Consider the following 56,965-nt stretch of genomic DNA (forward strand, 5'->3'; position numbering starts at 1 on the left):
CGCGATGGCTATGGACGTACAACCACGAGCGCCCCAACATGGCACTCGGCGGCATCACTCCGGCCATGAAACTGGCGATGGCCGCTTAGCTCCACTTTTGGCAACAGCTAAAAATGGGGGGGTTACCGATCTTTCCTCCGGAAGATGCGCAGAAAAGCCAAAGTTCGCCGGAGGAACCATTCCCGCCAGCGGGGCCCCACGCGCTGTTCGGCGCATAGTCATTGCTTGTGGGAAGGCCGCCACCACTGCCGCCGCTTCCAATGGCTGTCCCGTCCTTGGTCTTTGCAGAGTCCTCGACGAGATGTTCGAGGCTGGGGGTTGCGGCGTCCGGCTGGAAGCACGCGGAGTCGCCATTATTGAATCTCACGCAGACCTGTGTAGTCTGACCGAAATAGTGTTCCAAGCGCTTGAGAATGAGCTTCCTCAGACGATTAAAACAGGGGTCAGAGTAGACTTTCTCAGGTGAGGTGATCAATTGGGCCAGGCCACTTGCGTGGCGCAGACAATGATCGAACGAAAAGTGCGCTCTGACCCCTGTTTTCCACGCCCGAAACCACCCTGCACCTCCTGGACCTGCTCGGCGGCTGGCCCGGCGCCCTGGTCGCGCAACAGTCCTTTCGGCACAAGACCGTCAAGGCCTCGTTCCAGAGGGGCTTCTGGTTTACCGTCGTGGTCAACCTTCTGGCCGTGGGCTGGTGGCTGAAAAGCGGATGGGCGACGACGTTCCTTCCATGAGGGGCGACATCCGGGCGTCGGCTGCATTACGCCTGAGGCCAAGGACCGCACACTCAATGCTTGGCGTGCGGATGACGAACGGGCACGCTGGCGCCGGTCCTGTCCAGACGGAGGTGTTCCATGTCCAGTCATGCGGCCTGCCTGTGCGGCGGCGTCACCCTCGAGGCCGAACTCGCCCGGCGCTACTTCACCGCCTGCCATTGCACGATGTGCCGTAGGTGGGGCGGGCTGTGGATGGCCGTGGAATGCGTGGAGGTGCGCTTCGGCGGCGCGGACGGGATCACCGTCTATGCTTCCTCGGAACAGGCCGAGCGTGGTTTCTGCGCGCGCTGCGGGACGCACCTGTTCTACCGCTCGCGCTGGAACGACCGCTATTACGTGCCGGTCGGCCTGTTCGACGAGGCCGAGGGCTTCGTCCTGAAGCGGGAGATCTTCTTCGATACCAAGCCGGACTACTTCAGCCTGGCGAATCCGACGGAGACGTACACCGAGGCGGACCTGAAGAGGAAGCACGGGCTTGCCTGAGGCACGGGATGGCGCGGTGGATGCAATGGCGACGCGTGCGATGCCTGGGAACGAGGCGATGAAGGCGGCAGGCGCTGGCCGAGGCGCGCGCCGGCGTGCGTGGCGGACAGCGCCGTGAAGCCCGGTCCCGAACTGCTGCGGCGCCTGCTGCGTGCGAAGGACCGGATGGACGGCGCGCCGCACGAGGACTGGCCGGTGCAGCGGTTGGCGCGGGTCAGCGCGGTGTCGCCTTCGCACTTCGCCCGCGCGTTCAAGCAGGCCTTCGGCGTGCCGCCGCATCGCTACCTGCTGACGCGGCGCATCGAGCGGGCCGTGGCGCTGCTGCGCGATACCGACCTGCCCATCACCGACATCGCCTTCCAGACCGGCTGGAGGAGCCTGGGCACCTTCGGGCGCGTCTTCCACGACATCACCGGCCAAAGCCCGGGGCATCTGAGGGCGCGCGAGCAGGCGGAACCGCATGCGCGCGCAAGCGTCCCGGAGTGCTTCGTGCGCGCGGCGCACCGCCCGGACCTCAAGAGCGCAGTTTCGGAGAAGCGCCGGACGCGGGTCGCTGGGACAGTAGCGCCTCACACCAAGGAGGTTCCATGACACACGCGATCGATGTGGTCGGCCTGTACGTGCGCGACCAGGACGAGGCCCTGGCGTTCTATGTCGAGCAGCTGGGGTTCGAGATCCACACGGATGTCCGCAACGGCGACTATCGCTGGCTCACCGTGCAGGCGCCGGGGCAGGCGGGCTTCCAGCTGGGCCTGTTCAAGCCCGGCCCCCCGGTCCACGACGCCGCCACCGCGCGCGCCCTGGACGAGGCGGTCGCCAAGGGCGCGATGCCGCCGCTGGTGCTGCGGGTCGACGATTGCCGCGCCAGCTACGAGCGCCTCGTCGCGGCCGGGGTAGAGTTCACCCAGGCGCCGGTCGAGCGCTACGGCAGCGTGGATGCCGGCTTCCGCGACCCCTCCGGCAACGGTTGGAAGATGATCCAGGCCCGCGCCGCGACGCCAGCGGAGGGGTCGGCATGAACGCCGCCGACGGGACACGGGCCTGTCATCGCTGGGTGTCGATCGTGTTCACCCTCACCGTGGTCGCCAACTTCGCCTGGCGCGCGGTCGCGTCGGGCGAGCCGCCGGCATGGCTCACCTACGCGCCACTGCCACCGCTCTTCGTCCAGCTGCTGTCGGGTCTCTATCTGTTCGCGTTGCCCTACACCCGCAGGTATGGGAAACGGCCCGCCTAGCCGATCGCTGCCGCGGCCCGCGTGTGGGCGATGCGCCCTGTGGAAAGTCAGGGGGACTTCCTGGCGTTCAAGGGCATGTGGACTCCCGATAGGCTGGATTCACCCAGGATCCGGAGCGCCCCCATGCGCCACCTCGCTTTCCTCCTGCTCGCCTGCGCCTTCGCGCCCGTCCGCGCCGGGCCACCGGTGCCGGCACCGGAACCGGACCCAGCACCGGCAGACGCGCCGATAGAGCAAGTGCTGGCGCACCCGCTCTTCCAGGCGCCGTACATGTGCTCGGAGCACGCAGCGGGCGAGCTGCCCTATCCGGGCGACGACCTCGGACAGGACTGCATGGTCACCGGTATGGAGGAGGACGCGTCGCCCGGCTTCTTCAGGCTGTATCGGACCGACGGCCTGGGCAACGAGGACTGGTATGGCTGGAACCAGCCGGTGCACGCGCCCTGCGACTGCGAGGTCGTTCAGTTGCACGTGAACCCGCGGACGAATCCGCCGGGGCAGCCCCACCAGAGCCGTGCGTCCGGCGTGGTCCTGAAGGCGGCCGACGGCACCCTGTTCGCCCTCGCGCACCTGCAGGGCTTCCTCGTGGAGGAAGGTGCGCACGTGAAGGCAGGGGAGCGCATCGGCTTCGTCGGCAACAACGGTTATGCCCGGGCGCCCCACGTGCATATCGGCGCGTGGCGGGGCAAGCAGGCGCTGCAGGTGCGCTGGGACCAGCGCGCGATGAGCGCCCACTAGGACGCGGAGGGAAGGCACGGCTTACCGGGTCTGGACGCATGTGCGATTGACGGCGCGCTCGCATCGCCGACATTCACTTCCGGGGGGCTCACGCCGCCTGCGCGTGGTTTCCTCGAGCCCGACGGACCGGGCACGTTAAGCTCGGACCCGGCCCGGCACCCTCCGACCGCCCGGGCCCCGTGGAGACCCGATGCACGCCGATGAAATCAAGGCCTTGTTCGACCAGCAGGCCGCGCATTACGACACCCAGTGGGCGAAGACCTCGCCGATCCGCGATTGCCTGCACTTGCTGGTCGATTCGCTCTTCGCCGCCCTCCCGGAGGATGCGCGGATCCTGTCGGTGGGTGCGGGCACCGGTGCCGAGCTGGCGTTCCTGGCGGCCCGGCATCCGCAGTGGCGCTTCACCGTGGTCGAACCCTCGGGCGGCATGGTCGCGGTGTGCCGCGAGCGCGCGGCGGCCGAAGGCTTCCTCGCGCGCTGCAGCTTCCACGAGGGCCATCTCGACACGCTGGAGGCCGGCGAGGCGCACCATGCGGCCACCTGCTTCCTGGTCTCGCAGTTCCTGCTCGAGCGCGATGCACGCGTGGCCTTCTTCGCCGGGATCGCCGCGCGTCTGTTGCCCGGCGGCATCCTTGCCAGCACCGATCTCGCCGCGGACATCGACTCCGACGATTACGAGGTGCTGCTGCGCGCATGGCTGGCGATGATGGCCACGGCCGAGGTGACGCCCGACGCGGTGGCGCGCATGCGCCAGGCCTATGCCAACGACGTCGGCGTGCTGTCGGCCGGCGACATCGCGGGGATGATCGAGGCGGCGGGCTTCGCGCCTCCGCTGCGGTTTTTCCAGGCCGGGCTGATCCATGGCTGGCGCTCGCAAGCGAGCGGAACGCTATGACCGGGGGCGCGGATCGTCCTCCTTTCGCTACATTGTGGCTTGGGCCCATGCACACCAGGCGCGGACTGTCTTGTCCGGTTTTCGTGTTCTGGGTACGTGTAGCTGGGTGTGGCCTGAAGAGGCCGTGTCCATGAGGAACACTGCAGCGGAGGCGTCATGGAGTTCGAGGGGAAGTCAATCTCGGGTGAGGGCTTGGCGCTGCTCGTGCATGAGCTGAGGCTCAGGCGACGGGGAATCAAGGCTGAAACGAAGGCGAAGCTCGGCAAGCGCGCCGCCCTCACCAATGCGCAGAGGGAACAGGTGCTCCGTAAGACGGGCGGTCGCTGCCATATCTGCGGAGGTGCGATCGAGGGGCCATGGCATGCGGACCATGTCTTCCCGCATAGCGCCGGTGGTGCTCACGCAGTGGACAACTACCTGCCTGCCCACGATGTCTGCAACACCTATCGCTGGGACTACACACCGGATGAGTTCCAGCTCATTCTGAAGCTGGGTGTCTGGCTCAAGGGGGAGATCCTTCGGGAGACCAGGATTGGACGCGATGCAGCCGAAAGATTCGTGAAGCGCCAGGCGACCATTGCGAAGCGCCGAAGGCCGAAGTCGATCGCAAGGCCGGGCGCCGACGGAAACGGCGACGCGAGCAAAGGCCTCGGTGGCAGGCAATGATCACGTGGTGCTTCTTGATCGACGAGGCCATGGGAGGCCGCAACTGGCAGCACCGGTAGGGCGAAGTTGGCTGAAGGGGCAATGCGCCGATCGAAGTCGCTGGACACGTCGCGACCAAGGGCTACCGCCGTTGTGCCGGATCGGGTGGCTTCGGCGCTTCTTGACGGGTATTCGGCCTTTGGCGCCGCCTGCGTGTTCCAGGGTGTCGCGCGCTTCGCTAGTCTTCCGATATGTTTTCCACGGGATGACGGTCTCGGGACCGATCGCACAAGGAGCTGTAGTGATGAAGAAGGAAGCATTGGCCGCATGCTTGGCCATCGCTCTGGCGGCCTGCGCCGCCTCGGGAACCCGGCCGGACGCGCCGCGACTGGATGCGACGAGCGATGCCAGCGCGCAGTCGAGTTTCAAGCAGATGATCGAGGCCTTGCCGGGTGAGCAACGCATCCAGCTGCAATTGGCGATGGTGGCGATCAATCTCAAGGACGTGAAAAGCGCTTACGAGGTCGTGAATGATCCATCGCTGCAGTCGCCTTCCATCGTCCGCATCAAGGAAGAGGTGGATGGCATGACGGCCCAGGAGATCATCGACTACGCCGCCGAGGTCGCCGACATGCAGATGGAAGTGGAGGTCGGCCCGGGCTGATGCGCGGTCGTGCCTACGATCGCTTGAAAGAGAACAGGCGTTTCAGCGGATGCGCGCGTCGCTCGATGGTGGCGCGCAACAGGCCGGCGCCGATCGCCGAGTAGGTGATGCCGTTGCCGCCGTAGGCCATCGCGAACAGCACGCGGGGGCCCCACTGTTCGTGGGCGCCGAACCAGGGCAGGCCGTCGCGGGTCTCGGCGAAGGTACCCGCCCAGGCGAACGCCGGGCGCATCGCCAGGTGCGGGAACAATGCCTCGACCTTGCGACCGAGTTTGCGCGCCTTGGACATCACCCGCGCATCGCGGCGTGCCGGGACATCGACGGTATCGTCTTCGCCGCCGACCAGCAGGCGATGGTCGGGCGTGGTACGCAGGTACAGATAGGGGCGTGCCGTCTCCCAGACCAGGCTGTGGGCAAGCGGCCGCAGTAGATCGGGCGGCAGGGGGTCGGTGACGAAGGCATAGCTGCTGCGGTTCTGCGCCACGCGTTTCTTCAGCCAGCGCTCGTTCTCGTAACCGCAGGCCAGCACGACGTGCCCGGCGCGCACGGTGAAACCCGACGCGGTGCGCAGGGTGGCGCGGCGCGAGGTGGCCTGCAGGTCGACGATCTCCTCGTGGTCGTGCACCGCGGTGCCGCGCCGCGCCAATCCCGACAGCAGCTGCTGCGCCATCCGGTAGGGGTCCACCTGGGCCGCCTGGTGGCTGAGGATCGCGGCGTGGGGTCGGAATCCGTAGTCGGCGTCCACCTCGGCGGTGTCGAGCCATTCCACGTCGATGCCATGCCGCAGGCGTGCGTCGAACTCCTCGCGCAGGCCGCGCACGTGCCGCTTGCGGCTGGCGTAGTACAGGCTGTTGGAGCGCCGGAACGCGACGCCCGGCAGCCGCCCGGCGATGGCGGCGAGGGTTTCGATGGCCGCCACGCATGCCAGGTAGGCCTTCGCGGCATTGGCTTCGCCGTACTTTTTGGCGAGATCGACGAGATGGGTATCGATCTCGTACTGCAGCAGCGCGGTGCTGGCCGAGGTGCTGCCCCAGCCGACGTCGCGCTTCTCCAGCACGACGACTTCGTGCCCGTGGGACGCCAGTTCGTCGGCGATCAGCGCGCCGGTGATGCCGCCGCCGACGACCACGACGTCGACGTCGAGGTCCCGGTCGATGGGTGGGCGCGGGGCCGCGAGGCCGTTCCTGATCGCCCAGAAGGGGTAGCCGCTCTTGAGGTCCATGCGGCAGTGAAGCCTTATCGCGGCGATGACGTCGTGAAGGATGCCACTGGCCACGGTCGGGTGTTCGCGGTTACAAGGGATTCGCCGCGCCTTCGGGCGCTGCCGACGCCTCCACCGGACCCCAATCCCATGAAAGCCCTTCGCCCGCTGAGGGTTGCCTGCCTGCTCACGCTCGCCGCGGGCTCGATGGCTGCCGTGCTGTCGGGGGCTGGCTATCTTGAGCGCCTGCTGCCCGGCGGCCTGCCACTGGGCAACGCCCTGGTCGCGCTTGGCCTGGTCGCCGCCGCTGCCGCGGCATGGGTGCTTGCACCGCGCCGGACGTGGGTGGCCGCTGCCTCGGGCATCGTGCTGCTGCTGGCAGTGGCATGGCTGCCGGTCTCCATTGCCCTGGCCGGCAACCTGGCCCTCAACTTCAGCGACGATCGCGGCTCGACCTGGTGGGTCTTCAGCCTGGGCCTGCTGCTCGCGATCCTCGTGTCGCTGGCCGGGGCGATGCTCGCCGCGTGGCGCCATGTGGTCCGCGCTCGCCGCCACTGATGGCGGCCGAAATGGCGGAACCCGTCCGGCGGCGATGGGTTTCGCCTTCGGCTCTACCCATCCTACGAAGAGCGAAGCGTTCGTAGCCTCGTAGGATGCGCAGCGCGAAGCAAAGCCCATCGGCTGTCGTGGCGGACGGTTACGTCGCCGGGGCTGCCGGACGGGGATGATGGGTTTCGCCTTCGGCTCTACCCATCCTACGAAGTGCGAAGCGTTCGTAGCCTTGTAGGATGGGCAGCGCGAAGCAAAGCCCATCGCCCGTCGGGCGGACGGGTGCGTCGTCGGGCGTGTCGGGCGGCGATGATGGGTTTCGCCTTTGGCTCTACCCATCCTACGAGAGCGAAACCGACTCGAGACGCGGTCGTCGTAACGTAGGATGGGTATGGCGAAGCGGCTTGGAGCAGCCCTCGGCCGATCAACCCTCGTTGCAATGGAGGTCAAGGATGACCCGATACCGTCGTGCGTATGTGCCAGGCGCGACCTGGTTCTTCACCGTCAACCTGGCGGACAGGCGCAGCCGCCTGCTTGTCGACCGGATCGATGTGTTGCGGGAGTCGATCCGCCACGTTCGGAAGAGGCATCCCTTCGCCATCGACGCGATGGTGGTGATGCCCGACCATCTGCATGCGGTGTGGACACTGCCGCCCGGCGATGCCGACTACTCGTTGCGTTGGCGCACGATCAAAGGGCTGTTCTCGCGGCGTATCGCGGAGGGCGAGCGGCGAAGCGCCAGTCGCATCCGCAAGCGTGAGCGTGGCGTATGGCAGCGACGGTATTGGGAACACCTCATCCGCGACGACGAGGACATGCGTCGGCATGTCGATTACACGCACTTCAATCCTGTGAAGCATGGATACGTCGCGTGTGCCGCCGCGTGGCCATATTCGACGTTCCATCGCGAGGTCGAGGCGGGACGGTTAGCGAAGAACTGGGGCGCGGCGGACACGGTAGATCAAGGGTTCGGGGAGCGGTCTTGATGGACGGGGCGGCGATGATGGGTTTCGCCTTTGGCTCTACCCATCCTACGAGGTGCGAAGCGTTCGTAGCCTCGTAGGATGGGCAGCGCGAAGCAAAGCCCATCGCCCGTCGTGGCGGACGGTTACGTCGCCGGGGTTGCCGGGCGGGGATGATGGGTTTCGCCTTTGGCTCTACCCATCCTACGAAGGGCGGGATTCCGTGGGGCCGTAGGATGGGCAGCGCGAAGCAAAGCCCATCGTCGGGCGGGCCGGCTTGCGTCGTCGGGGCTGTCGGGGCGGACGGGTACGTCGCCGGGGCTGCCGGGCGGGGATGATGGGTTTCGCCTTTGGCTCTACCCATTCTGCGCAGGGCGGGGGATTCGTATCAGGCGCGGCCGTCGATCCAGGTGCCGGTGACCTGCAGGTCGGGGTCGAGGGCGACGAGGTCGGCGCGGTAGCCGGGCGCGATGTGCCCCAGTTCGTGGCCCAGGCCGAGGAACTCGGCGGGATAGGTGGAGGCCATGCGGCAGGCTTCGTCGAGCGGCAACCCCAGGCGCTGCACGGTGTTGCGCACGGCGGTGGCCATGTCGAGGGCGGAGCCGGCCAGGGTGCCGTCGGCGGTGCTGCAGCGACCGTCGCGGCAGGTCATGGTGACGCCGTACAGTTCGAAGTCCTCGCGCTCGCCGCCGACCGGCGGCATGGCGTCGGTGACCAGCATCATCCGCCCGCGCGGCCGCGCATTGATCGCCACGCGCAGGCTGGCATCGTGGGCGTGGTAGCCATCGACGATCAGGCCGCACCAGGCCTCGGGGTCGTCGAGCGCGGCGCCCACGCCGCCCGGCTCGCGGCTGTTCATCGGCGTCATCGCGTTGAAGAGGTGGGTCACGCCGGTGATGCCGGCGGCGAAGCCCTGGCGCATCGTCTCGTAGTCGGCGGCGGTATGGCCGGCGCTGAGGATCACCCCGCGCGCGACGAGGTCGCGCAGGACATCGGGCTCGAAGCGCTCCGGCGCCACGGTCAGCAGGGTCTTGCCGACGCCGAGCGACGCCACCATCGCCAACTCGTCGGTCCCGGGCGTGTGGAACTTCGCCGGGTCGTGCACGCCCTTGCGCGCTTCGGCCAGGTAGGGCCCCTCGAGATGGATGCCCAGCACGCCGGGTACGCCGGCTTCGATCGCCGCGCGCACGGCCGCGATCGCCTTCTCCATGACCGCGACGTCGTCGCTGATCAGCGTCGGCAGCAAGCCGGTGGTGCCGAAGCGGCGATGCGCCTGGGCGATGCGGCGCACGCCATCCACGCTGGTGGCGTCGTTCAGCAGCACGTCGCCGCCGCCATTGACCTGGGTGTCGATGAAGCCCGGCGCGAGGTAGCCGCCGCGCAGGTCGACCGCCTCCACCCCCGTCGGCGCAGCGCCGGGCACCACTGCCGCGACATGGCCGTCCTCGACGATCACGCACAGCCCTTCGGCGAAACCGCGTTCGGTGAGGATGTGTCCGTTGTGGAAGGCGAGGGAAGTCATTGGGTGGGAATGGGGAATGGGGAATGGGGAATGGGGAATGGGGAATGGGGAATGGGGAATGGGGAATGGGGAATGGGGAATGGGGAATTGTCGGGGCGGGCGGGTCTTCAGGAAACCGGGCGCTTTACCATTCCCGATTCCCCTTTCTCCATTCCCGCCCCATCAAACCGTCTCCGTCACCTTGTTGAGGTGCGGGGGCAGGTCGGGGTTGTGGCCGCGGGCGACGGCAAGGGCGTTGACCGCCTTGTAGAAGGACTGGACGGTCAGCAGCGGGGTGACGGCCGGGTGGGTCGAGGCGGCGAGCGACAGTCGGCCTTCGCCGGGCGCCTGGCCGGGCATCGCCAGCCATACCGGCGCCCCGCGCTGGCGGAACTCGGCGGCGACCGCCGCGGTACCGGCGCCGGTGTCGTCGTCCTGCCCGAAGGCCAGCACCGGGAAGCCGGGGCCGACGATCGCCATCGGGCCGTGCTTGACCTCGGCCGAGGAGAAGGCCTCGGCATGCAGGCCGCTGGTTTCCTTGAACTTCAGCGCCGCTTCCTGCGCCGCACCCAGGCCCAGGCCACGCCCGAGCACGAACAGGTTGCGCGCCTCGCGCAGGCCGTCCACGACCGGTGTCCAGTCCTGCGACCAGGCCTCGCGGAGCGCGGCGGGGAGTCCGTCGGTGGCCGCGAGCAGGTCGGTGTTGCCGCTCCAGCGCGCGGTCAGTTGCAACAGGGCGGCCAGCGAGCAGAGGTAGCTCTTGGTGGCCGCGACACTGCGCTCGGGCCCGGCATGCAGCGGCAGCACGGTGTCGGCCAGGCGCGCCAGCGGCGAGTCGGCGACGTTGACCAGGGCGACCACGATGGCGCCGGCGTCCTTGGCGATCTCGGCGTTGCGCAGCAGGTCGGGGCTCTTGCCCGACTGCGAGATGGCCACGAACAGCGCGCCCTCCATCTTCGGCTGGATCGCGTAGACCGAGCCCACCGAGGGCGAGGCCGAGGCGGTCACCAGGCCAAGCGTGGTCTCGAACAGGTACTTGCCGTAGGTGGCGGCGTGGTCGGAGCTGCCGCGCGCGCAGGTGACGATGAAGCGCGGCGGGTCGGCGCGCAGGCGCTCGACCAGCGCGTCGATGGTGGCGGCATTGGCCTGGAACTGCCGCGCGACCGCATCGGCGGCTTCGGCGGCCTCGGCGAACATCAGGGTGTCTTCGGCGCGGAGCGCGCGTGCGGCCATGGCGGTGGTATCCAGGGGTGCGTTCAAGGCGGGGTCTCGGCAACGGGGCGGGGAGGGCTCATTCGCTGTGCAGTTCGGCGACGAAGTCGTAGGCATCGCCGCGATAGAAGGACCGGGTGAACTCGACCACGCGGCCGTCGTCGAGGAAGGTCCGTCGCTCGATGAACAGTCCCGGGCTGCCTTCGGGCAGGCGCATCAGCCGTGCCTGTTCGGCGTCGAAGGCGATCGCGCGCAGCCGCTGCAGGGCGCGCGCGGGACGGACGCCCAGTTTCTCGAAGGCGGCGTACAGCGAGTTCTCCACCTGCGCGGGGTCGGACAGGATGTCGGCCGGCACCACCGTGCGTTCCAGCGCCAGCGCGGTGTCGTTGGCGGTACGCAGGCGGTAGTAGCGCACGACCTGGGCACCGGGCGAGAGGTTGAGGGCCATCGCCTCCTCGGGCGTGACTTCGCCGACGCTGCGCTCGAGGAACTCCGAGCGCGGGTCCAGCCCGCGCGCGCGCAGGTCGTCGGTGAAGCTGGTCAGGGCCGAGAACGACTTGACGATGCGCTCGGCAACGAAGGTGCCGGCGCCCTGGCGCTGCATCAGCAGGCCGTCCTCGACCAGGCCCGAGATCGCCTTGCGCACGGTGACGCGCGAGAGGTCGAGCAGGCGCCCCAGTTCGCGCTCGCCCGGCAAGGCCTGTCCCGCGGTCAGCTCGCCGTTCTCGATGGCGTGCTGCAGGGTGCGGCGCAGGTGCTGGTAGGCCGGGGCGCGGCGCGTGGCCGATTGGCGGTGGTATTCACTGGCCAGGTAGTCGTGCATGCGGAAAAGATACCAGTCAGAGACCACTTACGGCAACACCGCGGCCTTTACGCCTATGACAGCCTTGTTGCACGGGGTGTTTGCGTAATTGGTATCTAACAGGTATCTTCAATGGCAGGGCCCCTCCGGGCCTGCCCGCTCCCTTACCGGACACCGCCCTCCATGACACTGCACGCCCCGCCGTCCAATCCCGCGCCACTGGACCCCTTCGACCTGGTGATCTTCGGTGGCACCGGCGACCTGGCGCTGCGCAAGCTGCTGCCCGCCCTGCTGCACCGCCATGTCGACGGCCAGATCGCCGAGGGCACGCGCCTGTACGGCGTCGCCCGCGACGCCCGCAGCGACGACGAGTACCGCGACCGCGTGCGCGAGGCCCTGAAGAAGGACGCCGACGCCGACCCGCGCGTGGCGGCGTCGCTCGAACCCTTCCTGGCCAAGCTCCATTACCGCCAGCTCGACCTGGGCAGCGACACCGGCTGGCCGGAGTTCGCCGCCGAGGTCGGCAACGACCCGGGCCGCGTGCGCGTGTTCTACCTGGCCGTGGGCCCGGACCTGTTCGCCCTGGTCGGCGATCGGCTGCAGGCCCACGGGCTGTCGGGCGCCGGCACCCGCGTGGTGGTCGAGAAGCCGATCGGCCGCGACGGCGCCAGCGCCGATGCGATCAACAACGCCCTCGGGCGCGTGTTCGAGGAACACCAGGTGTTCCGCATCGACCACTACCTGGGCAAGGAGACGGTGCAGAACCTCACCGCGCTGCGCTTCGGCAACGCCCTGTTCGAACCGCTTTGGAAGGCCGAGCACATCGACCACGTGCAGATCACCGTCGCCGAGACCGTGGGCGTGGAAGGGCGCGCGGCCTACTACGACAAGTCGGGCGCCCTGCGCGACATGGTCCAGAACCACCTGCTGCAGCTGCTGTGCCTGGTGGCGATGGAGCCGCCGGCATCGCTGGCCGCCGACGCCATCCGCGACGAGAAGCTCAAGGTGCTGCGCGCGCTGCGCCCGATCACCAACGGCAATGCGGTCAACATGACGGTGCGCGGCCAGTACCGCGCCGGCGCGGTGGAAGGACGCGCGGTGCCCGGCTACCCGGACGAACTGGGAGAACCCTCGCGCACCGAGACCTTCGTCGCGATCAAGGCCGAGGTGCAGAACTGGCGCTGGGCCGGCGTGCCCTTCTACCTGCGCACCGGCAAGCGCCTGCCCGAACGCATGTCCGAGATCGTGGTGACCTTCCGCCAGGTGCCGCATTCTATCTTCGGCGAGCTCACCGACGGCGAGCACGGCCGCACGCTGGCGCCCAACAAGCTGGTGATCCGCCTGCAGCCCGACGAGGGCGTGAAACTGTGGCTGATGAACAAGGTGCCGGGCCCGGGCGGGCTGCGCATGCGCGAGGTGGCGATGGACCTGAGCTACGCCGAGACCTTCGGCGGCCGCCAGCCCGATGCCTACGAACGCCTGATCATGGACGTGGTCCGCGGCAATCCGATGCTGTTCATGCGCCGCGACGAAGTGCACGCCGCCTGGCAGTGGATCGACCCGATCCGCAATGCCTGGGAATCCAACGGCGATGCGCCCAAGCCCTACACCGCCGGCGGTTGGGGCCCCACGGCCGCCGTCGCCCTGATCGAACGGGACGGGAGGACCTGGCATGAGGACGCCGACTAACGCCATGCGCGCCGAACTGAGGGTGGTCGAACCGATGCCGCTGCCGATGCACACACATGAATTCGCCGATGGCGCCGCGCTCGCCGAGGCCCTGGCCCGCGCGGTCGCCGCCGACCTGCGCGGCGCGATCGCCCGCCGCGGCCGGGCGCGCGTCGCGCTGTCGGGCGGCTCCACGCCGAAGGCCTTCATGCAGGCCCTGTCCCGCCAGGTGCTGGACTGGGCGAGCGTGACCGTGCTGCCGATCGACGACCGCTGGGTCCACGGTCGCCACGAGCGCTCGAACGAGCGCCTGATCCGCGAGAACCTGCTGCAGGGCGAGGCGGCGCAGGCGCGCTTCCTGCCGCTCTACCGGCCCAGCCCCAGTCCCGAGGCCGCGCTGTTGCCGGTGCTCAGCCGCATCGCCAACGAGGCCCTGCCGCTTGACGTGGCGGTGCTGGGCATGGGCGAGGACGGCCATGTCGCGTCCCTGTTCCCGGACCTGGGCCTGGACACGCCGGGCCTGCGCGAGATCGGCCTGCAGCCGCGCGGCCGCGCCCCCGCGCTCGCGGTGCGCTCGGCCAACGCGCCCGAGCCGCGGATGACGCTCACCCTCAGCGCGATCTTCACCGCGCCGTCCGTCTACCTGCACATCGAAGGCGATCGCAAGCGCCGCGTGCTGGACGGGGCGGCCGGCGACCCGCGTTCCACGCTCCCGGTGCGTGCACTGCTGGCCGGCGCGCCCACGCCGCCGGCGCTGTACTGGTGCCCGTGAAGGCGCACGCGCCGCGCCCTGCGCGACACTGAGGCGGGACAGCCCGCCACACATCGCGCAGGTCCGGACGCGGGCCCCGCGCAAGCGGCCCGCGGCATCGAACACACAACGAGGTCACCATGGTTTCCCTGCATCCCACCATCGCCGAGGTCACCGAACGCATCCGCGCCCGCAGCCGCGACGCGCGCGCGGCCTACCTGGCGCGGATCGACGCCGCCGCCGGCCAGGGCCCGCACCGGGCCACCCTCTCGTGCGGCAACCTCGCCCACGGCTTTGCCGCCTGCGGACCCGCGGACAAGGACGCGCTGCGCGACGGCCACGCGCCCAACCTGGGCATCGTCACCGCCTATAACGACATGCTCTCGGCGCACCAGCCCTTCGAGCGTTTCCCGTTCCTGATCAAGAACGCCGCGCGCAATGCCGGCGCCACCGCGCAGGTCGCCGGCGGCGTGCCGGCGATGTGCGACGGCGTCACCCAGGGCCGGGCGGGCATGGAGCTGAGCCTGTTCTCCCGCGACGTGATCGCGCTCTCGACCGCGGTCGCGCTGTCGCACGACATGTTCGACGCCGCGCTGTACCTGGGCGTCTGCGACAAGATCGTGCCCGGGCTGCTGATCGGGGCGCTGAGCTTCGGCCACCTGCCGGCGATCTTCGTGCCGGCCGGACCGATGCCCTCGGGCATCCCCAACGACGAGAAGTCGCGCGTGCGCCAGCGCTACGCCGAGGGCAAGGCCACGCGCGAGGAGCTGCTGGAGGCCGAATCGGCGAGCTACCACGCGCCCGGGACCTGCACCTTCTACGGCACCGCCAACTCCAACCAGATGCTGATGGAGATCATGGGCCTGCACCTGCCGGGCGCCAGCTTCGTCAATCCCAACACCCCCCTGCGCGATGCGTTGACCGCCGAGGCGGCGCGGCGCGCCGCGGCGATCACCGCGCTGGGCGATGACTACCGGCCGGTGGGACGGCTGGTCGACGAGCGCGCCATCGTCAACGGCGTCGTCGGCCTGCACGCGACCGGCGGCTCCACCAACCACCTGCTGCACATCGTCGCGATCGCCGCGGCGGCCGGGATCGAGCTCAGGCTCGAGGACTTCGACGCGCTGTCGTCGGTGGTCCCGCTGCTGGCGCGCGTGTATCCCAACGGCAGCGCCGACGTGAACCACTTCCATGCCGCCGGCGGGCTGGCCTTCATGATCGGCGAGCTGCTCGATGCCGGCCTGCTGCATGGCGACGTGGAAACCGTCGCCGGGCCGGGCCTGGCGCGCTACCGCGTGGAGGCGGGCCTCGACGAGGCCGGCGGCCTGGTCCATGTGCCGGCCCCCGGGCGCAGCGCCGCTCTCTCCGTGCTGCGTCCGGTGGCCGAGCCGTTCCGTGCCGACGGCGGGCTGCGCGTGTTGCGCGGCAACCTCGGCACGGGAGCGATCAAGGTCTCCGCGGTACCGGACGACCGCCAGGTCGTCGAGGCGCCGTGCCGGATCTTCAGCGAGCAGGGCGAAGTCAAGCATGCCTTCGAGCAGGGCGAGCTCGACCGCGACGTGGTCGTGGTCGTCCGCTTCCAGGGGCCGCAGGCCAATGGCATGCCCGAGCTCCACCAGCTCACGCCGACCCTGGGCGTGTTGCAGAAGCGCGGCCATCGCGTCGCCCTGGTCACCGACGGCCGCATGTCCGGCGCGTCGGGGCAGGTGCCCGCGGCGATCCACGTCAGCCCCGAGGCCGCCTGCGGCGGGCCGCTGGCGCGCCTGCGCGACGGCGACGTGGTCCGTGTCGATGCCGTCGCCGGCACCCTGGAGGCGGTGGTGGACGCGGCCACGTTCGAGGCCCGCGAAGCGGCCACGGCCGACCTGGCCAGCCACCACGCCGGCATGGGTCGCGAGCTGTTCGACCTGTTCCGTCGCGTCGCCGGTCCGGCCACGCGCGGGGCCAGCGCCTTCGACGCGAGCGCGGCCTGAGCGGCACCGCGCTCCCTTCCCCATCGCGCGTGCGCCCGCCGGGTGCGCGCCAGCGGCCTTCCACGGAGACCCTGATGACCCTGATCGAGAAAGTGCTGCACCTGGCCCCGGTGATCCCCGTGGTCGTGATCGACGATGCCCGCCAGGCGGTGCCGCTGGCGCGCGCGCTGGTGGCCGGCGGCTTGCCGGTGATCGAGGTGACCCTGCGGACCGCCGCCGCGCTGGACGCGGTGCGTGCGATCGCCGACGAAGTCCCCGACGCCGTGGTCGGCACGGGCACGGTGCGTCGTCCGGCCGACCTGGACGCTTCGGCGAAGGCCGGCGCGCGTTTCGCCGTCTCGCCCGGCGCCAGCCCGGACCTGGTCGCCGCCGCACGCGGCCACGACGTGGGCTGGCTGCCCGGCGCCGCCACGGCCTCGGAGGCGATGACCCTGGCCGAGCAGGGCTTCGTGTTCCAGAAATTCTTCCCCGCCGAGGCCGCCGGCGGTACTGCCCTGCTGCGCAGCCTGCACGGCCCGATGCCGGAGATCCGCTTCTGCGCGACCGGCGGCATTGGCGTCAAGAACGCACTGGACTACCTGGCCACGCCGAACGTGGCCTGCGTCGGCGGTTCGTGGTGCACGCCGGCGGCGCTGATGCGCGCCGGCGACTGGCAGGCCATCGAGGCCCTGGCGCTGGCGGCGTCGCAGTTGCGCGGCGACTGAGCGCGCCCGCCCGCCGCCCTCAGGCCTTGGGCCGGGGCGGCGCGGTCGAACCGCGGACCACCAGCACCGGGCTGAAACCCTCGTTGGGGTGGGTGTCGATGGGGGTTTCGTTGTCGCGCCGCAACTCGGCGATCAAGCGGTAGGTGGCGTGGCGCGCGATCGCCTCGGTGGCCTGGCTGGCCGTGGTGAGCGGGGGCCAGGACTGCTTGGAGAACGGGCTGTCCTCGAAGCCGGCGATGGACAGGTCGTAGGGCACGTTCAGGCCGCTCGAACGGGCCGCGGCCAGCACGCCGGCGGCGATCTCGTCGTTGCTGCCGAAGATCGCCGTCGGGCGGTCGGGCAGGGCCAGCAGGCGTCGTGCGCCGCGGAAGCCGTCGTCGAAGGAATAGTCGCCGGGCAGGACGAGGGTCTCGTCCTCTTCGATGCCGTAGTCGGCCAGGGCCTTGGCATACCCCTTGTAGCGCTCCCTGCTGGACTTGTGCGAGGTACCGCCCCACAGGAAGCCGATGCGCTGGTGGCCGAGCTGGATCAGGTGCTCGGTGATGTCGTAGGCGGCATCGTGGTCGTCCACCCACACGCAGGGCGCGCCGTCGTGCGGGTCGGCCGCGGCGGAGACGATGCGCACCAGCTTGATGTCCTGCGCGACCAGCGCCTTGACCAGCTCCATCTGCTCGGACATCGGCGGCGCCAGCACCAGCCCGGCCAGGCGGGCGCCCTGCACGAGGTCGATCAGGTCCGCGGCGAGCACCGGCGAGGAGGCGTCGCAGGGGTGGATCTGCAGGCCGTAGCCGGTTTCCCGGCAGGCCGAGAGCACGCCGTTCTGCACCGCGATGATGTAGTAGGGGTTCGGGTTGTCGTAGACCACGCCCAGCGCGTAGGGCTGCGCGCTGCGCAGGCTGCGCGCAGAGGGGTCGGGGCGGTAGCCCAGTTCGCTGATCGCCTCGTTGACGCGCTCGCGGGTGCGGGCGCGCACCCCGGGTTCGTCGTTGATGACCCGCGAAACGGTCTTGAGCGAGACTTCGGCGCGTTCGGCGACGTCTTTGATCGTGGGTCGGCGCACCGGAACCTCGGTTGTTCGGGTCAATGGCCTAGCGTAACGTCCGCGGCGCGCGCCGGGAACACCGGGCGCGCCGCCGGTGCTCATCCCGCCTTCGGCAGCCCGGCACGATGGCCGGCGCGCGCGAAATACAGGATGTACAGGTAGCACGGCACCATCAGCAGCAGGAACACCCACTGGAAGTCGTGCGCTTGCTTGAAGTGGGCGAACAGCTGCGGGATCACCGCGCCACCTGCGATGCCCATGATCATGATCGCAGAGCCGTATTCGGTGAGCCGGCCCAGGCCACGGATCGCCAGCGGGAAGATCGCCGGCCACATCATCGCGTTGGCGAAGCCCAGCAACGCCACGAAGGCCACCGAGACATAGCCGCTGGTGAGGAACGCGCCGATGGTGAACAGCACGCCCAGGACGGCCGACACCGAGAGGTAGCGTTCCTGCGAGATGTAACGCGGGATGGTGACCAGGCCCACCAGGTAGCCGACCAGCATGCCGCCCAGGGTGAGCGAGGTGAAGAACTTGGTGTGGTCCAGCGGCAGGCCGAGCGATTCGCCGTAGATGCCGATCGCGTCGCCGGCCATCACTTCGACGCCCACGTAGGCGAACAGGCAGGCCGCGCCCAGCCACAGGTGCGGGTACTGGAACAGGCTGCGCTTGCCGCCGGCGGACTCGGCGTTCGCTTCCTCGGGGCGGATTTCCGGCAACGGCGAGAACAGCACGCCGACCGCGACCAGCGCCAGCAGGCCGGCCATGACCATGTAGGGATCGTGGATGCGCGAGGCGAACTCGTTGAGCAGGGCGTCCTTGGTCGCCGCGTCCGCGCCTTCGACCTGGGCAGCCAGGTCGCCCATGCCGTGCAGGACCAGCGCGCCGAGCAGCAGCGGCGCGGCGATGCCGGCGAGCTTGTTGCAGATGCCCATCACCGCGATGCGCTGCGCTGCGCCCTCGATCGGGCCGAGGATGGAGATGTAGGGATTGGCCGCGGTCTGCAGGATCGCCAGGCCGGTGCCGATGATGAAGATGCCGGTGACCGCGCCCGGATAGAAGCGTTGCGTCGTGTACTGGCCGAACACCGCGGCCCCCACCGCCATGACCAGCAGGGCCAGCGCCATGCCCTTCTTCATGCCGGTCTTCTTCAGGATCACCGAGGACGGCAGGGCGAGGAAGAAGTAGGAGATGTAGAACGCGAACGGGATCAGGAAGGCCGCGGACTCGCTGACGTCGAAGGCCAGCTTGGCGAAGCCGATCAGCGGGCCGTTGAGCCAGGTGACGAAGCCGAAGATGAAGAACAGCAGGCCGATGATCGCCATCGAGCCGAGGTGGCGCTGCGCGCCGCCCTGGCCGGCGATTTCGGTGGCAGTGGTGGATGACATGTACGGACTCCCCTCCGGAACGGCGGGACGTCCCGCCTGTGGTGTGGACTGGCCTGGACCTTGCCGGCAGTCGTTGACTGCACGTTGTCACAAGATTGTCCTGTAAGCCAGCAATGTTGCAGGACCCACTTATACCGGGCTTTCAGGCGCAAAAGCTTATGCTGCGCCGCAGCAAATTCACGGAATCGTGACGGTTGTTCGGGGCTCTCGGTGATTTTTTTGTCCGAAGTGTTGACATCGTTGTCAAGACTGGAGCAGTCTCGGATCGCACACCGGGCGGGGAGACGCGGAGGCCGGATGAAAGGGGAATGCAGCAGCACATGTCACAACTTCTTCAATCGCATGGATGTCGGCCCGATGACGGTCTTCCACCCCGCCCTGTCCTGCGGGACGCCGGCCGCATGAGCGCAGCGGAAAAGTTCGCCGCGTCCGCGCGCGGTCGTTTCATCGCCGCCGACGTCGGCGGCACGCATACCCGCGTGGGCCTGGTCCGCGCCGGCGGCCCGGACGAGTCGCCCATCGCCGTGCTGGCGCATCGCAAGTACGCCTGCGCCGACTATCCGGGCCTGGCGGAGATCCTGTCCGACTTCATCGCCGCCATCCCCGGCGGTGCCGGCCCGGTCGAGAGCGTGGCCATCGCCTGCGCCGGCGTGGTCCTGGACGACGCGGTCATCAACGCCAACCTCAGCTGGAAGGTCTCGCTGTCCGAGCTGCGTCGCGCGCTGGGCCTGGAGCGGGTGCTCTTCATCAACGACTTCCAGGCTGCCGCCCATGCCGCCCAGTGCATGGAGCCGGCCGATTCGACCCTGCTCACGCCCGGCGTCGACGCGATCGAGCCCGGCCCGGTCCTGGTGATCGGCCCGGGCACGGGCCTGGGCGCGGCGGTCCGTGTCCCGCATCGCGGCGGCACCGTCGTGCTGCCGACCGAGGCCGGCCACGCCGCGTTCTCGCCCGGCAACGCACGCGAGATCGAGATCCTGCGCCAGCTGCAGCAGCGCGGCGCGCACGTGCCCAACGAGGACCTCGTGTCCGGGCCGGGCCTGGCCAACATCTACCGGGCGCTGTGCGCCATCGACGGCACCCGCCCGATCACCCTGGCGCCGGCCGGCATCACCGCCGCGGCCCGCGAGGGCGACGCGGTGGCGCGCGAGGCGGTGCTGACGTTCTGCGCGCTGCTGGGCAGCGTGATCGGCGACCTCGCCGTCACCAGCAGCGCCCGCGCGGTGTTCATCGCGGGCGGCATCCTGCCGCAGCTGAAGGATTTCCTCGCAGACAGCCAGTTCCTGGCCCGCCTGCGCGACAAGGGGGCGATGCAGCCGGTGCTCGAGCGCCTGCCGGTCCGCCTGATCGAGAACGACCGGCTGGGCGTCATCGGTGCCGCCAGCTGGTACCTGGAGCATGCGCGCACCGACTGAACCGACCGTAGCAACGAAGCGCCGCCCGGTCCGTGCCGGTCGGCATCGACACACCGGACCACGCCAGCCCCGCCAAGAAGGGAAGCGTAGGCCGGATACGAAACCGAGGGAGAGAGAACACAATGAAGCTTCGCAAATCCATGCTGTCGGCGAGCATCGTCGCAGCCTTGATGGTTTCGGCCACCGCGACCGCGCAGGACGCTCCGGCCGACGCCCCATCCGACAATCCCCAGGCCGCCGGCACCCGCGACGATGCCACCGACCTGGACACGATCATCGTTACCGGCATCCGCGGCAGCCTCGAGAAGTCCCTCGACACCAAGCGTGACGCGGCGACCCATGTCGAGGCGGTCAGCGCCGAGGACATCGGCAAGCTGCCGGCCAAGAACGTGGCCGACGCCCTGCAGCAGCTGCCGGGCGTGAACATCAGCTCCTCCAGCGCCAGCGAGGGCGGCTTCGACGAAGCCGACCGCGTCAGCCTGCGCGGCACCAACCCGAGCCTGACCCAGACCCTGGTCAACGGCCACTCCATCGGCACCGGCGACTGGTTCGTGCTGAGCCAGGTCGCCAACGTCGGCCGCAGCGTCAGCTACTCGCTGCTGCCGGCCGAGATCGTGGACCAGGTCGTGGTGCACAAGTCCTCCGAGGCCAAGCTGGTCGAGGGCGGCAGTGCCGGCTCGGTCGACATCATCACCCGCAAGCCGCTGCAGTACCCCGACCAGCTGACCATCTCCGGCTCGGTTGGCGCGGTGCATTCGGACCTGGCCGGCGAGACCGACCCGCAGGTCAGCGCGCTGTTCAACTGGAAGAACGACGCCAACAACCTGGGCGTGCTGCTGCAGGCCTTCTACCAGGAGCGCAGCCTGCGCCGCGACGGCCAGGAAGTGGTCGGCGGCTACGGCCAGATCGCCTATGACGCGCCGGTCACCGCGACCAACCCCGACCTCGCCGGCGTGCTCTACCCGAACCTGCTCGGCGCGGTGCTGTTCGAGCAGAAGCGCGAGCGCCGCGGCGGCGTGCTGGACGTGCAGTTCAAGCCGACCGACAACCTGACGCTCGACCTCAACGGCTTCTACTCCAAGCTCGAGGCCGACAACTACAACCGCAACTACATGATGTGGACGAGCCAGTTCGCAGGCATCCGCGCCCCGGAACCGGGTTATGTGGTCGACGGCAACCTGCTCACCCACGCCGTGTACCCGGCGGTGACCGGCGGCACCGAAGTGCCGTACGGCGTCTACGACATGATCTCCCGCCCGGGCGCGTCGTCCGAGTCGAAGTACCTGGCCCTCGAGGCCGACTGGCAGGCGACCGACAACCTGGACTTCCACTTCCAGGCCGGCACCACCAAGGGCAACGGCCGCAGCGAGACCCAGGACGTGCTCGAGACCGGCATCGCCCCCAACGGCGGCGCCAGCTGGTCGATGCACGGCATCGACGAAGCGATCGACTGGAGCCTGGGCGGCAACAACACGCCCTCGACCCACCGTCCGGACTTCGGCTGGATCTTCGGTGGCCAGGGCATCGACGTGCTGGACAAGGAAGACTGGTTCGCCGCCGACGGCACCCTGTTCACGATGAGCGACAGCGTGCTGTCCTCGCTGGACTTCGGCGTGCGATACGCCGAGCACGAGCGCAGCAACGACTACGAGATCGCGCAGGGCCCGAACTGGGCGTCGCCGTGGCAGGACATCACCGCCTACCCGACCACCGGCGGCCACTACCCGGGCGACTTCGGCAACGGCCTGGGCGGCAACTTCCCGGGCGGCATCTGGTACTACACCCCGGACCAGCTGGCCCAGATCAACGCCGACTTCGCCAACCGCAACTATCCCGAGCGCTTCTACTTCTCCGACGTCTACGGCGTGTTCGAGAAGAACTCCGCGGCCTATGTGCAGGCCAACTTCACCGGCGACAACTGGAGCGGCAACCTCGGCCTGCGCTACGTCAAGACCGACAGCGACATCGAGTACACCCAGGCCCTGCCGATCGGCTCGGGCATCCCGGGCGCGATCACCGGCTCGGCGTTCGGCGACTACCTGAAGGTCACCAACAGCAAGGACTACGACGAGCTGCTGCCGAGCGCGAACGTCAAGTTCGACCTCAGCAGCGACCTGCTGCTGCGCTTCGCCGCGTCCAAGACCATGACCCGCCCGGACTACTCCGCGCTGGCCGGTTCGCTGACCCTGGACGACCTGACCCACACCGGCAGCGGCGGCAACCCCGACCTGGATCCGCTGGTCTCGACGAACTTCGACGCCTCGCTGGAGTGGTACTTCGCCCCGCGCGCGCTGCTGTCGTTCAGCGTCTTCCAGATGGACCTGAAGGACTACATCAGCTTCGGCAACCAGACCATCCAGTACAAGGACCAGCAGGCCAGCCAGGATGCCGGTACCGACGTCTACTCGGATTACCTGGTCTCCGTGCCGGTCAACACCGACGGCAAGCTGAAGGGCTACGAGATCGGCTACCAGCAGCCGATCGGCGAATGGTTCGGCGTCGCCGCCAACTACACCTTCGCCGACGGCGAGACCGACGACGGCAAGCCGCTCAATGGTGCCTCGCGCAACACCTACAACCTGTCGGCGTACTTCGAGAACGAGCGCTTCAACGCGCGCGTGGCCTATACCTTCCGCGAGGCCTTCTACGCTGGCGTGTCGCGCACCGACTCGTTCTACCAGGACGACTTCGGTACCGTGTCGGCGTCGCTGGGCTGGAAGATCAACGATGCGATGAGCCTGTCGCTCGATGGCCTGAACCTCAACAACCCGACCTACTCGTACTACACCGACAGCGCCGTGGGCGTCCTCCCGTACGCGATGTACTCCAACGGCCGCCAGTACTACCTGAACTTCCGCTTCAGCTACTGAGGCAAGCGCAGGGCCGCGCCATCCGGCGCGGCGATCCACCCGGCGGGCCCGCTTCTGGCGGGCCCGCCCCCATTTCCGCGAAGGCGCCCGCCATTGGGCGATCATCGCAACACGGATCCGAACGATACGAGCGGGGGAGACGGCATGACCGGCAGCACACGCAGGGCGACCACACGATTCTTCGCGGCGGGCCTGGCCTGCGCACTGCTGGCGGCATGCAACGCGCCGGGCGGCGACCCCGACAGCGCCACGGGCGTCGCCAAGGCGCCGGGCGCGATCCCGGCGCCCGACCTCGTCCCGCGCCCGCGCACGCTGGAAGCAGGCCAGGGTCATTTCACTCTGTCGGCGTCCACGCCGCTGCTGGCCTCGGGCGAAGGCGCCGAGGCCGAGGCCGTGCGATTCGCCGCCTACATGCGCGACACCCTCGGCATCGCGCTGGCGCCGGGCGCCGGCAAGGAAGGCGAGGGCGCCATCCGCTTCGTCGTCGATCCCGGCTTCAAGGCGGATTCGCCGGAGGCCTATCGCCTGCAGGTCGCGCCTTCGGGCATCGAGCTCAGTGCCGCCACGCCCACCGGCCTGTCCCGCGGCGCGGCGACCCTGTGGCAACTGGCCGCCAATCCCGGCGCCGACGGCCGCATCCCGGCGCTGCGGATCGACGATGCGCCTCGCTTCGCGTGGCGCGGCTTCATGCTCGATTCCGCGCGCCACTTCCAGAGCCTGGACGAGATCAAGAAGCTGCTCGACACCATGGCGCTGCAGAAGATGAACACCTTCCACTGGCACCTGACCGACGACCAGGGCTGGCGGATCGAGATCAAGCGTTACCCGAAGCTGACCGACGTGGGTGCCTGCCGCCTGCCCGCCGGCGACGGCGGCAAGGACCCCGCCACCGGCGAGCCACGTCCCTACTGCGGCTTCTACACCCAGGACCAGGTCCGCGAGGTCGTCGCCTATGCCGCCGCGCGCCACATCACGGTGGTGCCCGAGCTGGACATCCCCGGGCATGCGACCGCGGCGATCGCGGCCTATCCGGAACTGGGCACGATCGATACGCCGCTGGTGCCGTCCAACGAGTGGGGCGTCTTCCCCAATCTGTTCAACACCGAGGAGGACACCATGGTCTTCCTGGAGAACGTGCTGACCGAAATGATCGGGCTTTTCCCGGGCCCGTACGTGCACATCGGCGGCGACGAGGCCGTCAAGGACCAGTGGGAAGCCTCGCCGCGCGTGCAGCAGCACATGCGCGAGGCCGGCGCGAAGGACGAGATGGCCATGCAGGGCCTGATGGTCGAGCGCCTGGAGACGTTCCTCGCCGCGCACGACAAGCGCCTGATCGGCTGGGACGAGATCCTCGAGGCCGACCTGCCGGACGAGGCCACGGTGATGTCGTGGCGCGGCATCGAAGGCGGTATCGACGCCGCGCGCAAGGGCCACGACGTGGTGATGGCGCCGGTGTCCGACCTCTACATGGACTACCTGCAGACCGACTCGCCGAACGAGACCCCCGGCCGCCCGGCCACCATCCCGCTGCAGCAGGTCTACGCCTTCGACCCGGTGCCCGCTGCGCTCGACGAAACCCAGCGCAAGCACATCCTGGGCCTGCAGGCGACGATGTTCACCGAGCACACCCGCTTCGACGAGCGCCTGGAGCACAACGTCTTCCCACGCCTGGCGGCGGTCGCCGAGACCGGCTGGACGCCCGCCGCCGGTAAGGACTGGGCCGACTTCCGCCAGCGCCTGCCCGCGCAACTGCACCGCTATGACCTGCTCGGCATCCGCTACGCGAAGACGCCCTTCCAGGTGCAGGCCGTGGCCGAGGACGACCGCGCCGCCGGCACGGCGTCGATCCGCCTGTCCAATCCGCTCGAATACGAAGTGCGCTACACCACCGACGGGAGCGAGCCCGGCGCCGGTTCACCGGTCTACGACGCGGCACTGGAGTTGCCCTTGCCGGTCGAGTTGAAGGCCGCTGCGTTCTTCGAAGGCCGACCGCTGGCAACGCCGCAGGCCTTCGAGTTCGATGCCGCATCGATGCTCAGCCGCACCGACGAACAGCTGGCGGTATGCCCCGATGCCGGGCGACTGTTGTTGCGCCTGGAGGACGATGGCCCGGCCGACGGCGAGCGCGCCATCTTCAACGTCACGATCTTCTATCCCTGTTGGCAGTGGAACGGCGCCGACCTGGATGGCATCGCCGCGCTGGATGTCCGCCTGGGGCGGATTCCGTACTACTTCCAGCTGGCGCACGACGAGACGCATCGCAGCTTCGAGCCGGCCACCGGCCCGCACGGCGAACTGCTCGTCAATGCCGGCGGCTGCGAGGGCGAACGCCTGGCCACGGTGCCGCTGCCCGCGGCGCCGGGCGCGGATGGCTTCGTCGACCTGGAGGTCGCGTTGCCGCCCGGCACCGGCGGCCGCCAGGACCTGTGCATCCGCGCCACCGGGGACACCCGTCCGACGATGTGGGTGCTCGATCGCGCGACGCTGGTGCCGCGCGCGCCCTGAAAACAGGGTTCCTGAACGGGCAATGCCCCGACGAGGCTGGAAAACGCGCTGTTTCCTGCGTCTCCCGCCGCAGTCGGGGTATCCTATAAGGAGTTACAGGGGGCCCCACGATGAAACTACGCTTGCTGATCCTGGCGACGCTGTTCGCCACGTCTTTCTCCGCCCTGGCGCAGACCCTGCCCAGGCCCGTCGAGTTCTACTTCGACGCCGACAGCCACGCGACCAAGTCGATCATCGCCGTCAACGAGACCGGTGAAGCCGCGATGGAGCGCCTGCTGGCGACCATCCAGCGCGACCCGCATGCCAACGCCGAGGCGGCCCAGTTGGGCCACATGGCAATGGAGGCCGGCCGCATCGAGGTCGGCCAGGCGCTGTACCAGCGCGCCCTCGGTGGCCTGGGCAGCGGCAATACGTTGTGGCGCGCGGCCAAGTGGAACTACGCCTGGGACCTCTACCGCAGCGGCGACCACGAGGCCGCGCTGACGCAGTGGGTCGAGCTGGTGACGGCGCGCAACATCACCGGCAGCTGGATGCCGCAGACCCTGGCCATGGCCCTGTGGTCGGTCGATCGCAAGGACGAAGCCGTGCAGTGGTATGCCGCCGCCGTGCGCAGCGAGCCCGACCAGTGGCGCGGCACCTCGCGTTATGCCGAGCTGCTGCCCGACTGGCGCGACGACGAGCGCGCGACCCTCGCCGAGGTCCAGGCCGCCTGGAAGGCGAATCCGCCGAGCTGGCCCTGAGCCGCGACGGCGCGCCGCCCACATCGACGGACGCAACGCAGGGCCGCCTTCGGGCGGCCCTGTCTTTTGGTTCTTCTCCCGGGTCGGGGGCGCACGGGACCGTTTGCGAAATTCCCTGGCGCCGCGTTTGCCAGCGGGCGATCAATCTGTCCGTGAAGGCATCGCACCTGCCGGGATCGAGGACGGCCCTCGTGCCGCGCAGCCGGGACTTCCGGCATGAGGGCCCATGAGGGTGGCGGGATGGGTCGTCGGGTGGGTCGAGCCGAAGGCGATACCCACCATGGACTCCGGCTAGCGTGCACGATGGGTTTTGCTTCGCGCTACCCATCCTACGAAGCCACGGATACCTGATCGCCCGCCGCGTAGCCCGGGTAAGCGAAGCGCACCCGGGGGCCCGGTACGACCAAGGCTGGACCCCAGCATTCGCTGGGGTGAGGCAGACCGCATGCGCGGCATTGCCGCGCGGTCCTGCCGAGCGCCCAGCGCGCTGCGCTGGGCAGGGGTGGGCGGGACTGCCGGATGGGGCCGGGCTGCGACCTGGCCGTAGGGTGGGTAGAGCCGAAGGCGAAACCCACCGTCGCGGGATTGCATGCACGATGAATGATGGGTTTTGCTTCGCGCTACCCATCCTACGAAGCCACGGGGACACCTGATCGCCAGCCGCGTAGCCCGGGTAAGCGAAGCGCACCCGGGGCACCGGTAGGGCCAAGGCTGGAGCCCAGCGTTCGCTGGGGTGACGTTGCGGGGCTCGGGACGCACGCTGCCCGGGCACGCCATTCGCCCTTCGGTTTGGAAAAGAACGTCCCTTGGCGGATCGGCAAGCCTCCGGCCCGCGCGTTAGGATGGGACTTTCCACCAACGCGGCCGCGGGCCGCGCCACCGCCGCCATGCGCCGACTGCTTGCACTCTCCTCCCTGGGCCTCGCGCTAGCGCTGGCCATCCCCGCCGCCCCCGCCGCCGACCGCGTCGTCGGCGAGGCCTTCGCCACCCGCAGCGAGGTCTACGCCCCGCATGCGATGGCAGCGACCTCGCATCCGCTCGCGACCCAGGTGGCGCTGGACGTGATGAAAAGCGGAGGCAGCGCGGTCGACGCGGCGATCGCCGCCAACGCGACGCTCGGCCTGATGGAGCCCACCGGCAACGGCGTCGGCGGCGACCTGTTCGCGATCGTCTGGGATCCGAAGACCCGGAAGCTGTACGGCTACAACGGCTCGGGGCGCTCCCCCCGCGGGCTGACCCTCGAGGAATTCCAGCGCCGCGGCCTGACCGCGGTGCCGCCGCATGGCCCGTTGCCGGTGACGGTGCCGGGGACGGTCGACGCCTGGTTCGCGCTGCACGGCCGCTTCGGCCGCCGACCGATCGCCGAGGACCTCGCCCCCGCCATCCGCTACGCCCGCGAGGGCCACCCTGTGCACCAGGTCATCGCCTACTACTGGGGCCGCAGCGTGCCGGTGCTGTCGAAGTGGCCGGGCTTCGCCGAGCAGTTCACCGTCGACGGCAAGCGCGGCCCGCGCACCGGCGAGATGTGGCGCAACCCCAACCTGGCCAACACCCTGGAGGCGATCGCCGAGGGCGGCCGCGACGCGTTCTACAAGGGCGACATCGCGCGCCGGATCGACGCCTACTTCAAGGCCAACGACGGCTTCCTGCGCTACGAGGACCTGGCCGCGCACGAAGGCGAATGGGTCGAGCCGGTCAGCACCAACTACCGCGGCTACGACGTCTGGGAGCTGCCGCCGAACGGGCAGGGCATCGCCGCTTTGCAGATCCTCAACATCCTGGAAGGCTACGACCTGAAGTCCTACGGCTTCGGCAGCCCCGAGCACGTGCACCTGTTCGCCGAGGCCAAGAAGCTCGCCTTCGCCGACCGCGCGGCGTCCTATGCCGATCCGGACTTCTACCGCACGCCGGTGGAGCGGCTGGTGTCCAAGGACTACGCCGCCGAGCGACGCGCATTGATCTCCATGGACCGGGCGATGAAGGCCGCCGAGCCGGGCGTGATCCCGCAGCTCAACGAAGGCGACACCATCTACATGACCGTCGCCGACGCCGACGGCATGATGGTCTCGCTGATCCAGTCCAACTACCGCGGCATGGGCAGCGGCATGGCACCGCCCGGCCTGGGCTTCATCTTCCAGGACCGCGGCGAGCAGTTCGTCCTCAAGCCCGGCCACCCCAACAGCTTCGCGCCGGGCAAGCGCCCGTTCCACACCATCATCCCGGCGTTCGTCACGCGCGACGGCAAGCCGTGGATGTCCTTCGGCGTGATGGGTGGTGCGATGCAGCCCCAGGGCCACGCGCAGATCATCATCAACATGGTCGACTTCGGCATGAACCTGCAGGAAGCCGGCGATGCGCCGCGCATCCAGCACGACGGCTCCACCGAACCGGCGGGCCAGGCCGTCGCCATGAGCGACGGCGGCGAGCTCGACCTGGAGACCGGCTACCCTTACGAGACCGTGCGCGCGCTGATGCAGAAAGGCCACAGCGTTCGCTTCGCCCACGGCCCCTACGGCGGCTACCAGGCGATCCAGGTGAACCCGGAGGGCGGCTACATCGGCGCCAGCGAATCGCGCAAGGACGGCCAGGCCGCCGGCTACTGACGCCGCGGCCCGTCCCGGCGAATCCCCGGTTTCCCTCGATGCCCGCGACGCCATGATCAACGACGCACTCGACCTTCCCGCGTGGCGCAGCGCGTTGCAGCGCGAGCGTCGCGTGCAGGTGCCCGAATTCCTGCAGGCCGAGGCCGCCGACCGGCTGCGCGAATGCCTGGAGCGCGAGGTGCCCTGGACCCTCGCCCTGCGCGACGGCGAGGGCCCGCGCACCCTCGATCCAGCCGCCTACGGCGCGATGGACGAGGCCGCGCGCACGGCGCTGTTCGCCCGCACGGCGGCGTCGGCGCGGGGCCAGGCGGGCGACGACGGCTATCGCTTCGCCTACGACAGCTACATGATGGTGTCGGCATACCAACAGGGGCGCGATCCAGGCCTGCTGCTGCATCGCCTGCTGGAAGTCTTCAACTCGCCCCAGTACATCGCCTTCGCCCAGGCGCTGAGCGGCGATCCGCGGATCCGCCGGGTCAATGCCCAGGCCACGCGGTACCGCCCGGGCCAGTTCCTGCGCCGGCACACGGACATCGACAGCCGCGAAGGCCGCCTGTACGCCTACGTGCTCAACCTGACGCCGCACTGGGAGGCGGACTGGGGCGGGTTGCTGCAGTTCATCGACGATACCGGCCAGGTGGTCGAGACCTTCCTGCCGCGCGCCAACAGCCTTTCGCTGTTCGCGGTGCCGACCGGCCACGCGGTGAGCCTGGTCGCGCCCTGGGCCGGCAACGATCGCCTCGCAATCACCGGCTGGTGGCAGCTTTGAGTCCAGCGCCATGAGCCAGCAGGCGCGGATGTTCCTGCAACAGGCCTGGCAGGCGCTCCAGGCCGGGCAGTGGCAGGCCGCCTGCGACGCGGCCCACGAGGCGACGCGCGCGGATGCCGGCGCCTTCGATGCCTGGCGCATGCTCGGCATCGCCGCCTTGCAGCTCGGGCGCGGCGAGCTGGCCCTGCAGGCGCTGCAGCGCGCGCACGTGCTCAAGCCCGGCGACGCCGGCACCGCGCTCGACCTGGGAGGACTCTGGCTCGATGCCGGCCAGCCCGCGCGGGCCCGGCCCCTGCTCGCCGATGCCGCGGCGGGACTGCCAGGCGACCCCCGGGCACAGTTCCGCCTGGCCACTGCGGCCTATGCCCAGGGCGACTTCGAGGTCGCCGCGCGGGGGTTCGAGGCCGCGACGCGCCTGCAGCCCGACTGGGTGATGGCCTGGAACAACCTGGCGGCCGCGCACGGCCGTCGCGGCGACTACCCGGCCGCCATCGCCGCCGCGCGAAACGTCCAGGCGCTGGCGCCGGAGGAGGCCACCGGCCACTTCGCGCTGGCGGCATTGCTGAGCAACCGCTTCGACCGCGAGGCGCTGGGCGATGGCCTGCGGGCGGTCGAGGAGGCCCTGCGCCTGGACCCGGGCATGGCCGATGCGCATCGCATCGCCGCCCTGTTGTTGCGCAAGCTCGACGCCCCGGCGCGCGCCGAGGCCCACGCCCGGCGCGCCCTCGCGCTGGCGCCGGACAATGCCGACAACGTCGACGCCTGTGGCGAGCAGCTGCTGCTCAACGACAAGCCGAGCGAAGCGATCGAGGTGTATGCAGCGGCCTTGGCGCGCGGCGTCGATGCCCCGGCGCTGCGCCGCCAGCACGGCATCGCGCTGCTGCAGGACGGTCGCGCCGGCGACGCCCGCCAGGCACTGGACGACGCGCTGTCGCGCGCGCCGGACGACCAGCGCGCGATTGCCCATCTGGGCGTGGCGACCGCCGACGTGGAGGGCGGGGAGGCGGCGGGCGCGCTGCTGGGCGTGCAGCGCCACGTGCACCGGATCGCACTGCCGACGCCGGCCGGCTTCCGCGACGCAGCCAGCTTCCATGCCGCCCTGGCCGAGGACATCCGCCGGCACAGCCAGCAGCGATGGGAACCCGCCGGCCTCGCCGCGCGCCAGGCGTACCTCAGCGGCGACCTTCTGGCCGACGGAACGGCGGCGATCATGGCGTTCGAGCAGGCCCTGAGGGCAGCGATCGACGCCTTCATCGCGGGCTGCAAGCCCGACCCCGCGGACGTGTTCCTGCGCAACATTCCCCGCGACTACGCGCTGCATGTGTGGGCCACGCAGGCCGCCGAAGGGGGACACATCGACACCCACATCCACGAGGCGTCCTGGCTGTCGGGCGCGTACTACGTCGAACTGCCGCCGGCCGTCGCGGGCGACGACGACGCGCATCCGGGGTGGATCGAATTCGGCCGACCCTATCCGCACCTGGCGCCTGCGGCCGCCGCGATGCGCCTGGAGCAGCCGCGCGTCGGCGACCTGTTGCTGTTCCCGTCGTACCTGTTCCATCGCACCTTGCCCTATCGGGGCGCGGGCGAACGCATCAGCATCTCCTTCGACCTCGCGGCCGCCTGAGCCGCCGCGCGGCGGTTTGACGCGGGGAAACCCGCGGGTGTACACCGGAAGCCCCGGCTGGAGGATCCCGCCATGCGCCGCCCGCCCCAGGCCCTCGCCCTCGCTGTTGCCATGCTGGCACTGCTGTCGGTCCCACCGCTGGCCGCCCGGCCACATGCGTCACCGGACGCGTCGGCGGACGCGCGCAACCGATTGGCGCCCCAGTTGATGGAGCTGAGCCTCAACCAGCTCGACCAGGCCGCATCGATGGCGGCCGACCATCCCAACGAACTCTGGCGCGCGCGGGCGCTGCGCTCGCTCAAGCTCGAGCGGCCCGAGCGTGCGGTCGAGCAGTTCCGGACGGCCGCGCGCTACGCCGACAAGTTCTCGCAGCACTCGCTCAGCCTGATGTACTGGCATGGCGTGGGCGTGCCTGCCGATCGCGCCCTGGCCTATGTCTGGAGCGACCTGGCCGCCGAACGCGGCTACGAGGACCTGCTGCGCGTGCGCGAGAAGATGTGGCTGTCGCTGGACGCGGCCGAACGCCAGCGGGCGCTCGGGATCGGGCCGGCAATGTACGCCCGCTACGGCGACGACGTGGCGCGGCCGCGGACCGACTGGGCGATCCGACGGGCGCTGGCGGACGCGACCGGCAGCCGCGTCGGCGCGACGGCGGACCGCATCGAGATCGTCGCACCCACGCAGGGGCACGCCAGGATGAGCGCCCGCACCGACACGCCACGGGGCAGCGAATACTACGCCGCCCATCGCTGGTCCACCGAACGCTATTGGCAGGCCGAGGACCGCAAGTGGAACGGGCGGGTCATCGTGCTGCCGTTGGAGACCGTCGACGCCGCTCCGGCCGATGGTCACCCTGACTAGCGGGCTGCGACGCATCCAGGGGCGGTGCGTATCATGGACGCACCCCCTCCTCATGGAAGAATCATGCGCAAACGCGTCATTGCCCCGCTGCTGGGCCTCGGGCTCCTGGTCGCCGGCGCCGCGACCGCCACGGCCCAGGACGCGAAGCCGGCGATCGGGCTCGTGTTCAAGGGCATCGAGGACATCAGCGAAACCAGCCTGCAGTCGGCCGAGGCGCTGGCCGAGTTCGGCCATCCGAACGAGCTTTGGCGCATCCGCGCGATGATGGCGCTCAAGCGCGGCGACGTGGACGGCGGCCTGGAGCGCCTGCGCATGGCCGCGCGTTACGCCGACAAGCTGTCCCAGCATTCCCTGGCCCTGATGTACTGGCACGGGGTCGGCGTGCAGGCCGACCGCGCCCGGGCCTGGGCCTGGAACGACCTTGCCGCCGAGCGCGGCTACCCGAGCCTGGAGCAATCCCGCACGGCGATGTGGTCGAAGATGAGCGAGGACGAACGCCAGCGCGGCGCGGCCCTGCGTGCCGAACTCGCGGTGGACTATGCGGACGCCGTCGCCCAGCCGCGCATGGAGCTCGCCCTGAGCCAGGCGAAGAAGTCGATCACCGGCAGCCACCTCGGCTCCACGATCAACCAGGTGCAGGTGGGCAGCACGTCGATGCGCCGCGTCGCCCACCAGGACAGCTACTACGCACCCCAGCGCTGGAACGCAGAGGAATACTGGCAGGGCGAGGCACGCGTCTGGAAGGGCAAGGTGATCGTCCGCGACACCGAGAAGGTGACCGACACCGATACCGACACCGGCACGCAGCGCGACGCTCCCGTCGACGGCGACTGATCGCCGTCGGTACCGGCGGTGTCAGTCCGCCGGCACCGTCCGTCCGCGTGCCCAATCGCGCAGCGCGTCCACCTGCTCGGCCATCAGCACCGACAGCGGGCGGGCCTGCTTGATCTCCGCGCGCAGGCTGAAGTCGTTGAGCGCCGCACCGGTGGCGTGCGTCGCGTACAGCGCCGACACGATCGCCTGCTCGATCTCGGCCCCGGAGAAGCCCTCGCTGGCCGCGGCCAGGGCATCGAGGTCGAAGCGCGACGGATCGAGCGTGCGCTTCTTCAGGTGCAGGGCGAACAGCTGCCGGCGGCTGTCGACATCGGGCAGGTCGACGAAGAACACCTCGTCGAACCGGCCCTTGCGCAGCAACTCCGGCGGCAGCGCGTCGACCTGGTTGGCGGTGGCCACGATGAACACGCGCGAGTCGCGTTCGGCCATCCAGGTGAGCAGATGGCCCTGCACCCGGCGCGACACGCCGCCATCGCTGTCGTCGGCGGAGATGCCCTTCTCGATCTCGTCGATCCAAAGCACGCAGGGCGCCAGGCGCTCGGCGGCGGCAAGCGCTTCGCGCAGGTTGCGCTCGGTCTCGCCGTGGAACTTGTTGTAGAGCGCGCCGATGTCCAGGCGCACCACCGGCACGCCGAACCCGCTGGCGACCGCCTTGGCCAGCATCGACTTGCCGCAGCCCTGCACGCCCAGCAGCAGCATGCCCTTGGGCAGGTCCAGGCCGGGCGGCGCCTCGCCGCTGGCGAACACGCCGCGGCGCTGATCGACCCAGCGCTTCAGCCGGCGCGCACCGGCGACGTCGTCCATGCGCGCGCTGTCGTATTCGTAGTGGAGGTGGCCGCTGCGGCTGAGCAGCTCGAACTTCAGCTTGGCCAGCTCGGGCAGGTCGTCCGCGCCCAGCGCGCCGTCGCGGAAGATCAGGTGGCGGGCGATGCGCCGCGCATCCACCGGGTCCAGCCCGGCCAGGTTGCGGACGATCTGCTGCACGGCCTCGCCATCGACCTGCACGCGCTTGCCGCCATGCTCGCGCGCGTAGTCCTCGGCCTGCTGGCGCACCAGCTTGAGCAGGGCATTGGCGTCGGGCAGGCGCGGGCGGTAACGCACCGCCATCGACTCGAGGTCGGGCGGCAGTTCCACCGCGTGGCCGACCATCACCAGCACGTGCGGCTGGCTGCCCCGGCGGTCGATGATCTCGCGCATCTGCCGCTGGGTCATGGCCGCACCTAGGAAGGGATGGGCATCGAACAGCAGGTAGACCCCGCGCTGACCGGCCGCGCGGATGCTGGCCATCGTGCTGGACATGTCCGGCGCGCCTTCTGGCGCGTCCTCGCGGTCGATGTCGATCCGTCGCAGGCCCTCGGTGATCGACCAGCGGTACATGGCGCGCCAGACCTGCATGAGCGCCTGGCGGAACAGCTCGACCACGCGGGCTTCGTCGCGCGTCTCGATGACGATCAGGGGGGTGTTGGCGCGGATCAGTGCGACCAGGTCTTGCAGTTCGCTCATCTGGCAGGGCTTCCGTGTCGAACGCCCATGATAGCGGGCGCGGCGACGGCATCGGCTAGCGGAACGTCTACTTGAGCCGAACCGGGCCGGCGGCGAGGATGGCACGACCCCACACGGATGCCGCCGATGGCCTTCGATGCCTTCGCCCTGGTGCTGGCGATGCTCGCGCTGGGCTACGCGTTCCAGCGTTTCAGGGTGCTGCCCGGCGATGCGCCGCAGGTGCTGAACCTGGTGATCCTCTATGTCTGCCTGCCGGCGGCGGTGCTGCGTTATGCGCCGCGCCTGTCGCTGGAACCGGCGTTGCTGGGCGTGGTCGCGGTGCCCTGGCTGTTGCTGCTGGCGACCGTCGTGCTGGTCGGCGCATGCGCGCGCTGGCTGGGCGTCCGGCGCGACGAGCATGCCGTCCTGCTGTTGACCGTCGCCCTCAGCAACACCAGTTACCTGGGCTATCCGCTGGTACGTGCCCTGGTCGGCGAGGCCGGCCTGCCGTACGCCGTGGTCTACGACCAGTTCGGCGCTTTCGTGATCCTCTCCACCTTCGGCCTGTGGGTGCTGGCGCGCTACGGCGGCGAACATACCCCGGGGGCGCGCGAGATCGCCGTGCGCATCCTGCGCTTCCCGCCGCTGTGGGCCCTGCTGGCGGGTTTCAGCGTGATGCCCGCCGAGCCTCCGCACTGGATCGCCGGCGGCCTGCAGAAGCTCTCCGATGCCTTGTTGCCGCTGGCGATGCTGACCATCGGGCTGTCGGTGCGCCTGGCCCTGCCGCGCGACGAGCTGCGTCCGCTGGCCGTGGGCCTGCTGCTGAAGCTGGCGGTCATGCCCCTGCTGGCGCTGGCCCTGCTGCCCCTGCTCGGCCTGCAGGGTGTCATGGCGCAGGCGACGCTGCTGGAGGCGGCGATGCCTTCGATGGTCACCGCCGGCGCCCTGGCCATCGCCCAGGGCCTGGCGCCGCGACTGGCCGCGGCCATGGTCGGCTACGGCGTCCTGTTGTCGATGGCGACGCTGCCGCTTTGGGCGATGCTGGCGCGATCGCTGTTCGCCTGAGCGTTCGCCTCGCTATGCTGTGGACTGGATCACGAGGGGGAGAGGGCATGGAAGGCTTGCACTCGCGCGCGCTCGCCTGGCTCGCTTCGGGACTCGCGCTGGTCATGCTGGCCGCGTGCGGCGAGGCCGATCGCTCGCCGGGCGCAGTTGCGGGCGCTGCCGGCGATGTCGCAGTCGTGCCGGTGGGCGCGGCGCCCGTGCCGGCGACGTCCACGGGCCGCCCTGCCCCGGTTGCCTACCCTGCGCCGGATGAAACCTCGACCGCCGTGCAGCAGTGGTACGCCGACTACGACGCGGCGATCCTGGCCCACCTCCGCGCCCTTGCGGCACAGGGCGACCCCTACGCCCACCTGGCGCTCGCGATGATGCTCCCGTTCCCGGATGCGCCGGACCAGGCCGAGGCACTGGAGCGGGCGCGGATGGCCGCCTTGCGGGAAGCGGCGCGGCTTGCGCCCGACGATCCGCTGCTGGCCTGGATGGAGGCGCAGTTCTGTATGGCCGGGGACGCGGCATGCGACCGCGACGCGGCCCTGGCGCGCCTGCAGGCGATCGCGCCGGACAACGCGGCGCACTGGCTGCCTTCGCTCGCAGAGGCCTGGGAACAGGGCGATGCGGCGGCGATCGACCGTTATCTCGGGCTTGCAGCGGCGGCGGAGCGCCTGGACCTCCATTACGGAGACGTCCTCGCGATGATGACCGAAGCCACCCGGGACGCGCCTATACCGCCGCTGGATGCCCGGACCCGCGCCCAGATCGGCCGGGAGTTGGGCCTCGGCAGGCCCGCGACCGACGCGGAACTGGCCGCGATTTCCGTATCCGCCCGCGCCGCGACATATGGGCTGCCGCCGTTCAACGCGGTCATGGCCACGTGCCGCCCGGACCCCGTCCGCCCGATGACGGCGACGCGCTCGGGCAATTGCCGCCGCCTGATGTCCCGGCTCGCCGCCGGGTCCTCACTTTACGAGCGAGCGCTGGGACTGGCGGGCATGGTCCGCCTGACGCAGGGAAGGCCGGAAGGCGTCGAATGGCGTGAACAGCTCCGCCGCTTCCTGTGGATCCAGCAACAGTACCCCCAGGACGCGCTCACGATCCCCGGCTATTGGGAGGCCCATGTCTATCAGGGCGAGATGGCGGCCCTCGAGGACTTCCTGCGGCGACAGGGGCGCCTGGAGCCGCCGGATGGGTGGCTGCCGGCCGATCCGCGCCAGCGCGAGCGGGTGCTGACGGGAGGCGAGCCGCGGGGGACGTGACCGCGGGCGCGTCGTCACGCGTTGTCGATGGCCCGGCCCGCGCCGGCGGTGTAGGCTGCGGATTCCGTCCGGAGGGAGCGCGCATGAAAACCGTGCTGGTCGCCAGTTCCAAAGGGGGGGTCGGCAAGACCACCATTGCCACCCACCTGGCCGCGCATGCGGCCCTCGAAGGCCTGAACACCGTCCTGCTCGACGTCGACCCGCAACGCTCCTCGACCCGCTGGGCCGAGCGCCGCGCCGCCGCCGACAGCGCCGTCCTGCCGCTGGACGGGACCCGGCGCAAGAGCTGGCGCAAGCAGCTGCCCGACGATACCCAGCGCCTGGTGATCGACGCGCCGGCCGGGGCCATGGGCGAGGCGCTGGAGCACCTGCTCGACATCGCCGACCACGTGGTGGTGCCGGTCCAGCCGTCGACCTTGGACCTGGAGGCGACGGTGCCCTTCCTGGAATCGCTGGCCCAGCATCCGCGCGTGCGCAAGGGCGAGCTGGGCGTGGGCCTGGTCGCCAACAAGTTGCGGCCCTGGACCAACACCTCGCAACAGACCGTGGAGCTGCTCAAGCACTGGCCCTATCCGCTGGTGGCCGAGCTGCGCGACAGCCAGGCCTATGTCCTGCTGACCGGCCTGGGCAAGAGCCTGTTCGACTACCACTCGGCCAAGGTGCGCGAACACCAGGACGACTGGACCCCCCTGCTGCGATGGCTGAAGCGTTGAGGCCGGTCCCCGGCGTTGGCGCCCGCCCGGCGTCGTCCCATCCACCCATCGGGGCCCGTCCATGCGTGAACTGATCCTGCTTCGCCACGCCCACGCCGAACCGGCCGTGATGGGGCGCGCCGACCTCGACCGGCCCTTGTCCGCCGAGGGCCTGGCCGAGGCCGAGGCGGCCGGCCGCTGGCTGGCCGAACAACGGCTGATCCCCGATTGCGTGCTGTGCTCGCCCTCGCGGCGGACCCGGGAAACCCTGGAGGCCGTGCTCTCGGTGATCGGCTACGTCGACCAGCGCATCGAACCCTCGATCTACGAGGCCACGCCCGGCACCCTGATCGCGCTGGCCGATACCCATGCCGAGGTCGGCCGGCTGATGCTGGTCGGCCACAATCCCGGCTTCGAGCGCCTGTCGGCCTTGCTGCACAGCGGGCAGACGAGCGAATACCGCGGCATGCCGCCGGCCGGCCTGGCGGTGCTGACGGTCCCGCCAGAGGCGGCGCTGGAGCCTGGCATCGCCCAGCTCAGTGCCTTCTGGTGGCCCTGATCGCAGCCCGGGACGCTTGATGCCGGCATGCGGTGGCAGGGGGACATCGGCATGAAGCGGACAGGCCGGGGCGCTTGGCGGGCCCGGTGGTGCGCGGGCCTGGCGGCCGCCTTGCTGGCCGCTGCGCTGCCCGCGAGCGCCCAGCAGTCGGTGGGACGCTTCGACGAGGCCCACACGCGCTTCGGCGTGGAACTGCTCACCCGCTGGGGGCAGCGGGTGAAGGGCGATTTCCCCCGTTACGATGGCAGGATCGTCGCGCTCGACGACACCCGGCGGCAGGTCCGCGTCCGCCTGCTGGCTTCGGCAGTGCGCATCGGCGATTCCGATCGCTACACGCAGATGGCGCGCGGCGAGAGCTTTTTCGACGCCGCGCACTTCCCGTACGTGGAGTTCGTCTCCGATCCGATCGACATCCGCATGGTCGAAACCGGCGGTCCACTGCGCGGTCGGCTTACCATACGCGACGTGACACGTATCGAGACCTTCCACCTCTTGCCGGCGACCTGCACCCGGCCGGCGCGCGCCTGCGACGTGGTCGCCCACGGCCAGGTCGACCGCTACGCCTACGGCCTGGATGCCTGGCGGCTGGCGCTCGACAAGGACGTGCGATTCACCATGCGCGTGCGCCTGGCCCCGGACGAGCAACCGTGAGGCGGGCGTGCTGATGGCGTATCCCGCGCCCGGGCGCGGGTCCAGCGGGCGGCAACGGGCACGGGTCGCTCTGCTGCTGGGCCTGGTCCTGCTGTTGCCGGCCTGCGCCGGCCTGTCCAACGCGCAACGCGTGCGCGCGCAGGCCGTCGCCGTGGAAGCGCAGTCGACCGAGGCCACCTGCGGGACGCCCGGCCACTGCGCCACGACCTCGCCCTTGAGGCGCCTGGCGTCGGAGGCATTCGCGTCCTCCACGCCCGACGCGCCCCGGCACTACGCCGTCCTGCTGGACCGTGGCGACAACGCGCTGCTGGCGCGCCTGGACCTGCTGCGCAGCGCGACCACGTCGATCGACGTGCAGACCTACATCTTCGACGAAGACGACGCCGGCCTGCTGTTCCTGCAGGAACTGCTGGCGGCGGCCCGGCGCGGGGTGCGCGTGCGCCTGCTGATCGACCAGCTCGCCGCGATGCGCCATGTCGACACGCTGGCCGCGATGGCCGCGGCGCACGTCAACCTCGAGGTCCGCCTCTACAACCCGGTGATGGACAAGGGACGGCTGGGCTATCCCGAATACGTGCTCGCCGCCGCCTGCTGCTGGAACGACCTCAACCAGCGCATGCACACCAAGTTGCTGCTGGCCGACGGCGCGGTGGGCATATCGGGAGGCCGTAACTACCAGAACGACTATTACGACTGGGGCGAGGACTACAACTTCCGCGACCGCGACGTGCTCGTGGCGGGCCCCGTCGCGCGGGAGATGCGCAGCGACTTCGACCTGTTCTGGAACGACCGGCGCAGCGTGCCGGTGGCGCAGCTGGACGACGTCGGTCGCCGTCTCCTGGACGACGGTGCGCCCCCGCTGCCGGTCCCGGTCTACGAACGGCCCGAACGCGTGGAGGCGATGCGCGCGCTGGTGGCCGACCCGGCCGCCGTGGAGGCTCGCGTGGCGCGCCGGGCCTTCCCGGTCGGCGAGGTGCGCTACCTGTCCGACACCCCGGAAAAGCACAGCGGACTGGTCGGGGCGGGCACCAGCCGGTCCCTGCGCGAGCTCATCGAATCCGCGCAGGACGAGGTGCTCATGCAGACCCCGTACCTGGTCCTGTCGCCGAGCGCGCAGGACATGTTCCGGCAGATGCACGAGCGCCCCGACGCGCCGCGCATCGTGGTGTCGACCAACAGCCTGGCCGCGACCGATGCTTTCATCGTCTATGCGCTGTCGCACAAGTACAAGCGTCGCTACCTGCGCGAGTTCGGCTTCCACATCTACGAGTACAAGCCGTTCCCGAAGGATGCGCCGATCGACGTGGGGGGGCTGGGCGCGATCGGCGCCGCCGACGACGCGCCACCGGCCGACGGCGTGACCCGCGACGACCTGGCCCGCGTCGACGTGGCCGACGCCGACGCCACGGCGGAGGTGCATCGCGACCTGCGCCAGCGCTACGACCGGCGCAGCGTGGTCGGCCGCGCGCAGTACCAGCGCGCGCTCTCGCGCGAATACCGGGCCCTGCGCTTCGCGTCGCAGTCGGCCAACGCCCCGGTACCGCTGGAGCGGGAAGGGCCGCGCACCGGCCTGCACGCCAAGTCGCTGGTGATCGATGGCCGGATCGGCGTGGTCGGGACCCACAACTTCGACCCCCGCGGCGACCACTACAACACCGAGGCGGCGGTCGTCATCGAGGACGAGGCCTTCGCCCGGGCCCTGGGCGACAGCATCCGCCGCGACATCAAGCCGGCCAACTCTTGGACCATCGCCCGGCGCGACAAGCCGCCGGTGTTCTCCGGGCTGGACTATTCGCTGGGCAAGACGTTCGAGTACCTGCCTATCTTCGACTTGTGGCCGTGGCGCTACGCCACCAGTTACGAGTTCATGCCCGGCCCGGCCTGCCCGCACCCGTTGCCGCAGGACGACCCCGGCTTCCGCGCCTGCTACCAGCCCGTGGGCGACTTCCCCGAGGTCGACCTGGGCCTGAAGGGTCTCACCACGCGCATCTTCACCGCCTTCGGCGCCGGCCTGGCGCCCATCCTCTAGTCCCGCGTCAGCTTAGGGGGCGGGCGTCGCGTCGCGGACGTCGAGGACCATGAACCGATGGCGGGTGCTGCACTGCTCGCCGCTCCAGTCGCACAACATGCCCCAGCGCATCGTCTCGTTCTCGAAAACGAAGACGCGAATGCCCTGCGCCCGCGTGTTGGTCAGCGAGACCACCTGCGCGGTACGCCACGGCACGTCGATGGGTGCGAGGCCGTCGTTGAGCATCGCGGCCGCGTGGCGGGCAAGGGCGTGGTCGAGGGGGATGTCCTGGACCTGGATGTCCCGGAAGTAGGCAGGGCCTGGTTGTGCTGCCGACTGCCCGAAGCCGGCGGGCAGTACGAAAGCCCCGAGGGTGGTGACGAACTTCCAGGACAGGCCCGGCGGCGCGGTGAGCAGCTGACCGTCCGGCGTGCAGGCCAAAGCGGCCCAGTCCGATACCGATGGCGGTACCTCCCCGATCGCCTCCTGCGGGGCGCCGGTGCAATCGCCGAAGGTCGCGGCACTCGACAGGCACGGCAAGGCCACCAGGCAAAGCGTCGCCAAGAGACGTTGAATCATGGCTCCCCCCGTGGGTCCGGAAACGCCGACGAGCTTACCGCATGGCCCGGTCGTGCCCGGCCGACGACGTGGCGGCCCTGCCATCGGTCATGGCAACGCCGCGGCCCGGAGTGGCATCCCTTGTGTCACGGGCTTGGCAATGACCGCTTCAAACCTCGTTCCGGGCCCCTGTCTCCAGTGGGGTGACTTTCGGCACATGGGCAAACCGTCTAGGTGTTATACTTTACCAGCACACCGATTCACTACACCGCTTCGGAACCCCCACAAGACGCTCCCCCGCACACACCACCCCAAAGGAAACCGACATGAACGCCATCCTCAACAGCCAGCTCCTCAACCGCCGCCGCGACGACCGCCGCGCTGCCAACGACGATGCCAACCCGGTCCGTCGCCCCTACCGCGAACGCGATTTCGGCGTCGGCTACGGCAAGAGCAGCGGTTACGCGGCCGACCGCCGCTACACCACCCGCACCTTCACCCCCCTGTACCGCTGTGCGTGAAGCGGCGCCGGTGATCCGGCCCTCCCGACAGGCCCTCCCCCACGCGGCCCCGTTTTCCCCTGCCGATCGGCGCGCCTCCCTCCCCATCTCTCATGGGCGCGCCGGTCGGTGTTCTTGTCCCGCTGTCGGCGCGAGGCGCCAGACGGTATCGTGAGGCGATGAACCCCACGCCCGAACCTGCCGCCGAACCCCTGTTCCGGCGCGACGTCAGCCTCGACGCCCTCAACGCGCTCTCGCGCAACACCGCGATGGAGCCCCTGGGCATCGTCTTCACCGAGATCGGCCCCGACTACCTGCGCGGCACCATGCCGGTCGATGCCCGTACCCACCAGCCCTACGGCCTGTTGCACGGCGGCGCGTCGGTGCTCCTGGCCGAGACCCTCGGATCGAGCGCCGGCGGCCTGTGCGTACCCGAGGGCAAGGGCGTGGTCGGCATCGAAATCAACGCCAACCATGTCCGCGGCGTCCGCGAAGGGCGTGTCACCGGCACCGCGCGCCCCCTGCACGTTGGCGGCAGCACCCAGGTCTGGGAAATCCGGATCGAGGACGAGGCGGGCCGCCTGGTCTGCGTCTCGCGCCTGACACTGGCCGTCGTCGGCCGTCGCTGACGGCGTCCTCAGCCGAGCGCGTCGGCCAGGCGGCTCGCGATCCAGCGCTCGGCGAAGCCGTCCAGCCGGGCGCTCTCCAGGAAACCGCAATGGCCGCCCCAGGGCGAGATCTCCAGGCTCGAGGCGGCCGGCAAGCGCAGTGCGCGGAAGCCTTCGACCGGGATCACCGGGTCGTCCTCGGCCATGAGGATGCTCGCCGGCACTTCCAGCGCGGCCAGCCGGTCGCCGGCGACCGAGTAGCCGTCGAAGTAGTTCTCCAGGCTGCCGAAGTCGGTGTGCCGCTCGATCATCCACTGGGTCAGCGGGCGCATGCGCAGGCCCAGCACGCGGTTGTCGAAGGCGTGCTGCTCGGGGAACAGTTCGCGCTTGCGTGCCAGCGAGCTGCGCCACTTCTTCTCGAAATACCACAGGTACAGCGGCAGGCCGGCTTCCATGGCATCCATGGTCCGCGCCGGGTCGAGTACCGGGCAGACCGCCGCGACATGGGCCAGCGGCAGGCCCGCAGCCGGCGCGCGCAGCGCGAGGCGAAGGGCGAAGTTGCCGCCCAGCGAGTAGCCGGCCACCGCCATCGGCCGCCGGCCGAAGCGTCGCGATACGTCGAGCGCCGCGTGCACCACCTCGTCGATGCGGTTGGAGTGGAACAGCCCCTCGTTGAGGTGGTGGGTACCGCCGTGGTCGCGGAAGTTGAGCCGGAACACCTCGAAACCCGCCCGCAGCAGGGCCGCGGCGGTGAGGCGCATGTAGCTCGAGTCGACGCTGCCCTCCCAGCCGTGCAGCAGCAGCGCCAGGCCGCGCGGCTCGTCGCCGGGCATCACGCTGTGCAGGCCGTGCAGGCGCACGCCATTGCCGCCGTCGATGATGTGGCCGGTGGTTTCCGCCTCGCAGGCCGCCAGGCTGCGCTCGCCATGGCGGCGCCGCAACGGGCTGCTGCCCAGGACCGACTGCACGTGCGGGCTGCGCAGGAAGCGGGGCGGCTGGTAGTCCGCGGCCGTCAGCCGGGGGCGCGGGGCAGGGGGCGGGGATGCCGGAGGGGGCATCGCTCAGCCCGCCATCGCGTCGACGATGCGCTGCCGCGCCAGCTCGGCGATGCGGCGGCGCGCGGACTCCGTCGCCGGCGGGATAGCTTCGAGGAAATGCACCTCGGCCACGCGGGGCGGATCGCCGAGCAGGCGCAGGAAGTTCTGCATGAAGTTCTCATCGGGCCCGAACGCGACGTCGGCCTGCGCGGCGCCGCGGGTCCCGTAACGCAGCGCGACCGGTTGCACCGGCACCCCGGCCTCGACCGCGGCCAGGAAGATGCGCGCATGGAAGGGGCCGACCTCGCGTCCGTCGCGGGTACGGCCCTCCGGAAACACGCCCACCGAATGCCCGCCGCGCAGGCGGGCCAGCATTTCATGCAGCACGCCGCCCATCGATTCGCTGCTGCCGCGCGCGTGGAAGATCGACTCGCCGCGGATCGCCAGCCAGCCCACCAGCGGCCAGTGCGCGATCTCGCGCTTGGCGACGAAGCCCATCATGCGCTGGCTGTGCAGGGTCGAGATGTCGATCCAGCTGACGTGGTTGGCCACGAACAGCGCCGCCCCCGGCAGCGGCGTGCCGGTCTGGCGCACGCGGAACCCGAAGATGCGCATCAGGCCGCCCTGCCAGGCGCGGATCACCCGGTAGTCGAAGCGCTCCCCGTGCACGCGCAGGCGCCGGGCCGGTCGCAGGGTCAGCAGCAGGACCAGCGGCAGCCCGACCAGCAGGTGCGCCAGCAGCAGCGGAATGCGATAGCCATAGCGGAGGGCACGCACCGGCCACGCCGAACGCGCGCCGGCGCCGATCGGTGGGGGTGGCGCAGTCATGTTGGAATCATACCGAAGCGCGGCACGGTCACGGCAAGGATCGCGCGCGGATGGCCCCGATGGCACGGGAAGCGCGGGCATACGCCCGGTACAATGGCGGTTTGCCGCTGACGTCCCGACCCTCATGTACGAATCCATCATCGAAGCCCTGCGCCGTGGCGCCGCCGCCGAGGCCCTGGCCGCCGCCCGGACCCTGGTCGAGGACCAGCCCCAGGACGCGACCGCGCACCGCCTGTTGGCGGCCGCGCTGCGCCAGGGCGGTGAGCGCGACGCCGCCCTGGCCGCCCTCGACCAGGCGATCGCCCTGGCGCCCGAGGACGCGCAACTGCACCTCGAGCGCGCCGGACTGATGCTGGACGGGCGCCAGCTCGACGCGGCGCAGGCGGACCTGGCGAAGGCCGTGGGCCTGGACCCCAACCAGTTCCCGGCCTACATCCTGCAGGCGCAGCTCGCGCTCGGCCGCGGCGACCTCGAGCAGGCCGAAAGCCTCGCCCGGACGGCCGCGCGCATCGCCCCGGAGCATCCCCAGGTCGCGGCCGTCGAGGGCACGATCGCGCTGCGTCGTGGCGACGCCGACCGCGCGCTGTCGATCCTGAGCCGCGCCAGCGAAAAGGCCCCGGACGAGCCGATCGTGCAACATGCGCTGGCCTTCGCCTACGCCGCCAAGGGGCATTTCGCCTTCGCCGAGCAGGCCTTCCGGCGCCTGCTCGAGGCCCGACCCACGGACGCGATGCGGGCCATGATCGCCGACCTGGTGCGTCGCCAGGGCCGTCCCGGCGAAGCCGCCGACGAACTGCGGCCGCTGCTCGAGCGCGGCGACGCCTCGCCCGCGCTGAAGCGACTGGTCGGCGAGTTCGAGATGGACGCCGGTCGCCACGAGGCGGCGGCCGCCCTTCTGAAGGAGGTCGTGCTGGCCCAGCCCAACGACCGCCGCGCCGTCGCCAGCCTCACCGATGCCTGGCGCCAGTCCGGCCGCGACGAGGAGGCCCGCGCGACCCTGGAAAGCCTGCTCGCCACTCACTCCACGCAGCCGGACCTGTGGTTCGCGCGCCTGCTGTTCGAGACATTCGCCGGCCCCGAGGCCGTGGCGATCGTCGAGCGCTGGATGCAGGCCATGCCCGACTACATCCCCGCGCTCGAGGCGCGGGCGACGATCCACCAGCAGCAGGGCGAGCTCGACCAGGCCGACGCGATCGCCCTGCGCATCACCGAGCTGCAGCCCGGCCACTCCTCGGCGGAGATGCGGGTGATCGACGGGCTCATGCGCACCGATCCCGACGCCGCCGTGAACCGGGTGGAGAGCCTGCTGGCGCGCGCGAAGGACGAGAACGTCCGGAAGATGCTGCGGCAGCTGCTCGGCCGCACCTTCGATGCCGCCGGCCAGCCCGATGCCGCGGTGGCTACCTGGGCCGAACTGCATGCCGAGGCCGTGCCGCAGCGCCTGCCGCTGCCGCCGCAGAGCGACCACATCCCCGCTTGGCCGCCCATGGGCGCGCGGGCCGAGCAGGCGCCCGGCATGGTCTTCCTGTGGGGCGCGCCGGGATCGCTGGTCGAGCGTGTCGCGTTGACCCTCGACCACGCCCGCCTGCCGCTGCTGGCCGACCGTCTCGGCGCCAAGCCCCCGAGCGACCCGACCCAGCGCTACGGCACCACCCAGGCGCTGCTCGACGGCGGCCTCGATCCTTCGTTCCTGGTCAGCCAATGGCGCGCCACGCTGGCATCGCGAGGCGTCCAGGACGGCCGCATCATCGACTGGCTGCTTTGGTGGGACAACGCCCTGCTGCTGGCGCTGCGCCCGCACCTGCCCGACGCCCGGCTGATGTTCGTGATGCGCGATCCGCGCGACATGCTGGTCGACTGGCTGGCCTTCGGCGCGCCGGTGCCCTTCGCCCTGGCCTCGCCGGAGGAAGCGGCGGCGTGGATGGCGCGTCCGCTGGCGCAGATCGCCGAGCTGCACGAGCAGGACCTCTTCCGCCACAGCCTGCTGCGGATCGACGACATCGCCAACGATGGCGCGGCCATCGCGGCGCGGTTGGGCGAGGTGCTGGGCACCGAGGTGCGCGCATTGCCCACGGGTGCCCAGGGGCCCGACCGTTTTCCCGCCGGGCATTGGCGCCAGTACGCCGACGCCCTGGGCGAGGCCTTCGCGATCCTGGCGCCGGTGGCGGTGCGCCTGGGCTATCCGGCCAGCTGATCGCCCGGCCCGGGTCGCGCCGCGTGCTCGCGGCGCAATGACGCCGGGTGCGGCAGGATCGCGGCTTCGACCTCAACGCCGCGAGCACGCCCCGCGGCCCCGTTCATTGGAGACAGTGCATGAAGATCCGCAGCGACAGTTTCGACAACGGCAAGCCGATCCCGGCGGAGTTCGCCGCCGGCCAGCGCGAGGGAGACGGCGTCGGTTTCGCGTCCAACCGCAACCCGCACCTGGCCTGGAGCGACGTGCCGGAGGGCGCCCGCTCCCTGGTCCTGCTGTGCATCGACACCGATGCGCCGACCGTCCCCGGCATGGCGGGCAAGCCCGGCGTGGAGATTCCCGTCGACCAGCCACGCGCGGATTTCGTCCACTGGGCCATGGTCGACCTGCCGCCGGGCCTGGACGCGATCGCCGCGGGCAGTTGCAGCGACGGCGTGGTCGCGCACGGCAAGACCGATCCGGACGGACCGGAGGGCGCCCGCCAGGGACTGAACGACTACACCGGCTGGTTCGCCGGCGACGCCGACCTGGAGGGCCGCTGGCACGGCTACGACGGCCCGTTCCCGCCGCCGAACGACCTGCGCGTGCACCGCTATTTCTTCCGCCTGTTCGCGCTCGACGTGGCGCGGCTGCCGGTGGACGACGGATTCACCGCCGCCGATGTCTTCGCGGCCATGCATGGCCACGTGCTGGCCGAAGCATCGGTGCACGGCACCTATACGCTCAACCCCGCCGTCGCGGCCTGAGCGCGTCCGGGCCGGTCCCGTCGGCGTGTTTCAGCCGCCGGCGGGCAGCCACAGCAGCAGCGCCGCGCCCAGCGCGATCCGGTATGCAGCGAACACGGTGTAACGGTGCTGCTTGATGTAACCCAGCAACCAGCGCACCACCACGAAGCCGGTCGCGGCCGCGGCGACGAACGCCAGGCCCAGCTCGCCCCAGGCCTCGGGCTGCGCGCCGCCGTCCATCAGGTGTTCCAGCAGCGCATAGCCGCTGGCCGCGAACATGGTCGGGATGCCGACCAGGAACACGAACTCGGTCGCCGCCGAACGCTGCCCGGTCCCGGCCAGCATCGCCATGAAGATCGCCGCCGCCGATCGCGAGGTGCCCGGGAAGACGCCCGCGACCACCTGCGCCAGCCCCACCAGGATCGCCACCGTCCAGGTGATCTCGCTGCTGGGTGCCCGGCGCTCGGCCAGGCGTTCGGCGACCAGCATCCACACGCCGCCCAGGATCAGCGCGGTCGCCACCGGCGACACCGTCTCGGGCAGTTCCCAGCCGGCCAGGCGCACCGGCAGGCCCACGACCGCCGTGACCAGGAAGGCGACGGCGATGCGCGCCAGGTATTGCCGGTTGGCGGGCTCGCGCAGGCCGGTCGCCAGCGACCACAGCCGTTGCCGGAACACCAGCGTGATCGCGATGATCGCGCCGGCCTGGATGACGATGTTGAACAGGTCCGAGCGCGGCCCGAGCCAGTGCTGCGCGATCAGCAGGTGGCCGGTGCTGGAGACGGGCAGGAACTCGGTCAGTCCCTCGAGGATGCCCAGCAGGAGGGCGGACAGCAGGTCGGAAACGGCGGCGTGGCTGGGCATTCAACGGGCTCCCGGGCAGGCCCGCTAGCATAGGCGAGCGCGGGCGCCGACGTCATCGACGTGGCGCGCGTGCGTGCAAACGTATGCAGGATGAGGTCGGGCGCGCGAGCGTTTAGGCTTGGCATCCACACAGGAGTGACTGGATGAGCGCTGCCCCGGACCCGACGCCGCACGACCGCGAAGCGGACTGGATCCTCGTCGCCGACGTGGGCGGCACCAATGCCCGCTTCGCCCTGGTCGACGGCCATGGCGTGGCGCCGGTCCTGCAACAGCCCCGCGCGCTGCGAAATGCCGATTACGCAAGCCTCCAGCATGCGGCGGAACACTATCTGCAACTCACCGGCGCCCGGCCGCGCCGCGCCGCCATCGCCGTGGCCTCGCCCGTCGGCCATGACGAGATCCGCCTGACCAACCGCGCCTGGTCGTTCAACCGCTCCGAGTTGCGCAGCGGCCTGGGCGTGGAGGCGCTGGTCCTGGTCAACGACTTCGGTGCGGTCGCCCGTGCCGTCCCCGCCCTGGGCGATGACGACCGGGTCCACCTGCATGGGCCGGTCGAAGCACTGCGGCAAGGGCCGGTCAGCGTGCTGGGACCGGGTACGGGCCTGGGCGTGGGGCTGCTGGTGGGGTCGGCGTCCAAGGGCTGGGAAGTGGTGGAGACCGAGGGCGGCCACGGCAGCTTCGCGCCGCTCGATGCCGAGGAAGAGGCGATCGCCCGCTGGCTGGTCGCGCGCTACGGCCGTGCCTCCAACGAGCGCCTGTTATGCGGCGAGGGCCTGGCCTGCATCGACGCGGTCCTGCGCGGCGAACCGCCGACCCGGGAGGCGGTGTCACGCAAGCCCGCGGACGTCGTCGCGCTTGCCCTCGACGGCCACGATACCGAGGCCCGGCGCGCGCTGGCCCGCTTCTGCGCGGTGCTGGGCAGCGTCGCCGGCGACATCGCGCTGGTGCAGGGCGCGCGCTGCGTGGCCATCGCCGGCGGCATGGTCCCGCGCTTCCTGCCCTTCCTGCGCGCAAGCGCGTTCCGCGAGCGCTTCCTCGACAAGGGGCGGTTCTCGGTCTATCTCGAAGCGTTGGCGATCCAGGTCGTCACCCATCCGTATCCGGGGCTGCTGGGCGCGGCGATGTCGATGCAGGACACCGGCTGGGGCTGAGTCGCATGCCGATGCGCCTGGCGAACCCCGCGCTCGCCGGGAGCGTCGTGCATCGATGGGTTTCGCCTTCGGCTCTACCCATCCTACGGCGCTGCAACCGCGTAGCCCGGGTAAGGCCGAAGGCCGAAGCCGATACGCCCGCGATCCACAAGTCGCCATCCCAGCGGGCGCTGGGATCCAGCCTCTGGCTTTTCCACGCAAGCTGTCGTCGGAGCCGTCCCGACGCCCGTGCAGGCGCGCGGCGCGCCCCTGGAAACCCGCCTTCCCTCGAGCGGTGATCGCACGAACGCTCCCATCCAGCGCTCGCATCGCGCCCGATCCTCGCGGGCCCGGCATAAAAAACCCCGCCGGAAGGCCGGCGGGGCGGGATCGGAATCCAAGGGAGAGCGGTATCAGAACTTCACGTTGAGCCCGACCAGGTAGGTGCGGCCCCATTCGATGTATTCCAGCGGGCGGTCCTTGCTGCCGGCGTAGGTCTGGTAGGGCGAGTTGGTCAGGTTCTGCGCCTGCAGCAGCAGGCTCAGGCCGCCCAGGCTGCTGGTTTCCGGGAACGTGTAGCTGACCTGGGCGTCGATGATGTCCTCGCCGACCACGTAGCGCAGGGTCCGGTTGCCGGCGAAGTTGCCGATCTCGCCGATGAAGTCCGAACGCTTGCGCTGGCTGACGCGGGCCTCGAAACCGCTGCGCTCGAAGTACGCCGTCAGGTTGTACACCTCGTCCGACAGCCCGGGCAGGCTGATCGGGCCGCTGCCGACGCTGCTGGCGCTTTCCGGGTCGCGGATCTCGATGTCGCTGTCGTTGAAGCTGGCGCTGGCGATGACGCCGAAGCCGCGCAGCGGCTCCCACAGCAGGTCCAGCGGCAGCGACGCGGTGAGCTCCAAGCCCTGCAGGGTGCCGCCCTGGCCGTTGAACGGCGCGGTGAAATTGCCGGTGGTCTGCACCGGCGGCGAACCCGGTGGCGGCACGTAGTCGGCGACCAGCGCGCTGAAGTCGTAGTCGTCGCGGGTCTGGGTGTAGATGTAGCTGCGCAGGTCCTTGTAGAAGTACGCCGCCGCCACGTAGGCGCGGTTGCCGAAGTACTTCTCGTAGGAGATGTCGAGCGCGTTGGCCTTCCACGGATCCAGCTGCGGGTTGCCGCCGCTGGCGCCGGGGCGACCAGTGGAGGTGTCGACGCCGAACTCCAGCGAAGCGCGCATCTGGTCCACGCGCGCGCGCGCCAGCTGGCGCGCGAGGGCGAAGCGCACGGTCTGCTCGTGGGGGAGCTCGAAGGCCAGGTTGAGGCTCGGCAGCACGTCGGTGTAGGTCTTGCCGTCTTCGAACGGACGCACGTTGCTGCCGGCGGGCTGGGTGCCGTCCCAGTAGTTCGCGTTCGAGGACTGGTCGGTGTGCTGGACCTGCACGCCGATGTTGCCGCGCACCGGCACCGAGCCCCATTGGGTGTTGATGTCGGCCTGCACGTAGCCGGTGGTGATCTGCTCGTTCACCGTCCACGCCTTGGACACCAGGTAGGACGCGTCCGAGTTCGGCGCGAAGGTCATGTAGCGCGCGACCGCGCCGGGCACGTTCCACGACGGGATGAAGCCCACGCCCGCGAAGCCCAGGTCCACCAGTCCGTACTGCAGGTCGGCGCCGATCGTGGTGTCGCCCTGCGGGCCCAGGTTGATGTTGCCCTCGGGCTGGGTCTTGCTCTTCTCGCGGTCGGCATAGTTCACGCCGAACTCGATGTCGGACAGCCAACCCAGCATTTCCGGCGCGGGCAGCAGGGCCGATACGCGGTAGCCGCGCAGCTCGTCCTCGACCTGGGGCACCTTGCCGTAGCCGGAACCGTAGATGGTGTTGGTCAGGAACAGCGTGTCCGGATTGGAATAATCCAGACCCGGCACCAGTTGCGAGAAATCGCTGTTCGAATAGTCCAGCTGCAGGGTGTCGAGTTGCGGCATCGGCGCCAGCTGGGTGTTGTTCTCCAGGTTGATCTCGTCGCGGGTAGCCTTGGAGTAGCTGACGTCGGCGACGATCTGCGCCATGCCGACGTTGAACTCATTGTTCCAGCCGAACGCGTCGATCTCGTCCTCGCGCTTGTTGTACATGCCGCGCACCAGCGGGTACAGGCCACTCGCGGTGCCGCCGGTGAAGGTGCCGTTGCCGTTCACCTCGGGGTTGGTGATCTGCAGGCCCGGCGCGTAGCCGCCGTTGTAGTTGCCCAGGTTGACCTCGAACTGGTTGGCCGTGTCGACCTGTTCGGCTTCGGAGTGGAACAGGTCCAGGGTGCTGTTCCAGGCGTTGGACGGGCGGTACTGCAGGGTCGCCATCACGCCGTCGCGTTCGGTACGGCCGGTGCGGCGCAGCGCCTTGATGCCATCGGAATACCACGTGCCGCCGGCCACGCCGGGACGCCAGCCGTCGCCCAGCTGCTGCCAGGGCTCATAAAGACCGACCTGGTTCTCCTGGATCGGCGTCTCGGTGTGCGAATAGCCGATCGACAGGCCCAGGGTGTTGTCCAGGAACTGGCCGATGTAGCTGGCGTTGATGCGGTTGCCGTCCTCGTCCGCGTTCGCGGCCGAGCCCAGCGAATTGCGCTGCAGGCGGCCGCCGGCGGCCACCACCGTCTCGCTGTAGCTGAGCGGACGCACGGTGCGCATGTCGATCGTGCCCGACAGGCCCTGGCCGACGAGCGCGGCGTCGGGCGTCTTGTAGATGGTCACGCCGTTGAACAGCTCGGAGGGGTATTGGTCGAACTCGACGCTGCGGTTGTCGCCGGTGCTCACCATCTCGCGCCCGTTCAGCAGGGTCGTGGCGAAGTCCGGCGACAGGCCGCGGACGCTGATCACCTGCGCGCGGCCGGCGACGCGCTGTGCGCTCAGGCCCGGCAGGCGGGCGAGGGATTCGGCGATGCTGATGTCGGGCAGCTTGCCGATGTCCTCGGCGGAGATCGCCTCGACGATCGAGGTGGACTCGCGCTTGGTCGAGATCGCGCTCTCGATGGCGGCGCGGATGCCGGTGACGACCACGCTGTCGAGCGTGGTCGCGTCTTCGTTCCCGTCGGGGGTCCCGGTCTCGTCGGTCTCGCTGGCAGGCTCGGCCACGGACTGTGCCTGGACGCCCGCGGCCATCAGCAGCGTCGCCGAAGCCAGCGCCGCGCTGAGTAGATTACGCCTGAGTTGCAACATGCTTCCCCTCCACACGGTTGGTAGTGGTTGCCGGTGGGGTGAACGCCGGGCGACTGTCGCGCCCTTGTTCCGGCAGACCTCGATTTCACGCCTTCCCCGCGACGCACCGAACGGCGTCGCCATCGTGGCGTGGGGCGATAGTAGACGCGGGTGCAACTGCACAAACGATCCTGCAAACGTATTCACGGCGGCTGAAGACGTATGCAGCGGATCGACGGTGTCGGCGGCATGGAATAGTGATCCCCGACGAACGGCGGCCCGTGACCGGGACCCTCGCCGTGGATGCACCGGGGGAGGTGGGATGGCGCGGACGGGCGGGCGTTTGGAACAGGCCGGGCGGCATCGGCGCGTGGTAGGCACGGGCGGAACCTTGCGACGGGGCGCCGGCGTGCTGGCCGTCGTCGCGCTGCTGCAGGCCGGGTCGGCGATGTCCGCCGGTGTCGTCGCGCCGCCGGGGGACGACGCCGGCCTGCACGTGACCTCGCCCGACTGGCGCGACCAGGTCGTCTACTTCGCGATGATCGACCGCTTCGACGACGGCGACCCCGGCAACAACGACCAGGGCGCCGGCGAGTACGACCCGGCCGATGGCAGCCGCTACAGCGGCGGCGACCTGCGGGGTCTCGCCCGGCGCCTGGATTACATGCAACAACTGGGTGCGACCGCGCTGTGGATCACGCCGCCGGTCGCGAACCAGTGGCTGAACCCGTCCGCCAGCTTCAGCGGCTACCACGGCTACTGGGCGAGCGACTTCAGCGCCGTGGACGCGCATTACGGCCGCATCGACGACTACCGCGCGCTGGCGCGCGCGCTGCATGGCCGCGGCATGTACCTGGTGCAGGACGTGGTGGTGAACCACGTCGGGGACTTCCTCGCCTGCGAACCGCCGGCGCCGGGCGCGCCCGAGCAGAATTGCCGCGTGCGTAGCGACCCGACCGGCCACGCCGCACCGGTGCAGTCGCCGTTCGACCGCAACGATCCACGCGATCCCGCGCAGCGCGATGCCGGCATCTACCACTGGACCCCGGCGATCGCGGACTACACCGATCGCCGCCAGGAGCTCGACCATCAACTGGCCGGGCTGGACGACCTCGACACGGAAAACCCGGTGGTGCGGCGGGCCCTGCGCAAGGCTTACGGCGACTGGATCCGCGACGTCGGCGTGGATGCCTTTCGCGTCGACACCGCTTTCCACGTGCCAGCCGACTACTTCAGCGATTTCATGCAGGCCAGCGACCCCGACGCCCCGGGCATGGTCGCGGTCGCCGCCGCGACAGGGCGCCAGGACTTCCTGGCCTTCGGCGAGGGCTTCGGCGTCGATGCGCCCTTCGACGATACCCGCGCGCGAAAACTGGACGCCTACATGCGCACGCCCGGCGGCCTGCCGTCGATGATCAACTTCCCGCTGTACGGTGCCCTGGGCGACGTCTTCGCGCGCGGGCGGCCGACCGCGCAGCTGGCCCACCGCATCCGCACGATGATGGCCCTGCACGCCGATCCCTGGCGGATGCCGACCTTCGTGGACAACCACGACGTCGACCGCTTCCTCGCAGGCGGCAGCGAAGCCGGCCTCAAACAGGCCCTGCTGGCCATGCTGACCCTGCCGGGCATCCCGGTCATCTACTACGGCACCGAGCAGGGCTTCCTGGCGCAGCGCCCGGCGATGTTCGCCACGGGGTTTGGCAGTCACGGGCGCGACCACTTCGACACCTCCGCGCCGCTTTACACCTACCTGCAGCGTGCGATCGCGCTGCGTCGCGGCGACACCCTGTTCTCGCGTGGCACGCCGGTGGTGCTGGCCGACAATCCGGCGCGCTCGGGCGCGATCGCCTGGCGCATCGATGGCGAAGGCGGCCGCCACGCGCTCGTGGCGTTCAACAGCGCCGCTACGCCCATGCTGCTCGACCGGGTGGCCACGGGCCTGCCCGCGGGGACACCGCTGCGCAGTGCGTTTGCGATCGAGGGTGCGCCACGCGACCTCTTGGTCGGCGCCGATGGAACCATCAGCGTGGTGCTTCCCGTGCACGGCGGCGAAGTGTGGCGCGCCGGCTCGGTATCCACCCCGGGGAAGGCGGGGGCGCCGTTGCCGCGCGGCGAGGCATTCCTGCCGCGCCTGCAGATGGATCCCGTGCCCGCGGTGATCCGGGGCAGCGAACAGATCGTGCACGGCCGCGCCGAGGGCGTGGCCCGGATACAACTGCTCGTCGACGGCGATCTCGGCCATGCGCAGACCATTCAAGTCGGCACCGATGGGCGCTGGCAGGCGCGATTGCGCACCGATGGCATGATCGACCCCGACCGCGTCCACCGCCTGCTCGCCCGCGATCCGCTCACGGGTGCCACCAGCGATCCGGCCGCGTTCCGCGTCGCGCTCGACTGGCATCTGCTGGCCGACCGCGACGACCCGGTCGGCGACGACACCGGCCCCAACGGACGCTACCGCTACCCGAGCGATCCCGGCTGGCGCGAGCGCCATCCGGCCGACATCCACCGGGTCCGCGCCTGGCGTGCCGGCGGCGCACTGCGGCTCGAGATAGGCATGGCCGGAATCAGCCAGGCCTGGCATCCGGCCAACGGCTTCGACCATGTCGCCTTCACCGCCTACCTGTCGTTGCCGGGCCGCGACGACGGCACCGCGGTGATGCCGCAGCAGGCCGCGCGGCTGCCCGGCGACCGGTGTTGGCAATACCGCTGGCGCGCGCACGGCTGGTCGAACCTGCTGACCCGTGCCGAAGGCGCCGACGCCCAGGACGAGGGCGAGACCGTCACCCCGGGTCCATCGCTGCGCGTGGACGCGGCGGCGGGCACGGTGACGGTGACCTTCCCGGCGAACGCGTTCGATGGCATCGACAGTCTCGATGGGGCGGTGGTGTACCTGACCACCTGGGACTACGACGGCGGCTATCGGGCACTCGCGCCGGAAGCGGGCCCGGTCCAATTCGGCGGCGGCGCGCCCGACGACCCGCGCATCATGGACGCCATCGACGTGGCGCTGGATCGCGACGCGTCGCGTTGACGCGTGGTGGCCGCCGGGGCTACTGGCTGGTGGCGCCACCCGGCGGCGTGCTGGTGGCTTCCGGCGCGCGAAAGTAGTCGGTGCGGCGGCGCTCGCGGATGCGATCACGCACCCGCTCGCCCTCGACGATTTCGTAGCCCATCAGCGCGAAGATCCGCGTGCCCATGAAGATCGGGCGCGCGTTGCCGTACCAGTCCACGCAGCTGGCCTGGCAGTCGTCCACGCGCGCGCCGTCCGGATGCGCATCCAGCGTGCCCATGCCCCGGAGCCGCAGGGCATTGTTGTGCAGGAAGACCACGCTGGCACCGTCGCCAACGCCCTCGCCGTCGAAGTGCAGGGCGGGCAGTCCGACGATGCCGGTGGCCTCGCCGGTGGGGCGATAGAAGAAGCCATGGGTCCGGTCGTCGCCCTGGGTGCTGTCGGGATGCACGTAGGCGCTCGTTGCCGCGGCCATCGCATCCAGGCGAACGCCGGTGAAATGCAGGTCCGGCCCGGACGCCCCCACGAGGATCGCATCCTTGCCCATCGCGTCGATGCGTTCGACCGCATGCCCGACCTGGAGTGCGAACGGGGCCCTGGCATCGCCCGGGCGCAGCGCATGTGCCGGCCGGCGTGCCTTCGGATCGCAGCCGTGGCATGGGCCCACCCCGTAGACGAGCCAGTCGCCGATGAAGCGGTTGCTGATGTCGTAGGGCGTCGTGCCGGCCGAGGGCAGGGGCCGGTAGTCGCCGGGGCGGGCGGCACGCCGACCGTCGCCCAGCCGGTCGAGGCCCAGGCGCAGGAGCGCCAACGTGCCCGTCGACCCTTCCGACGCCCACATGCCCTCGCCGCCGGACTCGCTTCCGACAAGGACGTTGAGCATGCCGTCAGCCTCCAGAAACGACATCTGGTCGATCGGCGCGCCGCTGGTGCGCAGGGCGGTGGGTGCGCTGCCGTCCAGGGGCAGGCGGTAGAGGGTGGACGCATCGGCTGCATCCTCGTCCGCGCTCAAGGGCGTCGTCCACAGGTAGATGGCGCTTTGCGACACATAGAACACACGGCCCTCCGGACCCAGCACGCCCTCGGCTTCGCAATGCATGTCGCCATCGCCCAGCTCGCAGCGGCTGACGGTGTGCAGCACGACCTCGTCATGAAGGCCGGTCAGGTTCAGGTCCTGGCCCCGCACCCTGTGGATGCGCGTCGCCGGGAGAATCGGGT

49 protein-coding genes (1 of these 49 cut by a window edge) are annotated in these 56,965 nt (G+C 70.2%); 36 read left to right on the plus strand and 13 right to left on the minus strand.

Annotated elements, in window-relative coordinates; translation table 11 throughout:
• The first annotated feature begins 534 nt into the window (after nucleotides 1-534).
• From H4F98_RS15605 to H4F98_RS15645, 9 genes are all read left to right on the plus strand, one after another.
• Nucleotides 535-735, plus strand: coding sequence for a DUF1294 domain-containing protein (locus H4F98_RS15605; protein ID WP_182688808.1), 201 nt, complete (start codon nucleotides 535-537; stop codon nucleotides 733-735).
• Nucleotides 736-855: 120 nt separating this feature from the next.
• Entirely contained in the window at nucleotides 856-1,260 is a 405-nt protein-coding gene (locus H4F98_RS15610) for a GFA family protein (RefSeq protein ID WP_182688761.1), read from the plus strand.
• Nucleotides 1,261-1,374: 114 nt separating this feature from the next.
• Nucleotides 1,375-1,851, plus strand: a complete 477-nt coding sequence (locus H4F98_RS15615; RefSeq protein WP_182688762.1) for a helix-turn-helix domain-containing protein — start codon at nucleotides 1,375-1,377, stop codon at nucleotides 1,849-1,851.
• The gene (locus H4F98_RS15620) at nucleotides 1,848-2,279 is read left to right on the plus strand and encodes a VOC family protein (RefSeq protein WP_182688763.1); all 432 of its coding nucleotides are present in this window, start codon (nucleotides 1,848-1,850) and stop codon (nucleotides 2,277-2,279) included. The genes H4F98_RS15615 and H4F98_RS15620 overlap by 4 nt, the downstream gene beginning before the upstream one ends.
• Nucleotides 2,276-2,494: a hypothetical protein gene (locus tag H4F98_RS15625; protein ID WP_182688764.1), complete on the plus strand. Its 219-nt coding sequence runs from the start codon at nucleotides 2,276-2,278 to the stop codon at nucleotides 2,492-2,494. Before H4F98_RS15620 ends, H4F98_RS15625 begins: the two co-directional genes overlap by 4 nt.
• Nucleotides 2,495-2,617: 123 nt before the next feature.
• Nucleotides 2,618-3,232, plus strand: coding sequence for a M23 family metallopeptidase (locus tag H4F98_RS15630; protein WP_182688765.1), 615 nt, complete (start codon nucleotides 2,618-2,620; stop codon nucleotides 3,230-3,232).
• Nucleotides 3,233-3,422: 190 nt separating this feature from the next.
• Nucleotides 3,423-4,127 carry a class I SAM-dependent methyltransferase gene (locus H4F98_RS15635; RefSeq protein ID WP_182688766.1) on the plus strand — a complete coding sequence of 235 codons (705 nt, stop codon included), beginning with the start codon at nucleotides 3,423-3,425 and terminating at the stop codon, nucleotides 4,125-4,127.
• 156 nt (nucleotides 4,128-4,283) lie between these two features.
• On the plus strand, nucleotides 4,284-4,793 hold the full coding sequence (locus H4F98_RS15640; protein ID WP_182688767.1) for an HNH endonuclease: 510 nt from the start codon (nucleotides 4,284-4,286) through the stop codon (nucleotides 4,791-4,793).
• Between the two features lie 283 nt (nucleotides 4,794-5,076).
• Nucleotides 5,077-5,436: a DUF6694 family lipoprotein gene (locus H4F98_RS15645; RefSeq protein ID WP_182688768.1), complete on the plus strand. Its 360-nt coding sequence runs from the start codon at nucleotides 5,077-5,079 to the stop codon at nucleotides 5,434-5,436.
• Between the two features lie 13 nt (nucleotides 5,437-5,449).
• Here the strand turns inward: H4F98_RS15645 and H4F98_RS15650 are convergent, their stop codons facing one another.
• Nucleotides 5,450-6,658, minus strand: coding sequence for an NAD(P)/FAD-dependent oxidoreductase (locus H4F98_RS15650; protein WP_182688769.1), 1,209 nt, complete (start codon nucleotides 6,656-6,658; stop codon nucleotides 5,450-5,452).
• A 129-nt stretch (nucleotides 6,659-6,787) separates the two neighbouring features.
• Here H4F98_RS15650 and H4F98_RS15655 point away from each other — a divergent pair, with 129 nt between their 5' ends.
• Complete coding sequence (locus tag H4F98_RS15655) at nucleotides 6,788-7,195, plus strand: hypothetical protein (protein ID WP_182688770.1); 408 nt, start codon at nucleotides 6,788-6,790, stop codon at nucleotides 7,193-7,195.
• A gap of 443 nt (nucleotides 7,196-7,638) precedes the next feature.
• A complete protein-coding gene (locus H4F98_RS15660) occupies nucleotides 7,639-8,172 on the plus strand; it encodes an REP-associated tyrosine transposase (protein WP_182688771.1) in 534 nt (177 codons plus the stop codon).
• A 364-nt stretch (nucleotides 8,173-8,536) separates the two neighbouring features.
• Here H4F98_RS15660 and nagA read toward each other — a convergent pair whose 3' ends face one another.
• The 3 genes from nagA to H4F98_RS15675 form a co-directional block, all read right to left on the minus strand.
• Nucleotides 8,537-9,670, minus strand: coding sequence for an N-acetylglucosamine-6-phosphate deacetylase (nagA, locus tag H4F98_RS15665; protein ID WP_182688772.1), 1,134 nt, complete (start codon nucleotides 9,668-9,670; stop codon nucleotides 8,537-8,539).
• 162 nt (nucleotides 9,671-9,832) lie between these two features.
• A complete protein-coding gene (locus tag H4F98_RS15670; protein WP_246373309.1) occupies nucleotides 9,833-10,882 on the minus strand; it encodes an SIS domain-containing protein in 1,050 nt (349 codons plus the stop codon).
• 58 nt (nucleotides 10,883-10,940) lie between these two features.
• Nucleotides 10,941-11,684, minus strand: coding sequence for a GntR family transcriptional regulator (locus H4F98_RS15675; RefSeq protein ID WP_182688773.1), 744 nt, complete (start codon nucleotides 11,682-11,684; stop codon nucleotides 10,941-10,943).
• Between the two features lie 162 nt (nucleotides 11,685-11,846).
• On the opposite strand from H4F98_RS15675, the gene zwf reads away from it, so the two are divergent.
• From zwf to eda, 4 genes are all read left to right on the plus strand, one after another.
• A complete protein-coding gene (zwf, locus tag H4F98_RS15680) occupies nucleotides 11,847-13,352 on the plus strand; it encodes a glucose-6-phosphate dehydrogenase (protein ID WP_182688774.1) in 1,506 nt (501 codons plus the stop codon).
• Nucleotides 13,336-14,103 (plus strand): 6-phosphogluconolactonase, encoded by a 768-nt coding sequence (pgl, locus tag H4F98_RS15685; protein ID WP_246373296.1) that lies wholly within the window; start codon nucleotides 13,336-13,338, stop codon nucleotides 14,101-14,103. Before zwf ends, pgl begins: the two co-directional genes overlap by 17 nt.
• A gap of 119 nt (nucleotides 14,104-14,222) precedes the next feature.
• Nucleotides 14,223-16,055 carry a phosphogluconate dehydratase gene (edd, locus tag H4F98_RS15690; RefSeq protein ID WP_182688775.1) on the plus strand — a complete coding sequence of 611 codons (1,833 nt, stop codon included), beginning with the start codon at nucleotides 14,223-14,225 and terminating at the stop codon, nucleotides 16,053-16,055.
• A 74-nt stretch (nucleotides 16,056-16,129) separates the two neighbouring features.
• Nucleotides 16,130-16,759 (plus strand): bifunctional 4-hydroxy-2-oxoglutarate aldolase/2-dehydro-3-deoxy-phosphogluconate aldolase, encoded by a 630-nt coding sequence (gene eda / locus H4F98_RS15695; RefSeq protein WP_182688776.1) that lies wholly within the window; start codon nucleotides 16,130-16,132, stop codon nucleotides 16,757-16,759.
• 19 nt (nucleotides 16,760-16,778) lie between these two features.
• On the opposite strand, the gene H4F98_RS15700 is transcribed toward eda, so the two are convergent.
• Together H4F98_RS15700 and H4F98_RS15705 are read right to left on the minus strand one after the other, a co-directional pair.
• Nucleotides 16,779-17,819 carry a substrate-binding domain-containing protein gene (locus H4F98_RS15700; protein ID WP_182688777.1) on the minus strand — a complete coding sequence of 347 codons (1,041 nt, stop codon included), beginning with the start codon at nucleotides 17,817-17,819 and terminating at the stop codon, nucleotides 16,779-16,781.
• A gap of 80 nt (nucleotides 17,820-17,899) precedes the next feature.
• Nucleotides 17,900-19,189 carry a sugar MFS transporter gene (locus tag H4F98_RS15705; protein ID WP_182688778.1) on the minus strand — a complete coding sequence of 430 codons (1,290 nt, stop codon included), beginning with the start codon at nucleotides 19,187-19,189 and terminating at the stop codon, nucleotides 17,900-17,902.
• Between the two features lie 401 nt (nucleotides 19,190-19,590).
• Between H4F98_RS15705 and H4F98_RS15710 the strand changes: the two genes are divergently transcribed.
• The 9 genes from H4F98_RS15710 to H4F98_RS15750 all read left to right on the plus strand — a co-directional run bounded on the left by H4F98_RS15710 (nucleotide 19,591) and on the right by H4F98_RS15750 (nucleotide 33,413).
• Nucleotides 19,591-20,604: a glucokinase gene (locus H4F98_RS15710; RefSeq protein ID WP_182688779.1), complete on the plus strand. Its 1,014-nt coding sequence runs from the start codon at nucleotides 19,591-19,593 to the stop codon at nucleotides 20,602-20,604.
• A 122-nt stretch (nucleotides 20,605-20,726) separates the two neighbouring features.
• Nucleotides 20,727-23,474 (plus strand): TonB-dependent receptor, encoded by a 2,748-nt coding sequence (locus H4F98_RS15715; RefSeq protein ID WP_182688780.1) that lies wholly within the window; start codon nucleotides 20,727-20,729, stop codon nucleotides 23,472-23,474.
• A 144-nt stretch (nucleotides 23,475-23,618) separates the two neighbouring features.
• Nucleotides 23,619-25,979 (plus strand): beta-N-acetylhexosaminidase, encoded by a 2,361-nt coding sequence (locus H4F98_RS15720; protein WP_182688781.1) that lies wholly within the window; start codon nucleotides 23,619-23,621, stop codon nucleotides 25,977-25,979.
• Between the two features lie 110 nt (nucleotides 25,980-26,089).
• Nucleotides 26,090-26,719, plus strand: a complete 630-nt coding sequence (locus H4F98_RS15725) for a tetratricopeptide repeat protein (RefSeq protein ID WP_182688782.1) — start codon at nucleotides 26,090-26,092, stop codon at nucleotides 26,717-26,719.
• 887 nt (nucleotides 26,720-27,606) lie between these two features.
• On the plus strand, nucleotides 27,607-29,322 hold the full coding sequence (ggt, locus tag H4F98_RS15730; RefSeq protein WP_182688811.1) for a gamma-glutamyltransferase: 1,716 nt from the start codon (nucleotides 27,607-27,609) through the stop codon (nucleotides 29,320-29,322).
• Between the two features lie 52 nt (nucleotides 29,323-29,374).
• A complete protein-coding gene (locus H4F98_RS15735; RefSeq protein ID WP_182688783.1) occupies nucleotides 29,375-30,091 on the plus strand; it encodes a 2OG-Fe(II) oxygenase in 717 nt (238 codons plus the stop codon).
• Nucleotides 30,092-30,101: 10 nt separating this feature from the next.
• Complete coding sequence (locus H4F98_RS15740) at nucleotides 30,102-31,718, plus strand: putative 2OG-Fe(II) oxygenase (protein ID WP_182688784.1); 1,617 nt, start codon at nucleotides 30,102-30,104, stop codon at nucleotides 31,716-31,718.
• Nucleotides 31,719-31,790: 72 nt separating this feature from the next.
• A complete protein-coding gene (locus tag H4F98_RS15745; protein WP_182688785.1) occupies nucleotides 31,791-32,579 on the plus strand; it encodes an SEL1-like repeat protein in 789 nt (262 codons plus the stop codon).
• A 63-nt stretch (nucleotides 32,580-32,642) separates the two neighbouring features.
• On the plus strand, nucleotides 32,643-33,413 hold the full coding sequence (locus tag H4F98_RS15750) for an SEL1-like repeat protein (protein ID WP_182688786.1): 771 nt from the start codon (nucleotides 32,643-32,645) through the stop codon (nucleotides 33,411-33,413).
• Between the two features lie 21 nt (nucleotides 33,414-33,434).
• Here H4F98_RS15750 and H4F98_RS15755 read toward each other — a convergent pair whose 3' ends face one another.
• Entirely contained in the window at nucleotides 33,435-34,916 is a 1,482-nt protein-coding gene (locus H4F98_RS15755; protein ID WP_182688787.1) for an AAA family ATPase, read from the minus strand.
• A gap of 126 nt (nucleotides 34,917-35,042) precedes the next feature.
• Between H4F98_RS15755 and H4F98_RS15760 the strand changes: the two genes are divergently transcribed.
• From H4F98_RS15760 to H4F98_RS15785, 6 genes are all read left to right on the plus strand, one after another.
• Nucleotides 35,043-35,960: an AEC family transporter gene (locus H4F98_RS15760; protein ID WP_182688788.1), complete on the plus strand. Its 918-nt coding sequence runs from the start codon at nucleotides 35,043-35,045 to the stop codon at nucleotides 35,958-35,960.
• 47 nt (nucleotides 35,961-36,007) lie between these two features.
• Nucleotides 36,008-37,210: a hypothetical protein gene (locus H4F98_RS15765; RefSeq protein WP_182688789.1), complete on the plus strand. Its 1,203-nt coding sequence runs from the start codon at nucleotides 36,008-36,010 to the stop codon at nucleotides 37,208-37,210.
• Between the two features lie 83 nt (nucleotides 37,211-37,293).
• Nucleotides 37,294-37,923, plus strand: coding sequence for a ParA family protein (locus tag H4F98_RS15770; RefSeq protein ID WP_182688790.1), 630 nt, complete (start codon nucleotides 37,294-37,296; stop codon nucleotides 37,921-37,923).
• Nucleotides 37,924-37,984: 61 nt separating this feature from the next.
• Nucleotides 37,985-38,461, plus strand: coding sequence for a SixA phosphatase family protein (locus H4F98_RS15775; protein WP_182688791.1), 477 nt, complete (start codon nucleotides 37,985-37,987; stop codon nucleotides 38,459-38,461).
• A gap of 51 nt (nucleotides 38,462-38,512) precedes the next feature.
• Nucleotides 38,513-39,112, plus strand: a complete 600-nt coding sequence (locus H4F98_RS15780; RefSeq protein ID WP_182688792.1) for a YceI family protein — start codon at nucleotides 38,513-38,515, stop codon at nucleotides 39,110-39,112.
• A 13-nt stretch (nucleotides 39,113-39,125) separates the two neighbouring features.
• A complete protein-coding gene (locus H4F98_RS15785) occupies nucleotides 39,126-41,141 on the plus strand; it encodes a phospholipase D family protein (RefSeq protein ID WP_182688793.1) in 2,016 nt (671 codons plus the stop codon).
• A 12-nt stretch (nucleotides 41,142-41,153) separates the two neighbouring features.
• Here the strand turns inward: H4F98_RS15785 and H4F98_RS15790 are convergent, their stop codons facing one another.
• Nucleotides 41,154-41,699, minus strand: a complete 546-nt coding sequence (locus H4F98_RS15790; protein ID WP_182688794.1) for a hypothetical protein — start codon at nucleotides 41,697-41,699, stop codon at nucleotides 41,154-41,156.
• A 305-nt stretch (nucleotides 41,700-42,004) separates the two neighbouring features.
• On the opposite strand from H4F98_RS15790, the gene H4F98_RS15795 reads away from it, so the two are divergent.
• Together H4F98_RS15795 and H4F98_RS15800 are read left to right on the plus strand one after the other, a co-directional pair.
• Nucleotides 42,005-42,199: a hypothetical protein gene (locus H4F98_RS15795; protein ID WP_182688795.1), complete on the plus strand. Its 195-nt coding sequence runs from the start codon at nucleotides 42,005-42,007 to the stop codon at nucleotides 42,197-42,199.
• Between the two features lie 158 nt (nucleotides 42,200-42,357).
• On the plus strand, nucleotides 42,358-42,807 hold the full coding sequence (locus H4F98_RS15800; protein WP_182688796.1) for a hotdog fold thioesterase: 450 nt from the start codon (nucleotides 42,358-42,360) through the stop codon (nucleotides 42,805-42,807).
• A gap of 8 nt (nucleotides 42,808-42,815) precedes the next feature.
• Here the strand turns inward: H4F98_RS15800 and H4F98_RS15805 are convergent, their stop codons facing one another.
• A complete protein-coding gene (locus H4F98_RS15805; protein WP_182688812.1) occupies nucleotides 42,816-43,802 on the minus strand; it encodes a YheT family hydrolase in 987 nt (328 codons plus the stop codon).
• Nucleotides 43,803-43,847: 45 nt separating this feature from the next.
• On the minus strand, nucleotides 43,848-44,651 hold the full coding sequence (locus tag H4F98_RS15810) for a lysophospholipid acyltransferase family protein (protein ID WP_246373300.1): 804 nt from the start codon (nucleotides 44,649-44,651) through the stop codon (nucleotides 43,848-43,850).
• Nucleotides 44,652-44,775: 124 nt separating this feature from the next.
• On the opposite strand from H4F98_RS15810, the gene H4F98_RS15815 reads away from it, so the two are divergent.
• Nucleotides 44,776-46,845, plus strand: coding sequence for a tetratricopeptide repeat protein (locus H4F98_RS15815; RefSeq protein ID WP_182688798.1), 2,070 nt, complete (start codon nucleotides 44,776-44,778; stop codon nucleotides 46,843-46,845).
• Between the two features lie 119 nt (nucleotides 46,846-46,964).
• Nucleotides 46,965-47,591 carry a YbhB/YbcL family Raf kinase inhibitor-like protein gene (locus tag H4F98_RS15820; RefSeq protein ID WP_182688799.1) on the plus strand — a complete coding sequence of 209 codons (627 nt, stop codon included), beginning with the start codon at nucleotides 46,965-46,967 and terminating at the stop codon, nucleotides 47,589-47,591.
• Between the two features lie 30 nt (nucleotides 47,592-47,621).
• On the opposite strand, the gene H4F98_RS15825 is transcribed toward H4F98_RS15820, so the two are convergent.
• Entirely contained in the window at nucleotides 47,622-48,434 is an 813-nt protein-coding gene (locus tag H4F98_RS15825; RefSeq protein WP_182688800.1) for an undecaprenyl-diphosphate phosphatase, read from the minus strand.
• Between the two features lie 143 nt (nucleotides 48,435-48,577).
• Between H4F98_RS15825 and glk the strand changes: the two genes are divergently transcribed.
• Complete coding sequence (gene glk / locus H4F98_RS15830; protein WP_182688801.1) at nucleotides 48,578-49,585, plus strand: glucokinase; 1,008 nt, start codon at nucleotides 48,578-48,580, stop codon at nucleotides 49,583-49,585.
• A 392-nt stretch (nucleotides 49,586-49,977) separates the two neighbouring features.
• Here the strand turns inward: glk and H4F98_RS15835 are convergent, their stop codons facing one another.
• Nucleotides 49,978-52,752: a TonB-dependent receptor gene (locus tag H4F98_RS15835; protein WP_182688802.1), complete on the minus strand. Its 2,775-nt coding sequence runs from the start codon at nucleotides 52,750-52,752 to the stop codon at nucleotides 49,978-49,980.
• A gap of 388 nt (nucleotides 52,753-53,140) precedes the next feature.
• On the opposite strand from H4F98_RS15835, the gene H4F98_RS15840 reads away from it, so the two are divergent.
• Nucleotides 53,141-55,768: an alpha-amylase family glycosyl hydrolase gene (locus H4F98_RS15840; RefSeq protein ID WP_182688803.1), complete on the plus strand. Its 2,628-nt coding sequence runs from the start codon at nucleotides 53,141-53,143 to the stop codon at nucleotides 55,766-55,768.
• A gap of 19 nt (nucleotides 55,769-55,787) precedes the next feature.
• Here H4F98_RS15840 and H4F98_RS15845 read toward each other — a convergent pair whose 3' ends face one another.
• Nucleotides 55,788-56,965, minus strand: partial view of a beta-propeller domain-containing protein gene (locus tag H4F98_RS15845; RefSeq protein WP_182688804.1) — the 3' portion only. 781 nt of this gene lie beyond the right edge of the window; only the last 1,178 of its 1,959 coding nucleotides appear in the window; its start codon lies beyond the right edge, outside the window; the stop codon is at nucleotides 55,788-55,790.

The sequence above is a fragment of the Marilutibacter spongiae genome (assembly GCF_014145325.1).
GTDB classification, from domain to species: Bacteria; Pseudomonadota; Gammaproteobacteria; order Xanthomonadales; family Xanthomonadaceae; genus Marilutibacter; species Marilutibacter spongiae.

Excerpts from the sequence above, each read along its gene's own strand:
- H4F98_RS15610 (WP_182688761.1), top strand. The coding sequence starts at position 856 with ATGTCCAGTCATGCGGCCTGCCTGTGCGGCGGCGTCACCCTCGAGGCC.
- H4F98_RS15620 (WP_182688763.1), top strand. The coding sequence starts at position 1,848 with ATGACACACGCGATCGATGTGGTCGGCCTGTACGTGCGCGACCAGGAC.
- H4F98_RS15625 (WP_182688764.1), top strand. The coding sequence starts at position 2,276 with ATGAACGCCGCCGACGGGACACGGGCCTGTCATCGCTGGGTGTCGATC.
- H4F98_RS15630 (WP_182688765.1), top strand. The coding sequence starts at position 2,618 with ATGCGCCACCTCGCTTTCCTCCTGCTCGCCTGCGCCTTCGCGCCCGTC.
- H4F98_RS15635 (WP_182688766.1), top strand. The coding sequence starts at position 3,423 with ATGCACGCCGATGAAATCAAGGCCTTGTTCGACCAGCAGGCCGCGCAT.
- H4F98_RS15640 (WP_182688767.1), top strand. The coding sequence starts at position 4,284 with ATGGAGTTCGAGGGGAAGTCAATCTCGGGTGAGGGCTTGGCGCTGCTC.
- H4F98_RS15645 (WP_182688768.1), top strand. The coding sequence starts at position 5,077 with ATGAAGAAGGAAGCATTGGCCGCATGCTTGGCCATCGCTCTGGCGGCC.
- H4F98_RS15650 (WP_182688769.1), bottom strand. The coding sequence starts at position 6,658 with ATGGACCTCAAGAGCGGCTACCCCTTCTGGGCGATCAGGAACGGCCTC.
- H4F98_RS15655 (WP_182688770.1), top strand. The coding sequence starts at position 6,788 with ATGAAAGCCCTTCGCCCGCTGAGGGTTGCCTGCCTGCTCACGCTCGCC.
- H4F98_RS15660 (WP_182688771.1), top strand. The coding sequence starts at position 7,639 with ATGACCCGATACCGTCGTGCGTATGTGCCAGGCGCGACCTGGTTCTTC.
- nagA (WP_182688772.1), bottom strand. The coding sequence starts at position 9,670 with ATGACTTCCCTCGCCTTCCACAACGGACACATCCTCACCGAACGCGGT.
- H4F98_RS15670 (WP_246373309.1), bottom strand. The coding sequence starts at position 10,882 with ATGGCCGCACGCGCGCTCCGCGCCGAAGACACCCTGATGTTCGCCGAG.
- H4F98_RS15675 (WP_182688773.1), bottom strand. The coding sequence starts at position 11,684 with ATGCACGACTACCTGGCCAGTGAATACCACCGCCAATCGGCCACGCGC.
- zwf (WP_182688774.1), top strand. The coding sequence starts at position 11,847 with ATGACACTGCACGCCCCGCCGTCCAATCCCGCGCCACTGGACCCCTTC.
- pgl (WP_246373296.1), top strand. The coding sequence starts at position 13,336 with ATGAGGACGCCGACTAACGCCATGCGCGCCGAACTGAGGGTGGTCGAA.
- edd (WP_182688775.1), top strand. The coding sequence starts at position 14,223 with ATGGTTTCCCTGCATCCCACCATCGCCGAGGTCACCGAACGCATCCGC.
- eda (WP_182688776.1), top strand. The coding sequence starts at position 16,130 with ATGACCCTGATCGAGAAAGTGCTGCACCTGGCCCCGGTGATCCCCGTG.
- H4F98_RS15705 (WP_182688778.1), bottom strand. The coding sequence starts at position 19,189 with ATGTCATCCACCACTGCCACCGAAATCGCCGGCCAGGGCGGCGCGCAG.
- H4F98_RS15710 (WP_182688779.1), top strand. The coding sequence starts at position 19,591 with ATGAGCGCAGCGGAAAAGTTCGCCGCGTCCGCGCGCGGTCGTTTCATC.
- H4F98_RS15715 (WP_182688780.1), top strand. The coding sequence starts at position 20,727 with ATGAAGCTTCGCAAATCCATGCTGTCGGCGAGCATCGTCGCAGCCTTG.
- H4F98_RS15720 (WP_182688781.1), top strand. The coding sequence starts at position 23,619 with ATGACCGGCAGCACACGCAGGGCGACCACACGATTCTTCGCGGCGGGC.
- H4F98_RS15725 (WP_182688782.1), top strand. The coding sequence starts at position 26,090 with ATGAAACTACGCTTGCTGATCCTGGCGACGCTGTTCGCCACGTCTTTC.
- ggt (WP_182688811.1), top strand. The coding sequence starts at position 27,607 with ATGCGCCGACTGCTTGCACTCTCCTCCCTGGGCCTCGCGCTAGCGCTG.
- H4F98_RS15735 (WP_182688783.1), top strand. The coding sequence starts at position 29,375 with ATGATCAACGACGCACTCGACCTTCCCGCGTGGCGCAGCGCGTTGCAG.
- H4F98_RS15740 (WP_182688784.1), top strand. The coding sequence starts at position 30,102 with ATGAGCCAGCAGGCGCGGATGTTCCTGCAACAGGCCTGGCAGGCGCTC.
- H4F98_RS15745 (WP_182688785.1), top strand. The coding sequence starts at position 31,791 with ATGCGCCGCCCGCCCCAGGCCCTCGCCCTCGCTGTTGCCATGCTGGCA.
- H4F98_RS15750 (WP_182688786.1), top strand. The coding sequence starts at position 32,643 with ATGCGCAAACGCGTCATTGCCCCGCTGCTGGGCCTCGGGCTCCTGGTC.
- H4F98_RS15755 (WP_182688787.1), bottom strand. The coding sequence starts at position 34,916 with ATGAGCGAACTGCAAGACCTGGTCGCACTGATCCGCGCCAACACCCCC.
- H4F98_RS15760 (WP_182688788.1), top strand. The coding sequence starts at position 35,043 with ATGGCCTTCGATGCCTTCGCCCTGGTGCTGGCGATGCTCGCGCTGGGC.
- H4F98_RS15765 (WP_182688789.1), top strand. The coding sequence starts at position 36,008 with ATGGAAGGCTTGCACTCGCGCGCGCTCGCCTGGCTCGCTTCGGGACTC.
- H4F98_RS15770 (WP_182688790.1), top strand. The coding sequence starts at position 37,294 with ATGAAAACCGTGCTGGTCGCCAGTTCCAAAGGGGGGGTCGGCAAGACC.
- H4F98_RS15775 (WP_182688791.1), top strand. The coding sequence starts at position 37,985 with ATGCGTGAACTGATCCTGCTTCGCCACGCCCACGCCGAACCGGCCGTG.
- H4F98_RS15780 (WP_182688792.1), top strand. The coding sequence starts at position 38,513 with ATGAAGCGGACAGGCCGGGGCGCTTGGCGGGCCCGGTGGTGCGCGGGC.
- H4F98_RS15785 (WP_182688793.1), top strand. The coding sequence starts at position 39,126 with ATGGCGTATCCCGCGCCCGGGCGCGGGTCCAGCGGGCGGCAACGGGCA.
- H4F98_RS15790 (WP_182688794.1), bottom strand. The coding sequence starts at position 41,699 with ATGATTCAACGTCTCTTGGCGACGCTTTGCCTGGTGGCCTTGCCGTGC.
- H4F98_RS15795 (WP_182688795.1), top strand. The coding sequence starts at position 42,005 with ATGAACGCCATCCTCAACAGCCAGCTCCTCAACCGCCGCCGCGACGAC.
- H4F98_RS15800 (WP_182688796.1), top strand. The coding sequence starts at position 42,358 with ATGAACCCCACGCCCGAACCTGCCGCCGAACCCCTGTTCCGGCGCGAC.
- H4F98_RS15810 (WP_246373300.1), bottom strand. The coding sequence starts at position 44,651 with ATGACTGCGCCACCCCCACCGATCGGCGCCGGCGCGCGTTCGGCGTGG.
- H4F98_RS15815 (WP_182688798.1), top strand. The coding sequence starts at position 44,776 with ATGTACGAATCCATCATCGAAGCCCTGCGCCGTGGCGCCGCCGCCGAG.
- H4F98_RS15820 (WP_182688799.1), top strand. The coding sequence starts at position 46,965 with ATGAAGATCCGCAGCGACAGTTTCGACAACGGCAAGCCGATCCCGGCG.
- H4F98_RS15825 (WP_182688800.1), bottom strand. The coding sequence starts at position 48,434 with ATGCCCAGCCACGCCGCCGTTTCCGACCTGCTGTCCGCCCTCCTGCTG.
- glk (WP_182688801.1), top strand. The coding sequence starts at position 48,578 with ATGAGCGCTGCCCCGGACCCGACGCCGCACGACCGCGAAGCGGACTGG.
- H4F98_RS15835 (WP_182688802.1), bottom strand. The coding sequence starts at position 52,752 with ATGTTGCAACTCAGGCGTAATCTACTCAGCGCGGCGCTGGCTTCGGCG.